This is a genomic window from Oscillospiraceae bacterium (assembly GCA_022483045.1).
In the GTDB taxonomy this organism is placed as follows: Bacteria; Bacillota; Clostridia; order Oscillospirales; family Acutalibacteraceae; genus Caproicibacterium.
Genome location: JAKVOA010000001.1, coordinates 1282501 through 1340171 on the forward strand (window position 1 = coordinate 1282501; position 57671 = coordinate 1340171).

53 protein-coding genes, 3 tRNA genes and 2 rRNA genes (2 of these 58 only partly in view) are annotated in these 57671 nt (G+C 49.5%); 31 read left to right on the forward strand and 27 right to left on the reverse strand.

The features are described from left to right. From LKE53_06170 to LKE53_06210, 9 genes are all read right to left on the reverse strand, one after another. Window positions 1-1035, reverse strand: a 23S ribosomal RNA gene (locus LKE53_06170) (it extends 1797 nt beyond the left edge of the window). Between the two features lie 132 nt (window positions 1036-1167). Beyond that, a tRNA-Ile gene (locus tag LKE53_06175) sits at window positions 1168-1244 on the reverse strand. Window positions 1245-1278: 34 nt separating this feature from the next. Further along, window positions 1279-1354: transfer RNA gene (locus LKE53_06180), tRNA-Ala, on the reverse strand. Window positions 1355-1498: 144 nt separating this feature from the next. Beyond that, a 16S ribosomal RNA gene (locus LKE53_06185) occupies window positions 1499-3011 on the reverse strand. Together the 16S and 23S rRNA genes with 2 tRNA genes alongside form the textbook arrangement of a ribosomal RNA operon. Before the next feature lie 332 nt (window positions 3012-3343). Beyond that, the gene (locus tag LKE53_06190; GenBank protein MCH3972333.1) at window positions 3344-3991 is read right to left on the reverse strand and encodes a sigma-70 family RNA polymerase sigma factor; all 648 of its coding nucleotides are present in this window, start codon (window positions 3989-3991) and stop codon (window positions 3344-3346) included. After that, entirely contained in the window at window positions 3984-4427 is a 444-nt protein-coding gene (gene spoIIAB, locus LKE53_06195) for an anti-sigma F factor (GenBank protein ID MCH3972334.1), read from the reverse strand. The genes LKE53_06190 and spoIIAB overlap by 8 nt, the downstream gene beginning before the upstream one ends. Beyond that, window positions 4411-4785, reverse strand: coding sequence for an anti-sigma factor antagonist (locus LKE53_06200; GenBank protein ID MCH3972335.1), 375 nt, complete (start codon window positions 4783-4785; stop codon window positions 4411-4413). Before LKE53_06200 ends, spoIIAB begins: the two co-directional genes overlap by 17 nt. Before the next feature lie 214 nt (window positions 4786-4999). Then, complete coding sequence (locus LKE53_06205; GenBank protein ID MCH3972336.1) at window positions 5000-7393, reverse strand: hypothetical protein; 2394 nt, start codon at window positions 7391-7393, stop codon at window positions 5000-5002. 50 nt (window positions 7394-7443) lie between these two features. Next, window positions 7444-9594 carry an MMPL family transporter gene (locus tag LKE53_06210; GenBank protein MCH3972337.1) on the reverse strand — a complete coding sequence of 717 codons (2151 nt, stop codon included), beginning with the start codon at window positions 9592-9594 and terminating at the stop codon, window positions 7444-7446. A gap of 324 nt (window positions 9595-9918) precedes the next feature. Between LKE53_06210 and LKE53_06215 the strand changes: the two genes are divergently transcribed. Both LKE53_06215 and LKE53_06220 read left to right on the forward strand, forming a co-directional pair. After that, on the forward strand, window positions 9919-10656 hold the full coding sequence (locus tag LKE53_06215; GenBank protein ID MCH3972338.1) for a response regulator transcription factor: 738 nt from the start codon (window positions 9919-9921) through the stop codon (window positions 10654-10656). Further along, window positions 10640-11989, forward strand: coding sequence for a HAMP domain-containing histidine kinase (locus LKE53_06220; protein ID MCH3972339.1), 1350 nt, complete (start codon window positions 10640-10642; stop codon window positions 11987-11989). Before LKE53_06215 ends, LKE53_06220 begins: the two co-directional genes overlap by 17 nt. Window positions 11990-12092: 103 nt before the next feature. On the opposite strand, the gene LKE53_06225 is transcribed toward LKE53_06220, so the two are convergent. From LKE53_06225 to LKE53_06240, 4 genes are all read right to left on the reverse strand, one after another. After that, window positions 12093-12926 (reverse strand): Mrp/NBP35 family ATP-binding protein, encoded by an 834-nt coding sequence (locus LKE53_06225; protein MCH3972340.1) that lies wholly within the window; start codon window positions 12924-12926, stop codon window positions 12093-12095. A 112-nt stretch (window positions 12927-13038) separates the two neighbouring features. Beyond that, window positions 13039-13998, reverse strand: coding sequence for an NAD(P)H-dependent glycerol-3-phosphate dehydrogenase (locus LKE53_06230; GenBank protein MCH3972341.1), 960 nt, complete (start codon window positions 13996-13998; stop codon window positions 13039-13041). Then, the gene (locus tag LKE53_06235; GenBank protein ID MCH3972342.1) at window positions 13995-15560 is read right to left on the reverse strand and encodes a HAMP domain-containing histidine kinase; all 1566 of its coding nucleotides are present in this window, start codon (window positions 15558-15560) and stop codon (window positions 13995-13997) included. The genes LKE53_06230 and LKE53_06235 overlap by 4 nt, the downstream gene beginning before the upstream one ends. After that, entirely contained in the window at window positions 15547-16227 is a 681-nt protein-coding gene (locus LKE53_06240; protein ID MCH3972343.1) for a response regulator transcription factor, read from the reverse strand. Before LKE53_06240 ends, LKE53_06235 begins: the two co-directional genes overlap by 14 nt. Before the next feature lie 275 nt (window positions 16228-16502). Between LKE53_06240 and LKE53_06245 the strand changes: the two genes are divergently transcribed. Next, a complete protein-coding gene (locus LKE53_06245; GenBank protein MCH3972344.1) occupies window positions 16503-16940 on the forward strand; it encodes an Rrf2 family transcriptional regulator in 438 nt (145 codons plus the stop codon). After that, window positions 16937-17338, forward strand: coding sequence for an Rrf2 family transcriptional regulator (locus tag LKE53_06250; protein MCH3972345.1), 402 nt, complete (start codon window positions 16937-16939; stop codon window positions 17336-17338). Before LKE53_06245 ends, LKE53_06250 begins: the two co-directional genes overlap by 4 nt. Before the next feature lie 15 nt (window positions 17339-17353). Here LKE53_06250 and LKE53_06255 read toward each other — a convergent pair whose 3' ends face one another. The 7 genes from LKE53_06255 to LKE53_06285 all read right to left on the reverse strand — a co-directional run bounded on the left by LKE53_06255 (window position 17354) and on the right by LKE53_06285 (window position 26697). Next, complete coding sequence (locus LKE53_06255; GenBank protein MCH3972346.1) at window positions 17354-17791, reverse strand: GNAT family N-acetyltransferase; 438 nt, start codon at window positions 17789-17791, stop codon at window positions 17354-17356. 34 nt (window positions 17792-17825) lie between these two features. Next, complete coding sequence (locus LKE53_06260) at window positions 17826-18584, reverse strand: alpha/beta hydrolase-fold protein (protein MCH3972347.1); 759 nt, start codon at window positions 18582-18584, stop codon at window positions 17826-17828. Window positions 18585-18784: 200 nt separating this feature from the next. Beyond that, window positions 18785-19975, reverse strand: a complete 1191-nt coding sequence (gene alr, locus LKE53_06265; protein ID MCH3972348.1) for an alanine racemase — start codon at window positions 19973-19975, stop codon at window positions 18785-18787. Further along, on the reverse strand, window positions 19968-23726 hold the full coding sequence (locus LKE53_06270) for a phosphoribosylformylglycinamidine synthase (protein MCH3972349.1): 3759 nt from the start codon (window positions 23724-23726) through the stop codon (window positions 19968-19970). Before LKE53_06270 ends, alr begins: the two co-directional genes overlap by 8 nt. A 195-nt stretch (window positions 23727-23921) precedes the next feature. Further along, window positions 23922-25421: a radical SAM protein gene (locus tag LKE53_06275; protein ID MCH3972350.1), complete on the reverse strand. Its 1500-nt coding sequence runs from the start codon at window positions 25419-25421 to the stop codon at window positions 23922-23924. 311 nt (window positions 25422-25732) lie between these two features. Then, on the reverse strand, window positions 25733-26002 hold the full coding sequence (locus LKE53_06280; GenBank protein ID MCH3972351.1) for a hypothetical protein: 270 nt from the start codon (window positions 26000-26002) through the stop codon (window positions 25733-25735). Window positions 26003-26154: 152 nt separating this feature from the next. Beyond that, a complete protein-coding gene (locus LKE53_06285; GenBank protein MCH3972352.1) occupies window positions 26155-26697 on the reverse strand; it encodes a flavodoxin family protein in 543 nt (180 codons plus the stop codon). A 120-nt stretch (window positions 26698-26817) separates the two neighbouring features. Here LKE53_06285 and LKE53_06290 point away from each other — a divergent pair, with 120 nt between their 5' ends. The 3 genes from LKE53_06290 (at window position 26818) to LKE53_06300 (ending at window position 28755) form a co-directional block, all read left to right on the forward strand. Next, complete coding sequence (locus tag LKE53_06290; protein ID MCH3972353.1) at window positions 26818-27174, forward strand: DUF4186 domain-containing protein; 357 nt, start codon at window positions 26818-26820, stop codon at window positions 27172-27174. Between the two features lie 86 nt (window positions 27175-27260). Continuing rightward, window positions 27261-27662, forward strand: coding sequence for a large-conductance mechanosensitive channel protein MscL (gene mscL, locus LKE53_06295; protein ID MCH3972354.1), 402 nt, complete (start codon window positions 27261-27263; stop codon window positions 27660-27662). 61 nt (window positions 27663-27723) lie between these two features. Next, entirely contained in the window at window positions 27724-28755 is a 1032-nt protein-coding gene (locus tag LKE53_06300) for an aromatic acid exporter family protein (GenBank protein MCH3972355.1), read from the forward strand. A 129-nt stretch (window positions 28756-28884) separates the two neighbouring features. Here the strand turns inward: LKE53_06300 and LKE53_06305 are convergent, their stop codons facing one another. The 3 genes from LKE53_06305 to LKE53_06315 all read right to left on the reverse strand — a co-directional run bounded on the left by LKE53_06305 (window position 28885) and on the right by LKE53_06315 (window position 30166). Continuing rightward, window positions 28885-29175 carry an HAD-IA family hydrolase gene (locus LKE53_06305; GenBank protein MCH3972356.1) on the reverse strand — a complete coding sequence of 97 codons (291 nt, stop codon included), beginning with the start codon at window positions 29173-29175 and terminating at the stop codon, window positions 28885-28887. 297 nt (window positions 29176-29472) lie between these two features. Further along, window positions 29473-29886 carry a hypothetical protein gene (locus tag LKE53_06310; protein ID MCH3972357.1) on the reverse strand — a complete coding sequence of 138 codons (414 nt, stop codon included), beginning with the start codon at window positions 29884-29886 and terminating at the stop codon, window positions 29473-29475. 88 nt (window positions 29887-29974) lie between these two features. Further along, complete coding sequence (locus LKE53_06315; GenBank protein ID MCH3972358.1) at window positions 29975-30166, reverse strand: hypothetical protein; 192 nt, start codon at window positions 30164-30166, stop codon at window positions 29975-29977. Between the two features lie 241 nt (window positions 30167-30407). Between LKE53_06315 and LKE53_06320 the strand changes: the two genes are divergently transcribed. From LKE53_06320 to LKE53_06335, 4 genes are all read left to right on the forward strand, one after another. After that, a complete protein-coding gene (locus LKE53_06320; GenBank protein ID MCH3972359.1) occupies window positions 30408-30872 on the forward strand; it encodes a response regulator transcription factor in 465 nt (154 codons plus the stop codon). A 129-nt stretch (window positions 30873-31001) separates the two neighbouring features. Beyond that, window positions 31002-31325, forward strand: a complete 324-nt coding sequence (locus LKE53_06325) for a hypothetical protein (protein ID MCH3972360.1) — start codon at window positions 31002-31004, stop codon at window positions 31323-31325. 8 nt (window positions 31326-31333) lie between these two features. After that, the gene (locus tag LKE53_06330) at window positions 31334-31558 is read left to right on the forward strand and encodes a hypothetical protein (GenBank protein ID MCH3972361.1); all 225 of its coding nucleotides are present in this window, start codon (window positions 31334-31336) and stop codon (window positions 31556-31558) included. Then, window positions 31542-31802, forward strand: coding sequence for an ATP-binding protein (locus LKE53_06335; protein MCH3972362.1), 261 nt, complete (start codon window positions 31542-31544; stop codon window positions 31800-31802). The genes LKE53_06330 and LKE53_06335 overlap by 17 nt, the downstream gene beginning before the upstream one ends. Here the strand turns inward: LKE53_06335 and LKE53_06340 are convergent. Further along, a complete protein-coding gene (locus LKE53_06340; GenBank protein ID MCH3972363.1) occupies window positions 31799-31990 on the reverse strand; it encodes a hypothetical protein in 192 nt (63 codons plus the stop codon). The two genes, LKE53_06335 and LKE53_06340, sit on opposite strands and share 4 nt — an antisense overlap. 64 nt (window positions 31991-32054) lie before the next feature. Between LKE53_06340 and LKE53_06345 the strand changes: the two genes are divergently transcribed. After that, entirely contained in the window at window positions 32055-32786 is a 732-nt protein-coding gene (locus tag LKE53_06345) for a MerR family transcriptional regulator (protein ID MCH3972364.1), read from the forward strand. Window positions 32787-32983: 197 nt separating this feature from the next. Here the strand turns inward: LKE53_06345 and LKE53_06350 are convergent, their stop codons facing one another. The 3 genes from LKE53_06350 to LKE53_06360 all read right to left on the reverse strand — a co-directional run bounded on the left by LKE53_06350 (window position 32984) and on the right by LKE53_06360 (window position 36533). Next, a complete protein-coding gene (locus tag LKE53_06350; GenBank protein ID MCH3972365.1) occupies window positions 32984-34468 on the reverse strand; it encodes a C69 family dipeptidase in 1485 nt (494 codons plus the stop codon). A 231-nt stretch (window positions 34469-34699) separates the two neighbouring features. Next, complete coding sequence (locus LKE53_06355; protein ID MCH3972366.1) at window positions 34700-36100, reverse strand: MATE family efflux transporter; 1401 nt, start codon at window positions 36098-36100, stop codon at window positions 34700-34702. A gap of 349 nt (window positions 36101-36449) precedes the next feature. Then, window positions 36450-36533: transfer RNA gene (locus tag LKE53_06360), tRNA-Tyr, on the reverse strand. A 253-nt stretch (window positions 36534-36786) separates the two neighbouring features. Between LKE53_06360 and LKE53_06365 the strand changes: the two genes are divergently transcribed. The 19 genes from LKE53_06365 to LKE53_06455 form a co-directional block, all read left to right on the forward strand. After that, window positions 36787-37164, forward strand: coding sequence for a hypothetical protein (locus LKE53_06365; protein MCH3972367.1), 378 nt, complete (start codon window positions 36787-36789; stop codon window positions 37162-37164). Continuing rightward, the gene (locus LKE53_06370) at window positions 37164-37349 is read left to right on the forward strand and encodes a hypothetical protein (GenBank protein MCH3972368.1); all 186 of its coding nucleotides are present in this window, start codon (window positions 37164-37166) and stop codon (window positions 37347-37349) included. Before LKE53_06365 ends, LKE53_06370 begins: the two co-directional genes overlap by 1 nt. An 89-nt stretch (window positions 37350-37438) precedes the next feature. Beyond that, complete coding sequence (locus LKE53_06375; GenBank protein ID MCH3972369.1) at window positions 37439-38230, forward strand: ParA family protein; 792 nt, start codon at window positions 37439-37441, stop codon at window positions 38228-38230. Continuing rightward, a complete protein-coding gene (locus tag LKE53_06380) occupies window positions 38227-39255 on the forward strand; it encodes a ParB/RepB/Spo0J family partition protein (protein MCH3972370.1) in 1029 nt (342 codons plus the stop codon). Before LKE53_06375 ends, LKE53_06380 begins: the two co-directional genes overlap by 4 nt. After that, entirely contained in the window at window positions 39227-39403 is a 177-nt protein-coding gene (locus LKE53_06385) for a hypothetical protein (protein ID MCH3972371.1), read from the forward strand. The genes LKE53_06380 and LKE53_06385 overlap by 29 nt, the downstream gene beginning before the upstream one ends. 226 nt (window positions 39404-39629) lie before the next feature. Next, window positions 39630-40712, forward strand: a complete 1083-nt coding sequence (locus LKE53_06390) for a replication initiator protein A (protein MCH3972372.1) — start codon at window positions 39630-39632, stop codon at window positions 40710-40712. 133 nt (window positions 40713-40845) lie between these two features. Continuing rightward, window positions 40846-41118 (forward strand): AbrB/MazE/SpoVT family DNA-binding domain-containing protein, encoded by a 273-nt coding sequence (locus tag LKE53_06395; protein MCH3972373.1) that lies wholly within the window; start codon window positions 40846-40848, stop codon window positions 41116-41118. Window positions 41119-41306: 188 nt separating this feature from the next. After that, entirely contained in the window at window positions 41307-43868 is a 2562-nt protein-coding gene (locus tag LKE53_06400; protein MCH3972374.1) for a hypothetical protein, read from the forward strand. A 245-nt stretch (window positions 43869-44113) separates the two neighbouring features. Continuing rightward, the gene (locus tag LKE53_06405; GenBank protein ID MCH3972375.1) at window positions 44114-44410 is read left to right on the forward strand and encodes a type II toxin-antitoxin system RelE/ParE family toxin; all 297 of its coding nucleotides are present in this window, start codon (window positions 44114-44116) and stop codon (window positions 44408-44410) included. A gap of 31 nt (window positions 44411-44441) precedes the next feature. Beyond that, window positions 44442-45491 carry a helix-turn-helix domain-containing protein gene (locus LKE53_06410; protein ID MCH3972376.1) on the forward strand — a complete coding sequence of 350 codons (1050 nt, stop codon included), beginning with the start codon at window positions 44442-44444 and terminating at the stop codon, window positions 45489-45491. Window positions 45492-45730: 239 nt separating this feature from the next. Beyond that, window positions 45731-48226: a SpaH/EbpB family LPXTG-anchored major pilin gene (locus tag LKE53_06415; protein ID MCH3972377.1), complete on the forward strand. Its 2496-nt coding sequence runs from the start codon at window positions 45731-45733 to the stop codon at window positions 48224-48226. Between the two features lie 149 nt (window positions 48227-48375). Continuing rightward, entirely contained in the window at window positions 48376-48561 is a 186-nt protein-coding gene (locus LKE53_06420; protein ID MCH3972378.1) for a hypothetical protein, read from the forward strand. Window positions 48562-48570: 9 nt separating this feature from the next. Continuing rightward, window positions 48571-48834, forward strand: coding sequence for a hypothetical protein (locus LKE53_06425; protein ID MCH3972379.1), 264 nt, complete (start codon window positions 48571-48573; stop codon window positions 48832-48834). Next, entirely contained in the window at window positions 48818-52288 is a 3471-nt protein-coding gene (locus tag LKE53_06430; protein ID MCH3972380.1) for a YodL domain-containing protein, read from the forward strand. The genes LKE53_06425 and LKE53_06430 overlap by 17 nt, the downstream gene beginning before the upstream one ends. Before the next feature lie 15 nt (window positions 52289-52303). Beyond that, the gene (locus LKE53_06435) at window positions 52304-52561 is read left to right on the forward strand and encodes a hypothetical protein (GenBank protein MCH3972381.1); all 258 of its coding nucleotides are present in this window, start codon (window positions 52304-52306) and stop codon (window positions 52559-52561) included. Window positions 52562-52593: 32 nt separating this feature from the next. Beyond that, window positions 52594-52950, forward strand: coding sequence for a pilin (locus LKE53_06440; GenBank protein MCH3972382.1), 357 nt, complete (start codon window positions 52594-52596; stop codon window positions 52948-52950). Window positions 52951-53043: 93 nt separating this feature from the next. Further along, window positions 53044-55410, forward strand: coding sequence for a type IV secretory system conjugative DNA transfer family protein (locus tag LKE53_06445; GenBank protein ID MCH3972383.1), 2367 nt, complete (start codon window positions 53044-53046; stop codon window positions 55408-55410). After that, the gene (locus LKE53_06450; GenBank protein MCH3972384.1) at window positions 55407-57575 is read left to right on the forward strand and encodes a hypothetical protein; all 2169 of its coding nucleotides are present in this window, start codon (window positions 55407-55409) and stop codon (window positions 57573-57575) included. The genes LKE53_06445 and LKE53_06450 overlap by 4 nt, the downstream gene beginning before the upstream one ends. Window positions 57576-57586: 11 nt before the next feature. Then, window positions 57587-57671, forward strand: partial view of a DUF5592 family protein gene (locus tag LKE53_06455; protein MCH3972385.1) — the 5' portion only. The gene runs 284 nt beyond the window's last position; 85 of the gene's 369 nt are visible here — the first part of the coding sequence; its start codon is at window positions 57587-57589; the stop codon falls past the right edge of the window.

The following is a 57671-nucleotide window of genomic DNA, read 5'->3' on the forward strand; positions in this document are numbered from 1 at the left end:
TTAGCTGTGGGTCTGGGCTGTTTCCCTTTTGACGACGAAACTTATCTCCCGCCGTCTGACTCCTGTACATCAATTATCCGGCATTCTGAGTTTGATAGGTCTTGGTAACCTTTCGGTCCCTGAACCATTCAGTGCTTTACCTCCGGTAATCTAATACAAGGCTAGCCCTAAAGCTATTTCGGAGAGAACCAGCTATCTCCGGGTTCGATTGGAATTTCTCCGCTACCCACACCTCATCCGCTACCATTTCAACGGGAGTCGGTTCGGTCCTCCATGGAGTTTTACCTCCACTTCAACCTGGACATGGGTAGGTCACCCGGTTTCGGGTCGAATACAACTGACTTTATGCGCCCTATTCAGACTCGCTCTCGCTTCGGCTCCAGACCTTAAGTCCTTAACCTCGCCAGTTACATTCACTCGCCGGACCATTCTACAAAAGGTACCCGATCACCCTTTGACGGGCTTTCGGTGCTTGTAAGCACAAGGTTTCAGGTTCTATTTCACTCCCCTCCCGGGGTGCTTTTCACCTTTCCTTCACAGTACTATTCTCTATCGGTCACTGGGTAGTATTTAGGCTTGGAGGGTGGTCCCCCCATCTTCCCACCAGATTTCTCGTGTCCGGCGGTACTCTGGATACAGCTGGCTGCTTCCCCTTTTCGCTTACGTGGTTCTCACACTCTTTGACCGGCCTTCCCAGACCGTTCAGCTAAGGTTTCGCATGCGTGTTGCTGTCCGAACCCCGAAAGTATTGCTACCCTCGGTTTGGCCTCTTCCGCGTTCGCTCGCCACTACTAGCAGAATCTCATTTTGATGTCTCTTCCTCGCCCTACTTAGATGTTTCAGTTCAGGCGGTTCCCCCCATGCAGCTATTGATTCACTGCACAGTGACTGGATATGTTTCCAGCCGGATTGCTCCATTCGGATGTCTTTGGATCAAAGCCCGCTTACGGCTCCCCAAAGCTTTTCGCAGTTTGCCACGTCCTTCTTCGGCTCCCAGTGCCAAGGCATTCCCCTTGCGCTCTTTGTAGCTTGACCATGTGTTTCTTTTGGTTCTCTAAAACTCGTAAAATTGCAAAATTGTAGTAATTTTTTTAAACTTTACTTGATATCGTTTTTCGCATTCTTTTCTTTATTCAGTTTTCAATGTACAGCTGGGGTTTCCCCCTCTGGTGGGCTTAAGTGGACTCGAACCACCGACCTCACGCTTATCAGGCGTGCGCTCTAACCGGCTGAGCTATAAGCCCATTTCCCGGCTTTCCGGTTCTCACCAGAAGCCCTTGGTGGAGATAAACGGGATCGAACCGTTGACCTCCTGCTTGCAAAGCAGGCGCTCTCCCAGCTGAGCTATACCCCCATACTGGTGGCTTTCTTTCCCTTCCACCACTTTGAGACTCTTAGTTTCCCAAGACCCTCAAAATTAAACAACGATCGACAAGCTTTTGATCCGACCGACCTAGGATTTCGCCTAGCTTGTTTCATCTAAGCTTACTCTCCATAGAAAGGAGGTGATCCAGCCGCACCTTCTGATACGGCTACCTTGTTACGACTTCACCCCAGTCGCCAATCCTACCTTCGGCAGCGTCCTCCTTGCGGTTAGACTACTGACTTCGGGTATTACCGGCTCCCATGGTGTGACGGGCGGTGTGTACAAGGCCCGGGAACGTATTCACCGCGGCATTATGATCCGCGATTACTAGCAATTCCAACTTCATGCAGGCGGGTTTCAGCCTGCAATCCGAACTGAGACCGCTTTTTGAGGTTCGCTCCGCCTCGCGGTTTCGCTGCTCTCTGTTTACGGCCATTGTAGTACGTGTGTAGCCCAGGTCATAAGGGGCATGATGATTTGACGTCGTCCCCACCTTCCTCCGTTTTGTCAACGGCAGTCCTGCTAGAGTGCTCTTGCGTAGCAACTAACAGTAAGGGTTGCGCTCGTTGCGGGACTTAACCCAACATCTCACGACACGAGCTGACGACAACCATGCACCACCTGTCTCTACTTTCCCCGAAGGGCACCTTATGCATCTCTGCTTCGTTAGTAGGATGTCAAGACCTGGTAAGGTTCTTCGCGTTGCTTCGAATTAAACCACATACTCCACTGCTTGTGCGGGCCCCCGTCAATTCCTTTGAGTTTCAACCTTGCGGTCGTACTCCCCAGGTGGATTACTTATTGTGTTAACTCCGGCACGGAAGGGGTCAGACCCCCCACACCTAGTAATCATCGTTTACAGCATGGACTACCAGGGTATCTAATCCTGTTTGCTACCCATGCTTTCGTGCTTCAGCGTCAGTTAAAGCCCAGTAGGTCGCCTTCGCCACTGGTGTTCCTCCCGATCTCTACGCATTTCACCGCTACACCGGGAATTCCACCTACCTCTACTTCACTCAAGCTGAACAGTTTCAATTGCAGGCTATCGGTTAAGCCGATAGTTTTCACAACTGACTTGCTCAGCCGCCTACGCACCCTTTACACCCAGTAAATCCGGACAACGCTCGCTCCCTACGTATTACCGCGGCTGCTGGCACGTAGTTAGCCGGAGCTTGCTGCTTGGGTACCGTCATTATCGTCCCCAAGTACAAAAGTTTACAATCCGAAGACCGTCTTCCTTCACGCGGCGTTGCTGCATCAGAGTTTCCTCCATTGTGCAATATCCCCCACTGCTGCCTCCCGTAGGAGTCTGGGCCGTGTCTCAGTCCCAATGTGGCCGTTCAACCTCTCAGTCCGGCTACCGATCGTCGCCATGGTGGGCCTTTATCTCACCATCTAGCTAATCGGACGCGAGTCCATCTTACAGCGGATTGCTCCTTTGATTACAAAGCCATGTGACTTCGTAATATTATGCGGTATTAGCGTCCGTTTCCAGACGTTATCCCCCTCTGTAAGGCAGGTTCCTCACGCGTTACTCACCCGTCCGCCACTAAACTTTCTACCGAAGCAAAAAGTTTCGTTCGACTTGCATGTGTTAGGCACGCCGCCAGCGTTCGTCCTGAGCCAGGATCGAACTCTCTAAAATATGCTATCTAAACGCCTTTCGGCTGTCTAAATCAATTTCAGAGCTTTCGTAGCTCTCTTTGATACGCTTGCGTATCTTGCTTGTTGTTTTTTTGCGAGTCAACTTCTCGCCATTCCTCTCGGAATTTTCGGGTCCGTTACTTGTCTTTCGTTGTTTAATTTTCAAGGTCCTGCATCTCCACTTTCCTTGCTCCCCTCTGCTTTCTGTGGGGCGCCTCTCTTGCGGCGACTCATATATATTACCACTGCATTCCCCCTTTGTCAACTCCTTTTTTCACTTTTTTTCGCTTTTTTTAAATAAGCGTATTTTGTGCCATTCTAATGCTCTCTGTGTTACCCCAAAGCGCTACGCAGTGTACTGATGAGTTTTTTCTCTCTACGTGAAACCTGGACCTGTGTCATGCCCAGCCGCTCTGCTGTCTGGCTCTGCGTTTCGCTCTGGAAATAGCGGAAATACAGAAGCTTTCTGTCCTGCGCCCCTAATTGGTCAATCGCCTGGCGCAGGCTCAGCGAATCGGTCAGTTCTTCTTCATGTGCTTCATCCGGTATATCCAGCTCTTCACCCGTACCATCTTCTGCTGTCAAAGAAAGCGGTGTCTGTGCGGCGCCCATTGCCTGCGCAGCGGTTTCAGCATCGACACCGAGCTTTTCCGCCAATTCGGTAACGGTAGGCATACGGCCGGTCTGCTGTGCAAAAGCTTTTGCTTCTGCTGCAGCTTTGCGGGAAAGATCGCGCAGGCCCCGGCTTACTTTGACAGCGCCGCCCTCGCGGAAAAGGCGGCGTACTTCCCCTAAAATGACCGGCACGGCATAAGTGGAAAACCGCAGGCCGCGGCTTTCATCAAAGCGGTCTGCCGCCTGCACCAGACCGACACAGGCCGCCTGATACAAATCATCATACTCAATGCCCCGCCCGCGAAAGCGGTTTGCACAGGCGCGCGCAAGGCCCAAATTCTGCGTAATGCGCTCTTCTCTATCCATTGCAGCGTACACGCGGCGTAAAGGTCTTTTCCAACAAAACGGTGGTGCCTGCCCCCGGGCGGCTTTGCACCCGCAGCTTGTCCGTAAAACTTTTCATAACAGCAAATCCCAGACCGGCGCGCTCGCTGCCGCCTGTTGTATAAAGCGGCTCCATCGCTTTTGCAATATCTGTAATGCCGCAGCCTTTGTCGCGCACCCGCACTTGAATGCAGCTGCCGGGCAAAATTCTGCAGTCTATGTACACGGTGCCAATGGTATCCTTATACCCGTGCACAATGGCATTTGTCACCGCCTCTGACACGGCGGTCTTTAGGTCACACAGCTCGTCCAAGGTTGGGTCAAGCTGCACGGCAAAAGCGCTGACCGCAGCCCGCGCAAAGCTTTCATTCACACTGACACCCGGAAAGTGCAGGTGCATTTCATTGATTGGCTTCATTTTTCGGTTCCTCCTTCGTCTGTATCTCACACAGCTCGTCCAGTCCCGCCATTGCTACCAACTGCTCCAGCTTCAGAGGCAAGTCCTGTAAAGCAACCTTTCCCTGCCACAGCTGCATCAGCTTGCAGCGGCCTAGGATTAGACCAATGCCAGAGCTATCCATAAACTGCACCCCGGCAAAGTTGAGCACCAACTTCTGCGGGCGCACGCGCATCAGGACCATGTCTATTTCTTCCCGTATTTCCCTGGCCGAGTGATGATCTATTTCACCAAAGAGCAGGGCTGTCAGGGTATGCTCTGCCAATTTCAGCTGCACTGGCCCCTTTTCTTTCTGTTTTTCCTGTGTTTCTTTATCCATTTATCCAAACTTCCTTCCCACGGCAAAACGAAACGCCTGTATTTTGCAGATAAATTTTGTAGCACAATAGAAAGCTACAGGGATACTGTAGCATTTGGCCCCGGCGAAAACGAACCCATTCTGTCGGCTGCCCCGCCGCAAAAGCGCAAAAAAGCGCAGCCCCTATCCGAATGGATAAAGACTGCGCTGAAAACAAAAATGCAATTTTAATTGATTATTTGTGTACGAAAACGCCTGCTACGGCGTCCCAAATACCTTTAAAGAGATTGCCGACGCGCTGCATAAAGGTTGTGTTCTTTGTGGTTGAGGTGGTGTCGGTTGCGGTTTTTGCATCGCTTTCTTTAATTTCCTGTGTGCGAATAACCATTTGAATGCTGTGCGGTGTGCTGTTCTGTGAAGAGGTAAGGGAAACCGGCTTTGCATTCGGGTCCATCAGCAGGATATTGTTCTGACCGCCGGTGTGGCTGTTCCACTCGCTGTCGATCAAACTGGTCAGCGCATTTTCGGCGCTGCGGATACTATCGGTCTGACCAAGGCTCTTCGATGCACTGCGCAGAGTGCTGGAAAGGCCCTGCAGCGTCTTTTGCGTGCCGGCGTCTAAGTTACTGCCGCTCGCTTTTGCAAGCGTCTCCATGGCTTTCAGCGAAGTAGACGTGTCTTTTAAGCCAACCGTTGCCGAGTTTACAATCGTCTTGCAGTTGGAAATCATCTGCTGGACACCCGGAATGTACTGATTGACAGATTTTGAAATCGAATCAATCGTTGTCAGGGCGCTGTCGGCACTTTGGGTAATGGTCTTTGCCACATTGCCCAGGTCATTCAGACTTTGGGTTACAGAAGAGATGTCTCCTTTATTCATATCAACAGTATTCAGGATATTGCTGAGCAACTGATTCATATTTTTCAGCTGTCCGCCGATGCCCGCGTCGCCCATAGTTGTGCAGATTTGGTCCACAGTACTGAGAATCGAAGAATTCAGCGACTGCACGTTGCCAATCAGCAGATTGACCTGGTCTATTTTTCCGTTGACCTGGCCGAGCATGGTATTGACCGCCTCTGCCAGCTGGATTTCTTTCAGAAGCTGCGTCTCATTGACATTCCAGAGTTTATCGAACAGCGCTGCCTGCTGTGCTGAGAAATGTCCATTCTTCTCCAGATATTCCTTAAACGTCAAATGAGCGACATGTGCTTTTTGAAGGTAAGCTAAATATTGTGCATGCAGGGTCTGCGCTTTTGTGACCATCTGCTCAATTTCCGCGGTTGTCTTGCCGTCGAGTTTAATATTGCCAAGGCCGGTGATATCGGAAATCTGCTTTAAGTCAGAGCGCATTTCCTGCAGCTGACTCTTTAAAGATGTAAGGTTTGAGCTGAGCGAATCCGCATCATTCTGCAGGTTTTGCAGAACAGTCTTTGCACTGCTGCTATTGGCTGCAAAATTCTGTGCCAAGTTGCTGACAGCGCTCAGGTCTTTCTGCAGTGCAGTAATGGAAGAGCGGCAGTTTGCCAACGGTTGTTTCAGAGAACTGACGCTGCCCGAAAAGCCGGAAAGCTGAGAAGACACACTGGAAAGAGCACTGCTGGCTGTATTTAGATTGCCGCTGAGCGGCTGCAGGGATTTTGAAATATTATTGAGATCTTCCAAAGAAACATCCACGCTCTGATACACGTTGGATTTACCAGAGGAAAGAGTCGCCCGCGCCTGGTTCAGCTGGTCAAGACCATTTGCAGCGGTATTCAGGCTGCTGCCCATGGTATCGACCGAATTAAGAATGGTGTTCAGGCTGTTGACGATGGTCTGGTAGGAATTCTCTGTTTTATTCTTTGCATTTTTCAAGTCAGTAACTTGGCTGAGTTGCGACAAAGTTGCCGGAACCGCCATATAGGTCATGCCAGAGAACGTAAAGGCATTGCTGCCTACCTTAATGCTGATATGCTGGGACTCGCCCGGCATAACCATGAAGAGCACCGAGCGCAGGTTGCCAAGCAGCTGCACCTGTGCACCACTTGCTTCCAGCGACACAATGTCATCTTCATTAAACGCTGTCAAACCCGCCAAGACCAGGTTGTTTTTGTAGTAGCTTGCAATACTGCTGTCTTTTTTGGCGGTTACATCAATATTGATTTCGACCAAGCCGGTCTTTCCGGCCAAGTCCTCTGCTTTGGTGGCAACGCCGTTGAGGCGGTAGGACATTTTAATATTCCAGGGCATTTCTGAGTAAGGCTGTGAAGTAGTACCCTCAAAGTAGAAATGGTCCAGATTCTTTTTGCTCAGGTCAAACGTCAGCTTGTTGCCGGAAATCTGTGCTTTGGTGTCATCCGTCAAGTTGCTGACTTTGTCATATGTACCTGTATCGCTGATTGTTTTTGCGCCGTTGAGCGAATAGCTTTTTACGACACTGCCCTGCTGCAGGTCGCCGTAATAATCCAGCATTGCGTAATATGTTTCGTCACAGACCGGCTGAACGGATGATGATGTATCCGCAGCAAAGGCGGCAGTTCCGCCCCCGATGGATGCAACAACGACTGCGGCAGAGAGCACGGCCGCAAGCCCCCGCTTAGCAGCAGTGCCGGGCTGCCTGTTCTTTTGTTTTTCAAATAAATGCAGCACGGTGTATTTCTCCTTTGCTCGTAATTTTTTTGACAGCAGCGTTTTTCTCTTCATTTGCTTTGCACTTTCTTCATTCTGTGCTTATCCAGTGCTTTTTGGGCCATGCTCTTTTTGGGCGGCTTTGGATTTCTCCACCACAGGCTGGTATGTGCAATCAGTGGTTCACAGGTGTACAACAGCGCCGGCAGAATAAAGATGGTGATCAGCGCCGAAATAATTGCGCCGCGCGCCAGCATCATGCAGATACTGCTGATAATCTCGATTTTCGAAATAACGCCAACACCCAATGTTGCACAGAACAGAACGATTGAGCTTGCCAGCACGGAATCATCTGATGCCGTCGCCGCTGTGACAATAGATTGTGCTCGTGTATTGCCTTTTTGTATCTCTTCCTGGAATCGCGTCGTCATAAGGATTGCGTAGTCGACCGTGGCGCCCAGCTGCACACAGCCGATGACGGTTGGCGCGACAAACGGGATTTGTACGTTTGTAAAGTACGGAATGCCCTCATTGATAAAGATTGCCAGTTCAATCGCCAGCACCAGAATGAGCGGCGCCGTAAAGGACTTAAAGACCAGCGCGACAATGATAAAGATTGCAATCATAGAAATATCATTGGTCACACGAAAATCAGTCGACGAAGTAGTAATCAGGTCGGCTGTCATGGCAGCCTCACCGGTTAAGTAGCTATTGCCGTCGTAGCTCTTGGCCAGTTTGGTCAGTTCCTGTATCTGATTGGCGACTTGAGTAGAGGCCGAGACGTACCGCGAGTTGACCATGATAATCTGCATGCCGCCCTTCTTAAAGATATCCTTGATTTCCTGCGGCACAAAGAAGTCCGGGATATCTGAGCTGACCAGCTGATTATAGGAAAGTACGCTTTCCACGCCGTCCACTTTTTCTGCTTTGTCAGCGAGCTGCTTCAGCTTTTGGTTGCCGATACTGTCGTGTACAATGATAAAGTGTGTTGTCGCCATATCGTAGTCATTTTTCAGCTTGTTGGTGCCCACAATAGAGGGCATATCCTGCGGCATGGCGAGGTCCAGTTTATAGTAAACCGGCGCGTTGTTCTTTGCGTAAATGCTGGGGATAAACAGCAGAATGAACAGCACCACAAAGGCTTTGTTGTGCTTTACCACAAAGCGGTTGACCTTGGTGCAGTCCGGCAGGAAAATGCGGTGCTGATACTTTTGAATTGGCTTGTCAAACAGCAGCAGCATAGACGGCAGCACAAGGATAACGGTAAGGACGCCCAGCACAACGCCCTTTGCCATGACAATGCCGATATCGCGCCCCAAAAGCAGCCGCATAAAGCACAGCGAAACAAAGCCCGCTATGGTTGTCAGTGAACTGCCGGAAAGGGAAGCAAACGCCGCCTCTATGGCCACGGCCATGGCTTCTTTGTTGTCATCGTAATTTTTCTGTTCCTCTCGGTATCGATTGTACAGGAAAATGGAGTAGTCCATTGTGACACCCAGCTGCAGAATACCTGCTATTGCCATAGTCACGTACGAAATCTGCCCCAAAAAGATATTGGTACCGAAATTGTACACAACCGCAAAGCCGATATCCAGCAGGAAAGTAACCGGCAGCAGCCAAGAGTTCATGGAAAGCGACATGGCCGCCAAAGAGAGGATAACCGCCAGCAACACATACTGCGGCAACTCTTGGTCGACCAGGTCCTTGGTATCCTTTACCAGAACAGATGCACCTGCCATCAGGCACTTCGAATTGCAGAGCTTTCGGATTTTTGCAATTGCCTGCATGGTTTCTTCGGAAGCACCCGGGCTCTTAAACTGGATAATCATCATGGTCGAGTTGCCGGAATAAAATGCTTTCCGAATCTTCTCGGGAATCATGTCTTTTGGGACCTGAATGCCTGTGATACTAGAAAGCCAAATGGCATTTGTAACACCGGGCACTTTTGCAATCGATTTTCTTAGGGAATTTGTGTATGCCGCAGGCATATCCTGCACAATCAGCATAGTTGTTGCTGCACTGTGAAACGGCTCTTCCAGTATTTTTTCACCCTGTGAAGAGTTTGTATCCGGCGGCAAATACGTCAGCAGGTCATAGTTGACCTTAGTTGCTGCTGCGCCGATAAAGCTGGGAATCATGAGCAAAACGGCAATGATCACTACCAGCTTTGGTCTGCGTGTCAGCGCACGGGCGATTTTTTTTAGCACTTCATCCACCTTCATCTAATCTTTCGTCTCTCCATGTACTGGAAACTATTGCAGATACAACCAGTGCATAAAAGAACATAATTACTATAAAAGAAATAAACCTCTTCTGTCAAGGAAACGCGCCCAAGTGTTATAATTTTTAATAAACAGGCCTTGCATTATCCGATATAATAAAATAGTTGGTTTTTGTACATTTGGCTGACAGTGCAAAAAAAGATTCTTTGCTGCAAAGACGGTCTTTGGGGGAAAGCTCCGGCTACCTTTCACAGCATATTCAGCGGCGTGGCTTTTTAGTCGTGTCCATTTTGCCGCAGCAGAAAAAGGGGGAAACGGCAGTTTATGAAAAAACAGAAAATTCTTGTGATCGATGACGATACTTCCATCTTAATGCTGCTGTCGGATGTATTGAGTGAAAACGGGTTTGAAGTAGAGACGGCCTCCAGTGGCGAAGACGGCATCGCCCTGATTCAAAAAGAAACGTTCGACATGATTCTGCTCGATATCATGATGAAAGGCATCAGTGGGCTAGACGTATGCCGGCGCATCCGCAGCAGCGTAAGCTGCCCTATCCTGTTTTTAAGCGCAAAAGATACCTCGAAAGATATCATCAATGGGCTGGAGCTTGGCGCAGACGATTACCTGACAAAGCCCTTTGTACTGGACGAGCTGGTCGCGCGCATCAACGCCCACCTGCGCCGTGAAAGCCGTGCCGCTGTGCCGCAGCGCGCACCTGGCCTGCTGCAGATTGGGGACATCACCCTCGACCAGGAAGATATGAGCGTTGAAAAGGACGGAACACCCGTGCAGCTTTCCACGCGTGAGTTTGAGCTGCTCGCTTATCTCATGCAAAACGCCGGACACACCCTTTCCCGGGAAAAGATTTTCCACGACGTGTGGAAAACCGACTATGGCGATGTGGGTGCGGTGGCTATCAACATCAAAAATCTGCGCAGCAAAATAGACCCCTCCTGGCAGTACATCAAAACCGTGTGGGGTTCCGGCTACCGCTTTGTAACACAGAGCAGTTTCGTGGAAGAGAAAGCAAAGGGAGCAACAAATCATGAGAAAAAAGACTGATATCAGAAGCTCCCATGTTGGCTGGCTGAGCAGCCGTCTTTCTCACAAGGCCCTGGTTGCACTGGTGCTGGTCGCCATTTTCAGCGGGCTGGTCATGTGCGGCTGGTTTTTATCTTACTTGGGAAAAACAGTGGACAATCTTTACACTAATCTGATTACCAGCTCCAATGTAAGCGCAACCGATGCGGCCACGTTTCTGCACGACTGCAATGGCGACTACACGTCTTTAAAGAGCTATGCTGTTTCGCACAAGATTTCCTGTGAAGTGCGCGACGAAAAAGGCACCCTTTTATTTGAGTATCAGTCTCCGCAGGAGGACAACACCGTCATGGTATCGAGCAGTGCAAAAATTGTGCTGCCAAGCACCAAAAAGACAGTGATTGTGCGCACGTTCAGCGTTCCGCTGAAGCGGCAGCAACTGAGCGCCTCTATCAGCCGCAGCGCCATGGTCGGGCTGTGCGTGCTGGACACCTGCATTTTTGTGGTGGTTGCTGTCATGCTCTACCTGCTGGTTTTAGCGCCCATTATCGGGCTGCGGCGTACTTTCCGGCAGTACTATGAGCAGGGTGTCCTGCCAAAGCGCAGTGCCCGGCAGGATGAAATTGGCAAGCTGCAGAATACTTTTGTCGATATGGTCGATGTGCTGGAAGGCAAGAGCCAGTCTGAGCGGCGGCTGATTGCTTCGGTTTCTCATGACATCAAGACACCGCTTACCTCTGTCATGGGCTACTCTGAGCGTCTGCTTTCCTCAAAAAGCGTCACGCCCGAAAAGCAGAAAACCTACCTGCGCAATATTTATGACAAAGCAATTTCTATAAAAGATATTGTAGATGAATTTGATGACTACCTGGAAGCGGGCCTGCACGACACCTCCCCCATGTACCTGATGACTACAAACGACTTTTGTCGGACGGTGTGCAATGAGTACCAAGATGAGCTTTCTGATGCAGGGGTTCAGTTTATAGTGGAGTGCCACTGCCCCGGCGAACAGTTTCGATGCAACTACGGACACATGCGGCGCTTTTTGGGAAATCTGATTGGCAACAGCATTCAGCATGCAAAAGCAGAGCCGCTCAAGCTGCGGCTGCTGTGTACCCGCGAAAATGATCAAATTGTACTCTCTTTCAGCGACAATGGGCAGGGCGTGCCGCCTGAGATTCTGGACCAAATTTTTGAGCCGTTCTTTACAACCGACCGCGGCCGAAAAGTTTCGGGCCTAGGGCTTGCTATCTGCGAAAATATCATCCGCACGCACGGCGGCACCATCAGCGCCCAAAACCTGCCAAAGGGCGGGCTGCAAATTCAGGCGCGCCTGCCCTGTGCAAGCAACTGATTTTCCGCCTCTGCAAAAAAAGAAAGCCGGCGCTTTTCCGGGACGAACAGTCCCCAAAAGCGCCGGCTTTTTTCTATTCTATATTTTATTTTGTACGCATAAATTACTTTTCCAGCAGCTGCTGTACAGCGTCCGCTGTCTGGTCTAGCCACGGGGCATCAATTTCTTCTGCCTGGCCTTTGTCAATTTTAGCTGCAATCTGCGGATCAAGCGGACCGTGTGCCAATACTTTCAGATTATGCTCTTTTGCGGTTTCTTCCAAATGGCTCTGCCCAAAAACAGCAATTTTTTCGCCGCAGTGCGGGCACTGCACATAGCTCATGTTTTCTACTACACCGATGATCGGTACATTCATCATATTTGCCATAGTGACCGCTTTTGCAACAATCATTGAGACCAGCTCCTGCGGAGAGGTGACAATCAAAATGCCATCAATCGGAATGGACTGAAACACGGTCAGCGGCACATCGCCAGTTCCCGGAGGCATATCGACAAAGAGAAAATCGATATCTTTCCACAATACATCCGTCCAAAACTGCGTCACCATATTGGCAATAATCGGCCCGCGCCAGACAACAGGGTCCGTCTCATTTTCCAGCATTAGGTTGACGCTCATCACGTCAATACCGGTCTTACTTTTACAGGGCAGAATGCACTGATCCTGCATCATTGCGCGCCCGTGAATACCAAACGCTTTTGGAATAGAGGGACCGGTAATGTCTGCATCCAACACACCGGTGTGGAAACCGCGCCGGTGCAGCAGCACGGCCATCATGGCAGTCACCAGGCTCTTGCCAACGCCGCCCTTGCCACTGACAACACCGATTACTTTCTTGATACTGCTTTTGGCGTTTGGCTGCTGGATCAGGCTCTGCGGCTCTTTGCGCTCCCCGCAGCTCTGACCGCAGGTGCTGCAGTCATGGGTACACTCGCTCATTTTTTATCACTCCTGTTTTTCTAAAGCCTGCCCCGCTGCAGGGCAGGTCTTGTTTTCTCTCGTATCCTCTATCATAAAGAATAAAGAAGCTTTTGTCAAGCAGTGGAATACACTAAAATTCCATTTTTAGTGAGCGCAGGAAAAGGCCACTCAAGACTTCATTTGCATCTTCTCCGCCATTGATAACGGAATCGACCGCCCGGCAGATAGGAAGGTCCACTTCATACTCTTTTCCCAGACGCAGCAGTGCGGTTACCGTTGGCACCCCCTCGGCAAGCTTGCCGTAAGGGACCCCGCATACAAAGTCCTCTCCGAACTGCCGGTTATGGCTGTAGCGGCTAAAGACAGTTGCCTCGTAGTCACCCAAATGGGCCAAACCATAGGCGGTCCTTTCTTCCCCGCCCATCGCGTGGATAAGCCGGGCGACCTCGCGCGTGCCGCGGCTCATCAAGGCACCTTTCAGCGCTGTTTTCTGCAGGCCATCCAGCATGCCCGCAGCAATGCCAATAACATTTTTTGCAGCGGCACCGACCTCATTACCCAACAGATCACTGCCATAATAAAAGCGAATCAGCGGACTGGAAAAGTCCCTGACCACCTGCTCTTTTACCCGCTGCGTGTCGCTGTCAATGACCATGCAGTTCGGTATGCCCTTCAAAAAGTCCTGTACATGGCCCGGCCCTACCCAAACGGCAAGATCTACCTTTGGCAGGGTCTCACGCACGACCTGCGTCAGCCGCAGACCGGTAGAAGCCTCAATGCCCTTCATGCACAGTACCCAAGTCTTCCCAGCGGCAGCTTTTTGGGAAATGGACTGCAGGAAACTGCGCAAGTTCTGCGCGCCGACAGACACAATGACATCTTGCGCTTCTTTCAGTGCCTGCTGCAGATTGCTCTCTAGTTTCAGTTCTTTTGGCAGAGTCACCATTCCGTTGGTCCGTGTTTTGCAAAGTTGTGCAAAGTGCGCGGAACTTTCCCGCCCGTAAAGCGTGACCTCGTGACCGCACTGTACAGCGGCATACCATGCAAGAAACGTCCCCCAGCGCCCGCAGCCGCATACTGTAACTTTCATTTCTTCTGATCCTCCTCCGCTTTCGTCTGCTCCTGCTGCTCCGGCAGGCGCTTTTGCGGTTTTGACAGCGGCAGCTGCTGCCGAATCGTCAGTGAAAACCAAAACGTGCTGCCTTTTCCGACCGCGCTGCGCACACCGTAAGTGCCGTCATGCATATCCAAAATTGTTTTGACAATGGAAAGGCCCAGGCCGGTGCCAATCTGCGCACGCTTGTGTTCTTTGTCCACTTTATAGTATCGTTTCCAAATATCCTTTAGTTTATCTTCCGGAATGCCCTCGCCGGTGTCGGTCACTTCAATTTTTACCTGCTGTCCGTCGATTACCTGGCGCAACATGACCCGCCGATCCTTACCAGTATAGGTAATTGCATTATTGATTAAATTATACACAACCTGCGAAATTTTCAGCTCATCCGCATACACCAGCACCTCGCGGTCCGCATCGAAAGTGAGAACATAATCGGTCATTTTATCGTAGCGGTGCAGAATATGCCGAATGGTTTCTGTCAAATCGAATTCTGTCTTTTCCACTTTCTGTGTGCCGGACTGCAGCTTGCTCAGGTCCAGTGTATCGTTTACAAGGGAAGTCAGGCGGTTAGCCTCATCAATAATAATCTGCACATTTTCCGGTGTATTTTCACCCGGCAGGTCCCGCATAATTTCTGCATAACCGGAAATCATGGTCAGCGGCGTGCGCAGGTCATGGCTGATATTTGCGACCAAGTCGCGCTGCAGGTGCTCTACTTTGCCAAGTTCGTGCGCAGCATAATTCAGCGTATGTCCCAGCTGCGCAATTTCTCGGTACCCCTGCTCATTAAAGGTCACGTCATAGTCGCCGGTGGCAAGCTCCTGCGCGGTCCCGGTAATCTTGATAATCGGCCTGCTGATATGCCGGGAAAGGTACAGTGCCAGCAGAGCACCCGTTCCCAGCAGAATCAGAGTAAGCCACACAAACTGTGTACGGATTGTATTGATGGTCGCATCCATCGGGGTTAAAATCGTATACAGAAAAATCATGTAAGTATTGCCGCCGCTGTCGTTTTTTACTGTCGCATACACCAGTTCGCGGTCGCCATTTGCCAGCTTTGAGTTGCGCCCGCTGATTACCTCATAGTGGCTGCCGCCCTCATTAATGGTTGTCTGCAAAATCTGCAGCAGGTGCTCGCTGATAAAACCAGAAAAGCGATTTGGAGAAAAATCACTGCTGAAAATTACGGTTCCGTCAGAGCGCACCCCCACGGCATAAATCTGCCCGTTGCGTGCGGTCTGCTCAATTACGTCATTGAGCTGCGGATTGTACAGATTTTTCTGAATGGTATCGGTGGCGCGCTGCAGCTCGCGGCGTTTTGTACTCTCGTAAAAATTATCGAACAAAACGGTTTGAAACAGCCACAGCACCGCCAAAACCACAATGGTAAAGACAACAAACACGCTGAAAATGCGCCACTTAATGCTCACGTTTTTCCATGACACCAGCAGCTGATGAAACGAAAAGTGCCGGCGGCGCTTGGGGGCGGCGGCCGGCGCGGCGGGCTGCTGTTCTTTTGACTTAGTTTGCTTCAAAGCGATACCCCACCCCTCTGAGTGTCACAATAAATTTCGCATATGGTCCAAGGCTTTTACGCAGCAGCTTGATGTGTGTGTCCAGGGTACGGTCATCGCCGTAAAAGTCATAGCCCCAGACATTGGTGATCAGCTGCTCGCGGGTAAGGGCAATGTTTCGGTTGGTCACCATGTAAAACAGCAGGTCGTACTCCTTAGGGGAAAGGTCAGTTTTCTTGCCGTCTATGGTCACAATTCTGCCGGTAAAGTTGATAGAAAGCCCCTCAAAAGAAACTTCTTTTTTCTGCGGGCTGCGCACAGAGCCGGCACGCTTGATAATGGCACTGACACGCATCATCAGCTCTTTTGGCGAAAAAGGTTTGACGACATAGTCATCTATGCCAAGCTCAAAGCCGTGAATTTTGTCGTACTCTTCCCCACGCGCCGAAAGCATAAGCACAGGCGCCTGGCAGACTTTGCGAATCTCTTTGACTGCCGAAAAGCCGTCTAATTCCGGCATCATAACGTCCATAATAATCAGGTCAAAGTCGCGCGGGTGGCTGCGGCAAATCTGCACGGCCTCCATGCCATCACCGGCCTCTACAACAGAGTAGCCCTCAAATTCTGCGTATTTGCGGATGAGCAGGCGGATTTTTTCTTCATCATCTACTACTAAAATGCGGTACATTCTGCAATTCCTCCCCATGGCTGCGGCCAATCTTCCTCTTTAGTATAGCGCAGCCGCACGCCGACTGCAATTTTCTTTTTTCGGGCCGAAACACCCTTTATAAGAAACAGTTTACCCCGTTCTCGTGAACAGTTCGTGAAAAGGGCGCCAGCGTTTGATGAAAAAGCAAAAAAGCTTGCGCCGCACCGAAAAATCGACTATGATATATTATAAATATTATCTTTTCACTGTGCATTTTCATGCGCACAGCTGTATTCCCCGAAAGAAGGAAACCTATGAAACTCTCTACGCGCAGCCGCTATGCCCTGGAGGGAATGCTGTACCTAGCGGCCTACGGAAATGGCCGGCCGGTACCGATTAAAGAAATCTCTAAAAAGACAGACATCTCTACAGCATACCTGGAGCAAATTTTTTTCCTGCTGAAAAAGGCCGGATTGGTTGTCACACTGCGCGGCAGCCGCGGCGGCTTTCTGCCTGCAAAGCCGCTGAATAAAATCACTGCCGGCATGATTGTGCGCTCAATTGACGGGGCCATTGCACCTGTGAGGTGCGTCGACGACCCCACGCAGTGCGCGGGAAACCGCCTTGCTGTGTGTGTGACCCGCCCGCTGTGGATTCGCATTTCCAACGCGATTTCCACCACGTTGGACAGCTTGACTCTGGAAAGCCTGAAAAATGGATTTTTGTCGGAAGAGGAGGCAGCAAAGCCGTGAAAATTTCTACAAAAGGGCGCTATGGCCTGCGCGCTATGCTGCGGCTGGTGCAAAACGGTGGCAAGCTGGTTTCGCTTTCTGCCATTGCTCAACAGGAAAACCTCTCTCTCAATTATCTGGAAAGCATTTTTTCCCAGATGAAACATGCTCAGCTGGTCCGCAGTGAAACAGGCGCACAAGGAGGTTACCGCCTTGCACGGCCGGCAAAAGAGATTACCGCTTACGATGTGCTGAATGTACTGGAAGGCGACCTTTCGGTAACTGACAAAGAACCCGAAATGCCGCCTATCCGCAGCTATCTAACCGTCCACGTCTGGGACGACATTGACCAGAAAGTAGAGCAGATTCTGCGCGAAACGACCCTGCAGGAACTGTATGACAGCCAGCGGAAGCAGTAGCCCTGCACGACATTTCTAGATTTGCAGCAGCATCTGCACATGAGGAATACCGTCTTCTAAAAATTCCGCAGAGGTTTGGCGAAAGCCCGCCTTTTCATAAAAACCTTTTGCATAGCTCTGTGCTGCAAGTACAATTTTTTGCGCACAGAGCTTTCCTTTTGCGGTCTTTATCCCCACTTCCAAAATTTTGGCGCCAAGGCCGGTGCCGCGCTGTGCAGTGAGCACGCGGCCGATTCTGGCAGTACTGTGCTTGTCTTCTTCTGCAAACACCCGCAGGTAAGCAAGAATTTTTTCGTTTTCCTGTAAGAACACATGATAGGCGCCGGCATCTATACCGTCTAAGTCCTGATAAGGGCAATTTTGCTCGACCACAAAGACCGCAACGCGTACGCGCATGATTTCGTACAATTCAGTACAGGATAATTCTGAAAACTGTTTTACATGCATTTCCATTTGTTTTTTCCTTGTCTGCGTTTTTATCGCATTTTTATTTTTGTATTTTGCTGGACGTGTCTTCGGCAAACAGCCACTGCAGTGCGCGCAGCTGACGCGGCGTCACTTCGTGAAAGTGGCCGCCATCGTTCCACTCCAGCACAAAGCGCGCCGCCTGTTCTTGCAGCAGCGCCGCAGTGCAGCGCGTGCACACACCGACCTGCCTCATGCGCTCATTGCGCACCTTTTCCTCACTCTTTCCAAGGGAAAGGTAGATTTCTTTCCCTTGAAGACCTGCACGGCGGCCGCAAAGCCACTCAGAAAAGCCGTCATACCAAAGGGAACCAGAAACACTGGCGCACTTGCCAACAAGCGGGTCCTGTGCCGCCTGCCACAAGGCTGCCATGCCGCCCAATGAATACCCGGCCAATGCGGTATCTGCCGGCTGTACCGAAACCGGAAAGGCCGCCCGAATCAGCGGCATCGCCTGCTGTGTGAGAAAAACAAAAAAATCTGCGGCACCGCCCGCAAAGGGTCCGCTTTTGCAGCTGAGCGCCGGCGCGGACCACGGCGCAAAGTCACGTGTCCACTCAACCGGCTGTACACCAGCCATACAGAATGGCCGGCATTCGCCTGCAAAAGCCTTTTCGAGCTGCGGCAGAAGCGGCGGCAGCTCCTGCCAAAAGTCTTCTCCTGTACAAAGGAAAGCAAGCGGAAAACCGCCTGCAGGGACCGGCCCTGGCGGCTGATAAAACATCACGCTGCGCCCGCCGCAGGGCAGCTTCCGCAGCGTACCTTTTCCCTGCCCGCTCATTCACTCAACACGCGGCAGTTTTTCCGCTGTGCCCCGCCGTGCCTCTTTTGCAGCCGAACCGTACGCAAAGTTTTCATTTTATCCTCCATTTTTATCGTCCGTCATGCTTCCAAAAGCAATGCTTTCTGTATACACAAAAGCCGCTCTTCTCAGGCTGACAGACAGCCAAAGACAAGCGGCTTTACTTTTTTAGGGAACCATCAGTTCCCGCAAATCAAATTCATCTCGGCAACCGCGCGACCGTTTTTGTAGTAAATACGCGGTACGCGCTTGCTGATATCACAAGTAATTTCGTAATTGATAGTGCCGATCAGGCCGGCCAGCTCATCCGCCGTGACGGTTTCATCGCCGTCGGTGCCAATCAGCGTAACGATATCTTCTTCTTGTACATCCGGAATATCCGTTACATCGACCATCATCTGGTCCATGCAGATACGCCCAAGGCTGCGGGCACGTTTGCCGCGAATCAGCACATCAACTTTGCCCGAAAGCATGCGTGGGTAGCCGTCTGCATAGCCGACAGGCACCGTTGCAACCTTTGTTTCCCGCTGTGTACGGTAGGTGCAGCCATAGCTCAGCGGCGTACCTGCCGGCAAGGTCTTTACCAAAGAAACCACACTCTTCAGGCGCATCACACGCTGCAGGTCAAGTTTTGTACGCATTTTCCCGGAAGGCATCATGCCATACAGAATGACACCCGGGCGGCACATATCCAACTGAAATTCGGGATAGTCCATCAGCCCGGCGGAATTGTCGCAGTGGCGTATGCGGAACTGAATGCCCTTTTCCTGCAGCTTTTGAATGCCATCTGTAAAGCAGGCATACTGCCGGCGGGTAAAGGCTTCGCCGTCCGCTCCCTCATCGGCAACCGCAAAATGGGTGAAAATGCCCTGCGGCAGCAAGCCCGGCAGTGCGCAGACCTGCGCGATCTGCTCTAAAGACTTCACGTCACGCTGCGGGTCCTGATACACAAAACCAATGCGGCTCATGCCGGTATCCAGTTTGATATGCGCCAGCACCCGCACACCTGCCCGCTGTGCCTGCGCATTCAGTTCTTCCGCGTATTTCTGAGAAAGAATTGCCTGGGCAATTTTCAGCTCAGAGAGTCTTTTCGCCTCAGTAGGCGGCGTGTACCCCAAAATGAGGATTGGCAGGCCCACCCCGCAGGCGCGGATCTGAATTGCTTCCTCCAGATTAGAAACCGCCAGCCACTGGGCACCCAAGCGCTCGTACAAATGCGCAAGCTGCTCTGCGCCGTGGCCATAAGCATCTGCTTTGACAACACAGCACATTTTTACGCCGGGGTGCAGAGCCCCGCGGATTGCCTGATAATTATGAGCTGCCGCATCCAGGTCAATTTCGGCCCAAGTGCGTTTTAGAGAATTATTCAAAGTACTTTACACCCGATTCAAACAGTTTCTGATCTTTCTCACCAGGAACGTTTTCATATAAATTCGTGCCGTGACGCTCGCTGTGGCCCATTTTGCCCAAAATACGGCCGTCCGGGCTGGTAATGCCCTCGATGGCACATACAGAGCCGTTGGGATTCCACTCGATATCGCCGCTGGGAATGCCGCTGGGCGTGACATACTGTGTTGCGACCTGACCGCCGGCAATTAAGGACTGCAGCACTTCATCGCTCGCGACAAAGCGGCCCTCGCCGTGCGACACCGGTACTGCAAAAATCTGCCCCGGCTGTACTGCCGCAAACCATGGTGACTTGACGCTGGTCACGCGCGTATATACCATGCGGGAAACGTGGCGGCCAAGGGTATTAAACGTAAGCGTCGGTGCCTTTTCGCTCGGTTCCGTAATTTTACCATAGGGAACCAGTCCCAACTTAATGAGGGCCTGGAAACCGTTGCAGATACCAAGCATCAGTCCGTCGCGCTGCTCAAGCAGGCGCTGCACCTCTTCGGCAACTTTGGGGCTGCGGAAAGTAGTCGCAATGAATTTACCGGAGCCATCTGGTTCATCGCCGCCGGAAAAGCCGCCCGGCAGCATAATAATTTGGCACTGCGAAATAGCTTTGGCCATTGCATCGATTGTTTCTTCAATTGCAGCAGGCGTCAGGTTGCGCACAACCAGTACGTCAGCTTCGGCGCCGGCGTTTTCAAAAGCCTTTGCGCTGTCGTACTCACAGTTTGTACCCGGAAATACCGGAATGAACACACGCGGTTTTGCCGCCTTAACAGCCGGCGCTTTACTGTTGCGCTCACTGTACAGCGGAATTTCGTGGGAAACCGGAACTGCTGCAGCTTTGCTTGGGAAAACGGGTTCCAGTGTACCGCACCATGCCGCAGCAAGGTCTTTCAGTGGCATCCGGCTGCCGGCCAAAACGATTTCCGGTGCCTCAATGGTACGGCCGACCGCGACCGCTTCTTTCGGAAAAGCTGAGCCGCCGGCAAGTTCCAAAACCAGCGTACCGCAGCGCGGCGCAAAGAGCTCCTTGGCATCTTCCATATTGCGGTCAAAGGAAACGCCGATTTGATTGCCAAACGCCATCTTTGCCACAGTGGCAGCGACACCGCCCTCTTTGACAACCGCCGCAGAGAGAACCGCGCCGTCCTGCATCATTTTGGTGATTGTCTGATAGTATTCTTTCAGTGCCTCCCAGTCAGGCAGCAGCGTTTTCTCATTTACCGGCAGTGGGAACGCGACCAGATCATGTCCGGCGCCTTTTAAGACAGCAGACAGTGTTTTGCTCGCCTTGGTCATCGTGACCGCAAAACTGACTAAGGTCGGCGGAACATCCAATTTTTCAAAAGTGCCGCTCATACTGTCTTTGCCGCCGATTGCCGGCAGGCCAAGGCCCAGCTGTGCCGCCAAAGCGCCCAGCATGGCCGCCGTGGGCTTGCCCCAGCGCTTCGGATCCTCGGTCATGCGCTCAAAGTATTCCTGGAAAGTCAGGCGGGCTTTCAGCGGGTCTGCACCCATTGCACACAGCTTGGAAAGGCTCTCGGTCACAGCCCACGCAGCCCCATGGAACGGACTCCATTTGGAAATGCCCGGAATAAAACCGTACGCCATAGCAGTTGCATCGTCGGTCTTGCCAGCGGTCGGAATCTTTGCTGCCATGCCCTCTTCCGGCGTCAGTTGGTAGCAGCCTGCAAAAGGCATCAATACGGTTGCCGCGCCGATAGAGGAATCAAAACGCTCGGAAAGGCCCTTTTGGCAACATACTTCCAACCGGGACAGATTGTCGCGGAAAGCTGTGTCAAGCGGCTTGTCCGCAAGACAGGCCGGCACCTGCTCCCGGTAATTCTGCTGCGGGTCGACCGGCGCAATCTCGACATTGGTTTCCTGCGTGACGCCGTTGGTATCCAAAAACGCGCGCGTGATGCTGACGACTTCGTCTCCGCGCCAGAACATGCGCAGGCGCGGCTCTTCTGTGACAACCGCTACAGCTGTGGCGGCAAGGTTTTCTTTATCTGCTGCGGCAATAAAGGAATCGACATTTTTGGGGTCCAGCACAACCGCCATGCGCTCCTGGCTCTCAGAAATAGACAATTCAGTACCGTCAAGGCCTTCGTATTTTTTCGGTACCTTATCCAAATTGATACGCAGACCCGGGGCCAGCTCGCCGATAGCAACGCTGACACCGCCAGCACCAAAGTCATTGCAGCGTTTAATCATATGGGCAACATCCACATTGCGGAACATCCGCTGAATCTTGCGCTCAGTGGGCGGGTTGCCTTTCTGCACTTCTGCGCCGCAGTCCTCTACACTTTCTTCGGTATGTGCTTTACTGGAACCAGTCGCACCGCCAATGCCGTCACGGCCGGTTGCACCGCCCAAAAGTACGATGATATCGCCGGGAAGCGGCTCTTCACGCACAACGTTTGCTTTGGGAGAGGCGCCGATAACCGCACCGATTTCCAGCCGCTTTGCGACATAGCCGGGGTCATAGAGCTCCTGCACCTGGCCAGTGGCAAGGCCTACCTGGTTACCGTAGGAGGAATAGCCGTGCGCCGCACCGGTCGTGATTTTTCTGGTGGGCAGTTTGCCTTTCAGTGTCTTTTCCACAGGGACACGCGGGTCGCCGCTGCCAGTAACACGCATGGCCTGATAGACATAAGCGCGCCCGGAAAGCGGGTCGCGAATTGCGCCGCCCAAGCAGGTTGCCGCGCCGCCGAAAGGCTCGATTTCAGTCGGGTGGTTGTGCGTTTCGTTTTTAAACTGCACCAGCCACGGCTCTGTTTTTCCGTCAATTGTGACCGGCACCTCAATGGAGCAGGCGTTGATTTCTTCGCTCTGGTCCAGATTGGGAATCAGGCCGCGCTTTTTCAGCACTTTCATACCAATGACTGCCATATCCATCAAAGAAACAGCGCGCTTGCTGTCTTTGCCGTAAACCTCGTTCCGTACATCATAATACGCCTGCAAAGACTGCTCAATGACGCCGCTGACAGCGCTCTGTGCTACCTGAATGTCTTTTAAGCGTGTGCTGAAAGTGGTATGGCGGCAGTGGTCGCTCCAGTAAGTATCAATGACGCGCAGCTCCGTAACCGAAGGGTCGCGCTGTTCCTGCTCTTTAAAGTAATCTCGCACAAAGAGAAGATCTTCCAAGGTCATGGCGAAACCCATTTTATCAAAATAGGCGCGCATTTCCCCGTCATTCCATTTGGTAAAGCCCTCTACCCGCTTTACGTTGGCCGGGCGCTGTACGCGCATCTCCAGCGTCTCGGGTTTTTCCATAGAGGCAAGACGGCTCTCTACCGGGTTAATCAGGTAGTTTTCCATTTGTTCCATCTCATCCGCAGTGAGATTTCCCTGTACCGCAACAATTTTTGCTGTAACGACCTGTGGGCGCTCGCCCTGGGTCAAAAGCTGCACACACTGGGCAGCGCTGTCGGCCCGCTGGTCGTACTGGCCGGGCAGATACTCCATAGCAAATGCCTGCCACCCCGCAAGCGGGCAGGTCTCCTCATAAACAATATCCTGGTTTGGCTCTGACAAAATGGTATCGCGCGCTTTTGCAAATTCCGCTTCTGACAGGCCGGACACATCGTAGCGGTTGATCAGCCGCAGCGCAGTAATGCTGGAAAGCCCAAGGTTCTGCACCAGGTCTTCCCGAATATGCTGCGCCTCCACGTCGAAGCTGGGCTTCTTTTCCACAAAAACTCTGCTTACGTTAGACATCGTTTCCCCCGTTCTGCCGGTTTCCCGGCCGATTGCAAAAAATCCGCTTTATTTTACGTGCTTTTCAATTTTATCATAAAATATCCCGCAAGGAAAGAGCAGATTGCTTTTCTTTTGCACGAAAAAGCACAGCTGCAAAAGGCCATTATCCGCAAAAAGGCCCCTGCTTTTGCAGCAGGGACCTTTCAATATAATTTATTTCTTTGCTTCAGCAGTTTTTTTTGCTGCAATCTTTGCGTTGTCTTCCTCGATATCTTCCTGAATAACATCGCGCATCAGGCGGGTCTTGCTGTGGTCAATGCGGTTTTCAGGCAGAATCGTGTTTTCACAGCCGAGGCCGTGCTTGTTGCCCTCGCTGCTGACCCACAGACGGTCGGCAACCGGCTTCCAAGCCTTTGCCTGTGCCTCACACTTTGCACAGAGCTCATGCACGTCTTCTTTTTCTTCCAAATCGGTAGAGTGCGCGCCGGACTTTTTGACAACATCCTCCAAACGGTAGGGGTTATCCAGCAGCGGGCACGGACGCAGCATGTTTTCGTTGTACGGCTGATTCTTGTGATATTCCATGAACAGCGGGCTGCAGTAAGCCTCAAGCAGAGTCTTGTCATGAATATTAGAATCGCTGTAATGAATAAACACGCAGGGGTCAATATCGCCGTTTGCGTTGATATGCAGGTAGTAGCGGCCGCCGGCAATGCAGCCATAGACATACTCGCCGTCAAGGAAGAAGTCAAGTGTAAAGAGCTGCTTGGTATTGCGGAATTTACGTACCTGATGATACATCAGTTCACGCTTATCGGCAGGAACCATCAGGCTGGTCGGTGCTTTAACGCCAACTGGCATATAGGTAAAGAACCAAGCAAACAGAGCGCCCTGGTCAATCAGCCAGTCAAAGAACTTCTCGTCGCTGACAGCATCGACATTCTGGCTGGTGTAGCAGCAGGAAACGCCAAACGGCAGCTTGTGCTTGCGCAGAATATCCATGCCGCGCATAACTTTCTTAAAGGTACCTTTGCCGCGGCGGGCATCGGTGGTCTCTTCGCTGCCCTCTACGCTGATAGCCGGCACAAAGTTGCCAACACGCAGCAGATCCTCAGCAAACTTATCATCAATAAGGGTTGCATTGGTAAAGCAGAGGAAGACACAGTCGCTGTGCTTTTCGCAGATCTTAATCAGGTCATCTTTGCGCACCAGCGGCTCGCCGCCTGTGTAAATGTACATATAAGTGCCCATTGCGGTGCCCTGGTTGATAATGTCGTCAATTTCCTCAAAAGAGAGGTTCAGCTTATTGCCGTACTCAGCAGCCCAGCAGCCGGTGCAGTGCAGGTTGCAAGCACTTGTCGGGTCAAGCAGAATGGTAAACGGCACATTGCAGCCATACTTTTTGCGGATAGCGTCCTGCTTTTTGCCGCCGATAAGCGTTGCATTGACAATGAAGTTTGAAAACACAGTCTGCAGCACATGGGTATCTACAACGTCCCACAGCTTTTTGATCAGCTGGTACCAGTTGTTGTCGGGGTTGTCAACAAAGCGGTGGAACATTTTGCGCTGGCCCAAGTACATGTCGCCTTTATCAAACTTGTCGATCATATTCAGCAGTTTTGGGATATTTTTATCGGGGTCCTTTCCCAAATAGCTTAAAGCTTTTTTAATGCCAAACTTTTGAAGCTGTTCTTTCAAACCTGCATCTGCCATGATTCATATCCTCCTAAAAAACAATAATACAATAAATAAACGGGCTGAATGCTGCACTCCCCTGAAAAGCACTGTGCAGCATGGCGCGGCGGTGCCGCACACCTTATCTTGGCTTCATTATAGGAATGAAACACGCATTTGTCCTTAGACAACCTGAAAATAAAGTCTTAAAGTATGACAAATCTCTGAAATTGTCACACTCTGCTTTTATAGTTACTTTATCGTTTGCCGGCGCAATCCATATATTCTCTTCTGCTGTAAAACATTTACTGAAAAAACCCGTCTGCCGTGCGGTGGGAAAAAGAGAATTATCACGAAAGGCAGTCCTTTTCCGGCTCCATATATGAGCGTACGCCGCACTTGGGGCAGGTCAGCATTCTGCCAGCCGAGGCGGTGTTAGACGCGCCCGAGCACAGGAAATTGCCGAGTCTGGGCTTAAAGACATGCTGGCATTTGGGGCAGGTAAAGTGTATTTTTTTGCGGTAAACCGCAAAGCGCACAAGCTCTGTCAGCAGCGTCAGCACCAAAACAATGCCAACCAGCAAAACCATGCGTTCCGGCGAAACAGATGCAGAATTCATATTGCCGCTTCCTTTCTGCTGCAGAGGATCACCGCTGCAGCAGCTTAAATTTCCACTTAAAATATATAAATACAAAAAAGCGCTCCGCCAAAAGTCTCTGCGGCAGAAGCGCCCTCTTTTTTAGTACTTTTTTAGTAACAGCAGGCTGCTTTTTAGAGCGCCTTGCCATCCGCAAAAGCACGCTGCATCAGCGGACTGCCGGCGGTCAGTTTTTGCTCGCCTGCACATACCAGCGTATCCGCCAACACCATTCCCCTGCCCTGAAAAACGCTGAGGTACCAGTTGTACTGCGGCATATAGGCTTCTTTGTTGGTGTTGCCCTGAGCAAAGATACCAAAAAGCTTAATTCCCGCATGCAGGCGGCAGGTGCCGTCCGCGGTGGAAAGGCAGTAGTGCCGATTCATAAATGTAATCATAGGGCCGGTCACCTGCGAATAATAATTGGGACTGCTGAGAATCAGCGCGCCACATTCCTGCAGGTCTTTCCAGTACGCAGTCATATCGTCCTGAATCCGGCAGTTGGTTCCGTTTCTGCGGCAGAAGCCGCAGCCCTGGCAGCCGCTAAGATTCATTTTATTCACTTCATAAACAACCGTCTCGTGGCCAGCCGCTGCTGCACCGCGCAAAAGTTCTTTTGCAAGTGTCGAAGAATTTCCGTTTTCATTTGCACTGCCCAATACTGCAACTACTTTCATTGTGTCAGCTTCCTTTTGTGTTTTCTGTCAAGTTTAGCACATTTGCGCGACAAAAACAAATCCGCCGGCGTGCCGTTGTGGTACACTGAGAGATACAGAATTCAAAAGGAGGGAACGCTCTTGCAGACGATTGACCAGGCTCTGCAGAAGCTGCAGGCTTCAAAATTCCGGTCCAGATTTCATCTGGGACCGAAAGACAAAGAATACGTGCACCAAAAAGGCATGGATACGATTCGCCGCCATGCGCAGGATTTTATCCGTCAGCATTTGGCGCCGGCCGTCATTCCAAACGATGGAAAGCAGACGCCGATGCACGGCCACCCGATCTTTCTGGCGCAGCACGCCTGCGCCTGCTGCTGCCGGGGCTGCCTGCAAAAATGGTACCGCGTGCCAAAGGGCCGCGAACTGACGCCCGCACAGCAGGAGAAAATTGTGAACCTGCTGATGGCGTGGATTGACCGGCAGATGAAAACTTAGTGCGCTTTTTGTCAGAAAAAGGTTGCTTTTTGCTGCGGTTTCCTTAATAATGAAAGAAAGCTTTCAAAAAAGGAGAGTACCGCTTTATGAAAAAGTTCTTTCAGGAATTTAAGGAATTTGCAATGCGCGGCAGTGTCATTGACATGGCAGTCGGCGTGGTCATCGGCACTGCTTTCAGTGCCATTGTCAATTCTCTTGTAAAAGATATTATTATGCCGCTTTTAGGTCTTTTGACCGGCAAAGTAAACTTTTCAAGTCTTTCCCTTTCGCTGGGCGGCAGCGCAGTGCTGACCTATGGCGCTTTTCTGCAGGCAGTGTTTAACTTCCTGCTGATTTCGCTTTCTATTTTCTTCATTGTCAAAGTCATCAACCGCCTGAGCAGGCTGCGCCACCCGGCCGAAGAAGAGAAAAAGGAAGTTGCTCCCACAAAAGAGGAGCTGCTGCTGGCAGAAATCCGTGATCTGCTGAAAGAACAGGACCAAAAATAAGCAGCGCGCGGCCGTGTTCTACCTTTTCTGTACCCCGCCCAAAATAGAAAGAGATGAAAATATGAAAACAAAGAAAGAGCGCCTTTGCCTGAATCAAGATACGCTGCGGCTCGCGTTCCGGCTGTTTATCGGGGTAACTGTTTCTATTCTGATTGCCACCCTGCTCGGGGTGAAATTTGCAGCCTCTACCGGCATCATCGCCCTGCTGGGAATTGAAACAACCAACCGCGACACTTTGATGACAGCAGCGCGCCGCCTTATTTCCTTTGGCTACACTGTTTTAATTGCACTGCTGGCAGACCGGCTTTTCGGTATCGGCGCAGGTCCTTTTGCCTTTACTGCCTTTGTCGTGATTATGCTGAGCATGCTTTTGGGCTGGCGCAGCACGATTTCTATCAATATTGTTATTGCGGTGCATTTATTCATTCAGCAGCAACCATTTACCGGTGCACTTCTGCTGAACGAAACCAAGCGCATCCTCATCGGCATGATCGTTGCTTTTGCAGTGAACCGCTGGCTGCCAAACCGTGAACAGGACTTTTTGCAGGAGCGCAGCCAACTGGAAGAAGAATTGAAGCATCTGTTTGAGCTGTTTGCAGACCGGCTGGAGGGGCTTTCCTGTACCGAAAGTGGGGACGCTCTGCTGGACAGCCTTTCTGACCATATTAAACTGGGCAGCCGGCACGCCATTGTGTACGCAAACAACAACTTAGCTTCTCATGCCGGGTACTACATGGACTATATGAATCTGCGGGAAACCGAATATGCCCTGCTGCGGGAAATCTGGCAAGATTTGCAAAAATTCCGCATGCCTTCTGCAGTCAGTCGGCAGTTGGCCGCCTGTATGCGCGGGCTCGCTTCATCCGTACATATCGAACACCCGCTGGACACCTGCCTGGAAAACCTGCAGCAGGTCAAGCAGGCACTGGAGCAGTCTCCCCTGCCAAAATCCACAGAGGAATTTCTGGACCTGACCATTTTGCTTTCTGTTTACACACAGCTGCAGGAAATAACCGATGAAAAGCAGAAATTTGTTGCCGGCCTAACCGAAAAGCAGCAGCAGCGCTATTGGCGGGACTCTCATCCGGAATGAGTTTTGCATATACATAAAAAGTAAAAAAGGCCGACGCCTATAGGTGATGCCGCACTACATTGCGCGGGACCTTTATAAGCGCCGGTCTATTCTTTTTGGATACCCAAGAACCATGTATGCGTTACTTCCTTAGGGGCATAAGCTGCGTGCAATAGCAGCCACTTCTGCAATATCATCTACGCAATAATCCGCAAGGACTGAATGCCTTGCATCACTGACGGCAACAGCCGTCATATTTGCCTTTTTTGCAGCCTCAATTCCCGCAGCGGCGTCCTCCACCACAATGCAGTTTTCCAGCTTTTCATGGAGCTTTTTTGCCGCTGTGAGAAAGACTTCCGGGTCTGGTTTTGAGTGCTGAATTTCCGTGCCGTCTACAACTGCATCAAACACTGTGCGCAGGCTGCCCGTAAACAAGTCAATCCAGTTTGTGAGAAGCCCTGTATTCGCAGAGTCTACCGAACCGATATGTACTGTCACGGTATCTGCAATAATGGAAATGATTGGCCCGATGGTCGTAATTGATAAAACAATGCCAAGTATGAGCAGCACAAGGTTCTGCGGCTTGGATAAGTAGGTAAGCACCTTGTTTAAGCCCACTCTGAATTTACTTGGCTTCTGGTGTTGCTACTTGCTCCATACTTCCTCCAAAACTGCGCAAAGGAAAGCGCGCTTTATGCAGCGGCAATCAGTTCATGCCTTTTTATTTGCTGGTCTTTATCAGCCCTTGCCGCCAATGCTGGTGTCAATCCAGTCACTCATTTGACCGGAAACTTTTGCACAGTAAGTGGGGTCTTCTACAACAAGACGTCCGCCAGTATCAGAAGCCCACCAGCTGAAAGGCTTATCATTCTTTACCGCAAAGGTATTTACGCCCTTGACATAACCGTCTTTGGAGTGGTCCTGCATAATGCTCGGATTTGTGCAATAGCTGCCCATATCTTTGCCCCATGCAACGTAGCCCTCTTTGTCTGTCGTCATATAAGCGATAAATGCGCAGGCTGTCCACGGAAGCGGAGAAGTTTTGAGCACCTGAAGGTAATGCTTGTAGGAATAGCCGCCAATGCCCTTGTAATTGCTCTGGTATGGGGCAATCGTGACATTCTTTTTAGAGGGAGCTTGCGGATTTCTCAACAGAGCGGGACTTAGAGTTTACCAGCAGTGCGCACTGGTTTGCAGCGGACTTTGTGACAAGCTCTGTGCAGATAGGTCCGTCATCGGTCTATTTGTTGTACTGCTGGCACCACAGCTTAATCCATGCAAGGGAACACTTTGCATTTGCAGAGATCAGGCCCAAAGTAGAGGCCTCGCCGGCAACAGAATCAACTGTTTTCTGGAAATAAGCTTTCTTATCACTGGAAAGAGCATCAAAAGCAGACTTCATCATGTCACAGTATTTGCTCTCTGTCAGCATATACAAAAAGTTCTTGCCAACCGGCTTGGGTTGACACCCATAAACAGCGGATGAACGTCTTTGTAGACAAAGTCTCAGCAGTTATTGTAAGTAGCTGTACCCAAATTGTTGAAAGCAAAAACTTTTGCCTGTGCCTACAGGGCAAAGGGGTGTCCGTGCGGCCTGACCTGATTCTGCTGGATATCATGATGCCGGATATGGACGGTCTGGAAACCTGCAGAAAGCTGCGGAAAACCGGATTATGAAGCGGGTGCCGATTATCATTCTTTCGGCAAAAAGTGAAGAAACCGGCAAAGTAATCGGCCTTGGCGTAGGTGCCGATGATTACATGACAAAACCTTTTGGTATCCGTGAACTGAGGGCACGGATTAATGCCCACCTCAGGCGGGTAGAACAGGATATGCCGGAAGACGAAACTATCCGGGTTGGCGGGCTAAAAATTGAGCCGTCTGCCCACTTGGTCAGTGTGGACGGCAAATCCGTGAATTTAACATTGACTGAGTATCAAATCTTAAAATATATGGCAGAAAACGTCGGGCATGTCATTACACGGGAAACCTTGGTCTCAGCACTGAGCGAAAGCATGTCCATTGAAATCGGTTCTATCAATATTCATATGCTGAATCTGCGAAGAAAAATCGGCGAACAGTATTTTATGACAGTTCGAGGCCTTGGCTACAAGCTGGTAATTCCCGAAAAGTCATAAGACCCCTATGGGCTTTGTTGGGGTTCCGCTCTGTTTAAACTGCAGAGCGTGGCCTTTTCTCACAAATAAAAAGCGGCAGGCAGACCTGCCGCAGGCACAAAAGCCAAAACTTTTTGGCGGAGGATAATCATGAAACACTTTGCTTTATTTATCTGCACATCTGTCTGTACATTTATTCTGCTGATTGCTCTGTCTGTTTGGGGAACCTCGTTCTATTTGAACAGTGTACAGAATCAGTCCGGCCACCTCATGCAGTTTATGAATGCCTATCTGCTGCAGCAGGCAAAGCGTGCGGGAAACAGTACTGTATCTGATAAATCCGCCTCTCAGCTGGCTTCTATGGGCAAATGTCGTGTCTGCTTCTTTTCACCGATGGCACACTGCTGGCCGATTCAGATTCATCTGGGCAAAAAGCACCTGCGCTGTCTTTTCCAATCAGCAATGTCACACTAAAGGGACAGGTGATTTTCCAGTCTATCTCTACACAGAACGGCCAATACAGCATGAATGTCTTTTACCCGATACAGCAAAGCTCTGAAGAATATGTTGTCCTATGCACTGTTCTGCCGCTGAAAGAGTACCCAAAGCTGCTGTTTGTGCGAAAGCTGTTCTTTGCCGCCGGCGGGGCCGTTTCCCTTTCGGCCAAAACAGATGGGCCGCAGTCTGTTTATGCAGGTGCAGGATAACGGCATTGCCGAATCAGAAATTCCGCATATATTTGAGCGCTTTTACCGTGTGGAAAAATCCAGGAATACAAAGCGCGGCGGCTCCGGCCTGGGACTTGCCATTACAAAAGGCCTGATAAATGAACTCGGCGGCAAAATTACAGTAAAGAGCCGGCTGCATTCCGGCAGCACCTTCACAATACAGTTCCCGCTGTTACAGCAAAGCGAAACACAGCAGCCGCTTTTATTGCAAAGGCCCTGCTAAATTGCTTCAATTCTACCCAAAGCAATGCGTTCTCCTGTCTGTGCATCAAACAGGGGATATTTGTCATCTTTAAACCCGACCGCAATCGATTCGCCGATTTTGTAGTTGATTCTACCAAACAGCACGCAGTTTAGATTGACCGATCCGACCGTCACCCGAATAACCGTTTCCATACCCGAAAATTTCAAATATCCTATTGACTCTTACGCGACGTTACCGTTTATGCTATCTTTACACGAAAGAGGTGACCGCATGAAAACCGTAAATGAAGTACATAAACTGACCGGCGTGAGTATACGCATGCTGCAGTATTATGACACGATTGGGCTTCTGCGCCCAACACAGTACACAGACGCGGGCTACCGGCTGTATGACGATGCAGCGCTGGCGCGTCTTGGCCAAATTCTGCTGTTCCGTGAACTGGAATTTCCGCTAAAGGAAATTAAGCAGATTTTAGACAGCCCGAATTTTGACCGAAAGCTGGCTGTCGAGCAGCAGCTTACTTTGCTGCAGCTTAAAAAAGAACACCTGGAAAACCTGATCACCTTTACGCGTGGATTAAAAGCGATGGGAGATAAAGCAATGGATTTTTCAGCTTTCACTACAGAAAAAATGGATGCTTACAAAAAACAGGCGAAAGAGAAATGGGGCAGTACGGCAGCCTACAAACAATTTGAGAGCAAAAGCAAAGGGAGGTCCTCAGAAACGGAAAATGCTATGGGTGCGGGCCTAATGCTTTTCTTCCAGGAATTTGGGAAGCTAAAGGGCTCCCTCCCCTCTTCTCCTGCAGCACAGGCACAGGTGCAAAAGCTACAAAGCTATATTACCGAAAACTATTACGACTGCACTACAGAAATGCTTTCTGGCCTAGGACAAATGTACGCCTGCAGCGGCGCATTTACCGACAGTATTGACCAAGCCGGCGGTGCAGGCACCGCTGCTTTTACAGCAGAAGCAATTTGCTTTTATTGCAAAAGCAACTAAAATTTAATTTTCACTATTTTTGATACAAATGTTTTTCTTTTGACCTTGCCCACAACTTCCTGCATCTCTTATAAAACAAAAGACAGGCCTTCTGCTGCAGTTTCATTTTGCGGCAGAAGGCCTGCTCTTTATTGGTTTCTATATTATATTATTTGTACCTGCTACACAAATGCGTATACATTGCGCGCAGAGCTTCATTAAGCGTCTGACCGGGAATAAGCGTTCTTCATCTGGCTGCTCAGCTCAAAAAGGACCTTGCCCAAAGTATCCGCAGTTTCTTCTTTCAGCATATCTGCAATTTTCTGATTGCCCTCTTCCCGCAGAGCCGCGCGCTTTGCGCTGTCTGTTTCCTGCCGAAGCTTGTCATCGTATTGGTCAATCAGCGCATTTCCTTTGGACTGCACAGCAAGTTGATAGCGCTCAATATGGAACACAGATTTTCCGTAAGACGCATCTGCCATGGCAGCAATCATACGGCTGCACCAGTAGAAATTGTCAGTTGAAACCTCTTGCGTGGTATTGGCAAGGTATGCCGGTGTCGTATGTATATTCGCATAGAAAGGCACCATTGTGTTGAAGGCATTGGAAGCAAAGGCAAGCCACTCAACTGCACAGAACTCTGCCGGAACGTCCGGACGCAGCTGAATCAAAGCGACAAAGTCGTTGCGGTTAATGCCGATTGGGCGAAAGATGCCTTTCTGCTCGGGGCTGCCGTGGCCCTCATAGGGGTCGTACGGCGTTCCCTGATAATGCGAAGACAGCGCGTACTTCACGTCCTCCGGTGCAATCTTCTTTTCCGGTACCATGCACCAGGGCAAGTCATCGGAAAACGGTGTGAACTCTGCATTCGGGCCATCCCACACTTTGGTGCGGGGATTAAAATACCGCAGCATAAACCAGGCACGCGGCGTATTGTATACATGGTCCGCATCATCGTGGCTGCCGAAAGCATCGCGTGGATTCAGTCTGCCGTCCTGTGATAAATCCAAATGGTTTTTTTCAATGAACTGCCCCAAATCCGCAGAACACATGTAGTTTTTCTTTTCCGTAAGCGCATCTTCCAAGTCAAATTGGTCGATTCCCAGCTGGTTTGGCATGACAACATAAACATCGTCCGGCACTTTTCTGGCAATCCAGTGATGACCGCCGATGGTTTCCAGCCACCAGATTTCATTGATATCCTGAAAAGCAATGCCGTTCATCTCATAGGTGCCGTACTTTTCGAGCAGACCGCCCAGTCTTTCGACGCCCTCACGGGCACTGTGAATATATGGAAGCACAATATAAACGATGTCTTCTTCGCCGATGCCGCCCACTGTTTCATGCTGCCCGCTCTGCGCCGGCTGATACTCTACCAGCGGATCCGCTCCCAGTACTCTGGAATTTGAAGTAATAGTTTCTGTAGCAGTCATGCCAACGTTTTCTTCATTTACACCGCTGGCCGCCCAAATGCCCTCGCCCTCGACGGCATTTGGCACTGCTGTAAAGCGCATGGGGTTCTGCGGCAGTTTTATCTCTACATGAGAAAGTACAGATTTATAAACTGCAGGCTGTTCTTCAGGAGAAATGGTTACAAACTTTTTTGAGGTAAAATGGCCCGAGCCAGAGTCATCATTTCGTGCAATCATAGTGGAACCATCATAGGAAGCTTTTTTCCCGACTAAAATCGTTGTACAAGCCATAAGTACGCCTCGTTACACAGAAGTAGTAGTGTTTAAAGCCCCTCTCCAAGGGCTGTGCTGTTTTGCTGTTCTTTTATGTACTATTTCGTTTATATTCTATCATATTGCGGTTCCTTTTTCCATACAGTCGCGGGAACGCAGGCCGCTCTCCCCTGCTGCCAAACCGCTGCACCTGCCCAAAATTTCAGCAGCGAACTTAAAAGACACTTTCATTCTATCTGTCTGTATACTTCAGCAATTTCGTGTTTCGCTTTGTTTCAGACACAGGACTTTATCATTTTTTGCCATGCGGCGTTTCAGCCATCCACCCTTATAATAATACACAACAAACATCAGGGACGCCAAAACCCATGACAACGGATAACTGAACTCCACAGAAGCCACCGTGTGATATATTGGCTCCGCCAGCACAAGCCAGAGGATGCGCAGTCCGCACACGCCAAAGCAAGTGATTGCCGTCGGCACAGCCACATCGCCACACCCGCGCAAAGTGCCGGAAAAAATCTCAATGCAAATATAAGTGATGTACACCGGCACCAAGAAGTGCATCATCTGCACGCCCTGCGCAACCACGGCACTGTCCTGTGTAAACAGGCGAAACAGAAAGCTGCTGGCAGGATATAAGCAAGCGCTGATGACAAGGGTAATTGCCGCCGAAATGCCAAGGCAAGTGATTGTTCCTTTTTTAACCCGGTCATACTGCCCAGCACCAAAGTTCTGCCCCGCAAAAGTCGTAACGGAAAGTCCCAATGAATTGATTGTCATCCAAAAAAGAAAATCAATTTTTCCATAGACGCTCCATGCCGCCACAACGGTCGTGCCAAAACCATTGATGCTGCTCTGAATAACAATATTGCTAATGCTGTAAAGAGAACTTTGCAGTGCGGTAGGCAGACCAATACGGAATATGCTCCGCAGGATGCTGCCCTCCAAGTGTATTTTCCGCAGGGATAGTCCCCACGGAATATCAGAAGCCGCCATCAGACAGCGCACGGTCAGCAAAGCGCTCACCACTTCGCTGATGACCGTTGCTGCTGCCGCACCGGCCACTCCCCAGCGAAAAACTGCAACAAAAAGCAAATCCAGAGCAATATTCACCAATGATGCAACTATCAAAAAATGCAGTGGGCGGCGGGAATCTCCCACTGCTCGCAAAATACTGGTACCCATATTGTAAATCATCTGGGGAATCATGCCAAGAAAATAAATTTGCAGATACAGGGCAGCTGTATCCAGAATGTCCGCCGGCGTGCCCATCAGCTGAAGAGACGGACGGGAAATCAGCAGCCCCAGCACTGTCAGGATACCGCCACCAAGTAGCGCCATAGCAAAGGAAGTGTGCACCTGACGGTTGACAAGTTCTCTGTCATCTGCACCGTAGCTTTGAGAAATGACCACACTGCCGCCGCTGCACAGTCCGGTGAAAAAGCCAACCAGCAGCTGCACAAAAGGTCCGGTTGCCCCGACAGCAGCCAGCGCATTTGTACCAACAAAGTTTCCCACAACCAGGGCATCTACTGTATTGTAAAGCTGTTGAAAAAAGGTGCCTAACCAAATTGGTAAGAAAAACAAAAGCAGTTCCCGGGGAATACTGCCCGTCAGAAAATTGTTTTCCGCATGAAGTCTCCTCATGAAAAGTCCTTTCTGTTTCTGCCGCTTTTACGGAAAGAAACTGCATCTGCATAAAAAAGCGAGCCGCAGGGCTTTGTCTGCCCCCGCAGTCCGCTTGCTGCTCTATCATATATTTTTACAGTCGGGCCAAAAACAAAACGTGCCTGCCACAGTCAGCTGCCCAAACCTTCAGCTGCAGTTTCCGTCTATTCTGCAAAGACGAACGAAACTTGATTATTATAGCAGGCAGACCGCAGAAAAGCAAGCTGACCCGATATTCCCTTTACAGCATTGAGCTGGCAGGCTGTCATTACTGCATAAAAGGGAAAACGGAAGAGCTGCACCGAAGTGCAGCTCTTCCGTTTTGTTTTGGTGGAGGAGAATGGATTTGAACCATTGAAGCCGAAGCAGCAGATTTACAGTCTGTCCCCTTTGACCACTCGGGAACTCCTCCATATAGCAGCTGTACGCTGCATTTTGCCGATCAGACTGGAGCTGGCAATAGGACTCGAACCTACGACCTGCTGATTACAAATTATGTATTCCAATACTTCTTCTTTTTTTGTTTTAAAAATTTACGCAGTACGACAAATTGTCGCACTCTGAAAGGAGTGATTTCTGTGACAAAAAAGGCTAAACTTTTTTCCATCCGCCTTGTGATTGCTTGCAATCCCCACCAAAACCACTTTTTAAGGAGTTGAATCCATATGGAAAAATTACCCGGTTTCACGTTAAAGCTTGCCCAGCAGATAGCAAAAAAATATTTCGGGACTGCCACTGGATTGCAGTTGGATCATAATACGAAAGCTGCACCGCCGCACTATCGGCGCTACAAAATGCAGATTAGGCAGTTGCAAGTTAGCATTTGCTATACACCAACCAGCAGCGATTACAGCCCGCTGGCACGCAAGTACATACAGTTGCGCACATATCTGTCAAACGGTGGGGTCAGCACGTTTGGCAACAACATCGAACACAACAACATCGAACAATACATAAATCCTATTACATTGGAAGAAGCATATGATGCCGAATATGACGAGTGGAAGTTTGACTCGTCTTTATATGATACAGGTGATCTTTGATGATTAAAATACGTTTAACCGGCTTGCTGCAAGAACTGCCGAGGGAACTGGAACGCTTAAAAGAAAACCACATCATTTTGTGCGCATCAAAGCCGGAACATAATCGCAACAGTAAATACTTCCGGTTATATCTTGATGTAGAAGGCATTAAGCCAGAAAAAGGCGCTCCGCGCGAAAAGCAATAAGTGTGACAAATTGTCACACTCAATGAAAAAAAGACAACTAAAAGTCTGTGGCTGCTACAGCAGCCCCCATTGAAAAGGAGTTTTATATTATGCACATTATTTCTGTCGCAATCGAAAAAGGCGGCGTCGGCAAAACCACAACCGCGCTGAACATCGGTGCTGGCCTGCAAACGCTTGGCAAGCACGTCCTCCTGGTTGACCTTGACCAGCAGGGACATTTGTCCCGGTGGCTGGGTTATCAGCCGGACGGAAAACCTACTGTGTCAGAACTGATTTACCAGGAAGTGTCCGGCATCTGCTCGAATGATGATTCTCAGTTTATCCGGCACAGCAACCGGGAACAACTGGACTACATTCCTGCCAACAAAATGTTGGGCGGCATCTATGCGGTACTTGGCAATGATGGGCAGAGCAATACCGTGCTTGACCGCATTTTTTGCCGTCCTTTTTTTGCACAGTTTGATTACATACTGTTTGACTGTCCGACGGCTGTTGATAATCTGCTTGTCAGCAATGCCCTGAAATGCAGCGATAAATTGTTGTTGCCGGTGCAGGCCGAAAAGTTTGCGTATGACTGCATCCCACAAATGTTGCAAAGGTACATGGCAATCAAGCAGACGCAGGACGTTAAGCCATACCTGGCCGGAATGCTCGTCACTATGTACAGCCGCCAGACAAAAATGAGTAACGAGGTTTTCACGGCTTTAAAAGAAAGCTACGGAAACCTCGTTTTTGCTGAACCTGTCCCGATGTTGCAGGAAGCAAGGAACTCCACTGATGATGACAGCACCTTGTGTGGCAGTCTGGTTCGCCGCAAGAGCAGCCGCGTCGGGCAGGCGTATCTTGCCGCGGCCAAAAAAATTGCGGGTGATGCAGAATGAAGACACAAAAAATGCCGACATTGGAACAGGCGTTGGCCGGATCACTTTACGGATCGGGTACTCAAACCCCGGATACGCAGATTGTGGAGCTGGAACCTGCCGAACTGGTGGAGATCATCAACCAGCCGTTTCGGGCATATGACTCGGACAAATTGTCGCAGTTGGCCGAAAGCATCAAAGAAAGCGGACAGCAGCAGCCCTGCATTGTCCGAAAAAAAGATGGAAAATACATCATTCTGGCTGGCCGTAACCGTAAACGCGCGTGTGAACTTGCTGGCGTTAAAGTAAAGTGCATTGTCCGTGAATGCAACGATGCCGAGGCGGATCTCATTTTAACGGACACAAACCTGTATCAGCGGCACGAATTGCTGCCGTCGGAATTGGCATATGCCTATAAAATGCAAAAGGCTGCCTATGAGGCCAAAGGTGAGCGCAAAAGCACTGCTGCGATTGCTGATACTTACGGCGAAACAATTAAAACCATCCAGCGCTACATCAAGTTGGCAGATTTGAATCATAGTCTGCTGACCTTTGTGGATGCTGGCCGTATTCCGATAACGGCAGGCATTTTGCTGACAGATACAAAATATTCTGACAATCAGCAGCGCCTGGCGGAATATTTGAAAAAGTTTTCAAAGCAGAAGGTATCTTTACAGCAAGCAGAGGATCTGCTAAAGCTTGAAGAACAGCATGATTTCTATTCTGATATTCTGTACGATTTCTTTGCCGGAAAAATCGACCTTAGCCCTGCAAAGGAGAAACCAAAGCCTCCAAAGTGGTGGTCTCCCGCCGATGATGAGAAAAAAACAAAAGAAGCCTTATCTGCAAAGCTAAATAGTAACAGTAAAAAAGCTGAAGAACCAATCGCGCTTGCTGACACCCCAAAAGTTACAAGCTACCAGCGCTTAACGCATGAGCGCTGTAACGGGATAAAGGCTGATTACTGGAGTGCTGCCAGTAAAGAAGAACTGGTACAGCGCCTTGCTGAGTTTGAGAATGCCTATTCAAATGGGCCTGCAAAATAAAGAAAATGTGTTGTGCGAAGAAGCTGGTTTTTGCGGTGGAAAAGCATCCGCAAAACCTACTACTGAAGTTGCTGAAGCTGCCGAAAGCGCAACAGGCTCATATGTAGATGAAACAGGTGAAATTATTGATGATGACCTGCCATTTTGAAAATCAAGGAGGAAATTAACAGAAACAGAAGAATAAGCGAGAAAAACAAAGATAATAAAAATGGAGTCGGAACACAACATCTTGTGGTCTGGCTCTTTTTCTATCTGCGGGGAAAAATTTGCATAATCTACGATAACCGCCGAAAATGGCAGTTGACTTTTATAAAGTCAATAGGCGGTATCTCATTATACAAAATACTTATTAAGCCTAATTAGGAGAGAAAAAAATGAGGAACATGCGCTATCGTCTCTCGGAGACAGTACAGGAACATTTTCTGCGTCTGCCATACGCCTTATACGCGGATAAAAAATATCAGGAATTGTCTAACGACGCCCGTGTCATTTACTCGCTGTTACTTGACCGCCTCACACTGTCAATTAAGAACGAGTGGACAAATGATAGCGGCGAAGTTTACCTAATCTATCCACGGGAAGCAGTCGCGGAACGGCTGCGTATGTCTCGAAAGAAAGTTATTGCGGCAATGAAAGAATTGCGCGACGTTGATCTTATCCAGGAAGAACGCCAGGGGCGCGGAATTCCAAACCGTATTTTTGTGCTGCATACACAGTTGTCCAAATCCGATGCAGCGACGTTTGAAACAGACATGCAGGAAACACCAGAATACGACACAGGAATTGGAGAAAGTGCGGATTTTTCAAAGAGTTCCGAAATAGCACTTCAAGAAGTTTCAAAAAAGGACTTCAAGGAGTCCCAAAACGGCACTTCTAGAAGTTCCGAAACAGCACTTCAAGAAGTCCCAAAAACGGACTTCAAGAAGTCCCAAAAACGGACTTCAAGAAGTCCCAAAACGGCACTTCAAGAAGTCCCAAAACGGCACCCTATCTATACTGATATTAACCAGACTGATATTAACCAGACTGAGGGAAGGAAAAGGATTGCGCCGTCGCTAGAAAATCCTCCTCCTTCTCTGATTCAAAAAGCATTATCATCTTTTTCAGCTGAGTGTCCTTCTCTTACTCAGCCGCTTCCGCTGCCACAATGGCCTGAAAAGCAGCTTTCCACTACGAAGCAGCAGCTAACACAGCTTGCTGGCATGGGTTACGACTTGCATCCCCTTTTTTTCAAAGCGGAAGCAAGTGACTTTCTCACCGGTCGTGCGGCCGGATATGATGGACAGACATTTATCGCAACTTTCAGCTGGGTAACACGCCCGGATAACGCATTTAAAATCATGTCCGGCATTTACGATAACCGCACTTTTCCTGCTGAAAAAGGCAGACCTTCTTTTGACCTTGATGCCTACGAGCGTGACAGCCTAGCAAAGTTTACAGGTGCCGAAGTGGAATGATGAACCCGCCGAAACCGGCGTGCTTACGAACGATACAAACGCTGGCGGAATATTCCGCCTTGGTGTCCGCTTTCGGACAAGGAACGCAAAAATTTTGAAAAATTTGTTTTACCAAAGTTGGAGGTAAGTAAAAATGACATCACAAGAAATTCTGGAAACTCTGGACAGTAAGCAAGACCCAGCGGCGCACGAAGCGGCCACACTGATTCGTGCGTTACTTAAAATGATTCCTTCTTCGCCAATAATGCCGCTCGGCGAAATTCGTAAGATCGATAATCTTGGGCGCATCGTTATTCCGAAAGGTTACAGGGTAATCAGTGGATGGACAGAAGGAACACTTATGGAATATTTTCACATGGGAGAATTCATTTGCGCCAAAAAGTATTCTGTTGAGAAAAGAAAATGACAGAGGTAATTATAGAAATCTCGTTTATAGCGTTTTCTTTCCTGCTGGCACCGGGAATCGGGAATTATTTGTTAGAAAAGGCTATGGAGTTCAAATAATTGTACAGAGATTTGTATAAAATAAAAGTAAAGTATTTACAATCAATCACAAACAAAGTAAAATAAGGAAAAGATTTAAGGGAGGACACTATGAAAACTCTGAAAAAAATACTCTTTGCAGCAGTGCTTTCGGCAGCGGTTGCTGCGGGTATGACGGCAACAGCGATTGCAAGCGAATCGCCCGCCCCCCAGAGCGCCGACGCCACTACATCAGTTTTGTGCGACACCGATTGCAAATATGCAAAGGTGCAGGGTGAGGAATATACTTATCGTTTCGAGGTAAATGGCCCGCAGGGCCAGCGGGTAGCGATTTATCCGACCAATACATCCGTTATGCAGCCGGTGCGTTATCGGTGGACAGTGGAAAATGGTCATGATGTCTGCTACTACACAGTCCGATTCACGGATAAAATCGGCGGCCAAGCAGCTATTTACACACGCCTGCCCGGAGAGGACAATGTAAACCACGGCATGGCGACCGTCAGACCGGCCAGCGTCAAGAGCGATACCGACTACTCGTTTAATCTTCTGCGTGGCGCAACGTACACCTATCGCTTTGAAGTAGATGGCCCAAAGAGCTTGAGCCTTGCCGTCTATCCTACTGACACATCTACTCTACAGCCCGTCAAATGGCGCAAAACCGTAGAAAACAATCATGCAGTACTTTATTACACAGTACAGGCAACAGAAAACATCAATGGACAAGCAGCCATCTACACACGCCTGCCCGGACAGCACAATGTAAATCACGGCATGGCGACCGTCAGACCGGCCAGCTTGACCGGTTGCGACACAAAGGAAGTAACGCTGCTGGAAGGACGCAATTATACCTTGCTGTACAAAACAAACAGCCGCGATCGCGTCGTTTCCGGCACTGATATTCCGTGGGGATCCTTTAAATTTGCAGATGACGGTATCGCAAAAATCACGGATGAAAGCACAACTCGAAACGGTGACTTAACCCTGACGATTGAAGCACAGAAAGAGGGCAGCACAACGCTGACCGCAACGGATCAAAACGGAACTGCTTATACAAGCAAAGTCAACATTGAACCTATGAAGGTGGCCGCCTGCGACACAAACGGTTTGTCTGTCTGTGAGGACGGAAGCCAGAGCTACACCTATCGCTTTATTATGAACGGTGGCAATTTGCCGGTAACACCTGATTTTTCCATGGCAAATGATAACGCGGTCATTACCAATGTTTCAGAAGGCTCTTACGGTGGAAATGATGCTTATTTTGTCACAGTAAAAGGCCAGACCGCCGGAGCAGATACGCTGACTGCATCCACAAATGGTACGCTGAACATGACACGCCCCATCACCGTTGTGCCGGTGACAATCAACGCTGACAACCTACCGGGCAGTATCGTGGCAGGAACCTCCCGCGAAACTGGCGTAACAATCAATACAAAATTAGATACCCCTCTTACTGTCACAGTGTCTGACTCCAGTATTCTTACGGCAGATGCTGCTGCATCTGATTTCCACAATGGCTATAACAGCATTCGACTTCGCGCGCTGGAAACCGGTACGGCAACCGTCACACTGACCGCTAAAAACAGCACCGTGACAAAGGAAATCACCGTAAAGCCTGTAACGTTCACAGCCAATGCGACTGATATATCTGTCGCCAAAGGAAAGTCTTACACTTACACGTTCAAAATGAACGCCCAGGGCGTTGCGCATCCATCTTGCTCCATCAGCGACACCAGCATTGCAACAATTACCGACATTCGGAAGGTATCCACGTCCGGAAACGACGTTTGGCATGTATCTGTGAAGGGTACGAATATTGGCAGCACAACACTGACCGCAAAGACAAGCGGCACAACGTACACCAGTAAGATTTCTGTGTTTGATGCAAACGAAAAAGCGCTCATTGATGCAGTCGAAGCGAAAGGGTACAAATACAACCCGCAGCTGGACGACAAGACCGGCAGCAAACACCACACCGTACCGACATCACCAATCATTACGAATGACGATGTTACTCCCAACTTAACAAAGAGCGTAAATACACTTGTAGCCCGAATGCACTACTTCGGTACAAAAGAGTTTGGCATCCACTGGAGCGGAGAAGCCTCTTATTTGGCTGAGTATACAACAAGCTGGTTCACCTATCAGGCAACGCCGAAGGCAAATATCGAAACAGACTGGTCTAGCGCAAGTCATGCTCTTTGGTATGATAACAATCCGGATTTCGGTTGGAGCTCAGATGATACAACACGGGAGACAATCGGCTGTAACCCATATGCGGAACAGCGTGCCGAGGAAATCACCGGCATTGATGTTGGGGAACTTATCAATACTAGTGCCGTTAACAGAGGCGTAAGAGACAATAATAACCGTTTGTGTGAACTCTGGTCTGACGCAAAAGCTGAATATGAAAGCCGCGGCTTAAAGATTGGAACGGTGCCAAAGAAAAACTCGATTATCGTTTGTACTAGTACAAACAGTTCTGGTGTACAGTTCGTTTATCACTTTGCCTATGTGGAAGACACCGATCCTACAAACTCAATCGAAGACAAATTTTCAATCAAATACAAAGATTCAGAAGGTGGATGGGATGGTGATAATGCTTTCCGCAATGGTGTAATCAATAATTCCTCATACGGTTCTGGCGAATTCTACATCTATCTAGGTGAATAGGTGCGACAAATTGTCGCAGTAAACTGAGCGCCCTCAATATTGAGGGCGCTTTTCTTTGGTTCGACTCCGGGCTACCGGGTCTTTTATGTGAAATTAGTCTGAATAGACTAATTTCTGCATACCGTTTGTGGGTATAATGATTATATGCCGAAAAAAATTTACCTCATAGGTCAAAATAATATTGACTGTTCCATATACAAAGCGTATAATATTATTAACCTAAGAGGTAAATGAGGCGGTGCGTATTGGAAGTCCGATATAAAAGCAATCAACTAGAACGTGTATGTACTAACGCAGATATTGCTCAGTATAAATATGGTCCTCAAATGGCTGAAAAAATATCTCAAAGAATTGTAGAACTTGCGGCTGCCGATTCCGTACAGACACTTTTAAAGTTTGGTGTGGGCAGATGTCATCCATTGAAAGGTGATAGAAAGCTTCAATATGCAATGGATTTAGTTCAACCGTTTCGATTGGTCTTTGAAGTTAAGAATGGCAGTGTTTACCTTGCAAAGGTTATGGAGATTGTAGATTACCATTGATAGTCAAGCAGTCGTTAAGGAGGAATGACAAATGTTACGTAGCAAGAGCACGATTGCTGTACCGCCAGGTGCTACAATTCGGGAGCAGCTCGAAAATCGTGGCATCAGTCAGAAGGAATTTGCTATAAGAATGGGCATGACTGAAAAACATATAAGCAATCTCATTAATGGGAAAGTTGAACTTACACCCAATGTTGCTTTACGCTTAGAAACTGTTCTCGGACTTCCAGCAAGCTTTTGGAATAACCTTGAAGCAATTTACCAAGAAAAAATTGCTCGAGTTAATGCTGAACTTTCAGTTGAACAAGATGAAGAAATTGCCAAACAATTTCCTTATTCGACTATGGCAAAATGGAAGTGGGTTTCTGTAACTAGAAAAGTCGAAGAAAGGGTAATCAATCTCAGAAAATTCTTTGAAGTCGCAGAACTAGGATTACTTGAAAACTTAAAAATGCCTGGTATCGCATATAGAAAATGCAATTCTAGCCAAAAAAGCGATTATGCTTTGGCAGCTTGGGCACAAGAAGCACGTTTGGAAGCTCGAAAAATTCAGGTAGAGCCAATCAATATTGCAAGACTTGAAAAAGAAATTCCTACAATAAGGTCTATGACTGTGAAGGATCCAACTGAGTTTTGCAATGAACTAAGACATACATTATCAGGATGTGGCGTAGCTATTATTTTTTTGCCACATATCAGTGGATCTTTTCTTCATGGCGCTTCTTTTTTGGATGACGGTCACATTGTTTTAGGACTGACGGTAAGAGAAAAATATGCGGATAGCTTTTGGTTTAGTTTATTCCATGAACTTTGCCATATCATAAAAGGCCATATATATTCCCCAGAGCCAACTACACCGGAACAAGAGGCAGAAGCAAACGCATTCGCCAGAGATACGTTAATATCTCCTAAAGCATATCAGTCATTTATTGCACAAGGCCGTTTTGATGAAGGTACAATTGCAGCTTTTGCTAATGCTGTAGGAATTGATGCCGGAATTGTACTTGGAAGATTACAAAAGGATAATATTGTCCCGTATAGTTATTTTAATCATCTTAAAAAGAAATATAAAATTGTATAAGCAGGATATTCAGCAGCCTTAACCGGCTGCTATTTTTATACCAAAAAAGGAGCTGATAGCGTGGAAGCTGTAGCGCCGCATACAGAAGTGCGACAAATTGTCGCAGTAAAGATCAGCACCAGAGCGTAAAGCCCTGGCGCTTTTTTGTATGAAGGGAGTCTATGAAATGATTCACAACCGTTCCCCTACCTGATTTTCCGAAAAACGTTCGCCGTCAATATACAAGGAGGTACAAAAAATTGAGAAAACAGTTGAGCAAAAAACTTGGTTCGATTGTTTTGGCTGCCGCATTAGCCTTTTCAACGACCCCACTTTCGGCAAGTGCGTCCAGTGGTGGCAGTACGGGGCAGACAGTAAAAGATGAGATGCAGAGCATCAGCCCTCTCTTTTATGCAAACGTGCAGTCAAACAATAACGGAAACAGCGCCGCATCCTCTGCATCGACAGCGCCAAAGCTTTTCACAGCAAAGAAAATTTTGAGAACAGACGCAAAAAAAGCAGTCATTACACCCGGCACAAAATACAAATACCAGAGCTGGAGCACTTGCACTTTTAACGTCAGTTATGGCGGCAGTCAGATAGGATTTTGTCTCAACCCGGACATGAACACAACGTCCGGTGAATACCCCGTAAAAACCATTCCGAAATCCAGCGCAGATGATCAGACAATGTACGCCGCATATCTGCTCAGCCCATATGGCGCATTGAAAAACTATGCGCCAAATGGCAATACGACGACCGGGCAGCAGGCATGGGACAAATATGCCTTTGCAACCAGCCCGAACACACAGGCAGTACACAACGTTTGCACAACACATGTACTGCTGTCTTACCTCTATTCGCCAGCCGGCACAAAGGGCATTTCCGGCGAATCTATTACAAACGTCAAAAAATTGAAGGCATGGGTCGAAGACGCAAAATCTGATGCCACCGTGCAGGCGTACATCAAAGCGTCTACAACCACATTGTATGTTGCCAGCGGCAAGAATCAGGGAGAGCAGGACATCCTTTGGGGCACAAGCCAGCAGATTTCCAGCAGCTTCAGTCTTGCAAAAGATAATTGGGATGGCACGCAGTTTTTGGATGGGGCTACATTTGCAATTACAGACGCTGCCGGAAAATCCATGGGAAATGGAAAGGCAGTGAGCACAGGCCATTTTCAGTGGAACAACCTTGACATCACAAAAGACTATTTTGTTGAGGAAACTGCCGCTCCGTCCGGCTATAACAAAATGACAGGAAAGCAGCAGATCCGCTATACCAGTAATGGCCGATTTGAATTTGTCACTCCGGTAAAAAAGGGCGGCGATTCCAACGGCTACACGACGAATCCTACTTCCAATGTTTATTGCACTTGGTACAATAAACCGACAACGCCAAAATATTACCCCGGCACAATTGTCATTCACAAAACGAATGAAAACGGTCAGCAGGATCTCGCCGGTGCAGAGTTCACACTGTACAAGGCGGACAAAACAACAGTCAACAAAGTCTTGACAACTGATGCTGAAGGAATAATGAAAGACGATAAGCTTACAGCTGGCACTTATTATCTCAAAGAAACCAAGGCGCCAGCGGGGTATACAGCGTATGCCGACTGGATCGAGGTCAATGTACCGGAAAACGGCACCGCGACCGCAACCTATCCGGTCACTGGGAAAGTTGAAAACGCAAATGGACAGATTGTTGTACATGACAAGCTGACGCCGATTGATGTACATAAATATGTGCAGCACATCGGCAACCAGGATCACACCGCCAATATCGCGGAAAAAGAAACCTGGATTGTCTCTCCGCAGGTGCCGGAAGATATTGCAACAAGCAAGCGCTATACCATTACCGATCCCATTGACTCCCGCCTCACCTACAACGCTGGCCAGACAATTACCGTAAAGCCCGCTCAGGCGTCTGGAGAGCCGCTGACAGACACGTCCAAAACGCTGGCAAAGGATGATTACACTGTCACAGAGCCGTCTACGGCAAACCAGCAGACTCTGACGGTTGACTTTACCACCGCAGGCCGCAAAAGACTTGCGGAATACGGCGCAAAGCGTGTGTTCATTTCCTTCACGACACAAATCAACAATACCGTTATCAAGGACAGCCTGGGTACGGATATTCCGAACCAGGCGCAGCTGCATTTCACAAACCAATACGACGAAATGCAAGAGCCAAAAACCGAAATCCCGGAAGTCCATACCGGCGCGGTAAAGCTGACAAAGTTTGGCACAAACAGTGCAAAGCTCGCTGGCGCGGAATTTGAAATCTTTGCGTCTGAAGCTGATGCAAAGAATGGCAAAAATCCGATTGCTGTGACAGATGTGTCCGGCAAGCGGGTAACGAAGGTTACTACCGACAAAGATGGCGCGGCTTATTTTTACGGTCTTGCCTATGGCCCAAAAGCGACACTGTCTGAACAGGTCGGTACACAGCAGGGCGTGGATGCAAAGGCCAGCGACAAGACCAATTCCACGACTTATATCATAAAAGAGGTCAAGGCCCCGGCTGGCTATCAGGTCAATGCAAATGCTCTCGCTGCTAAAGTATCTGGCACCGATAAGGCCGCAACGGTAACTGTAAACATGACAGATACCGCAACGCCTGTGACGCCGAATACACCGGTTACCTCAGTGCCAAAAACAGGTGACAGCACAAATATTGTGCTGCTGTTGATGGTCATCGCCGCGTCTGGCTTTGGGCTTTTCGCAACGCTCAAAAAAAAGCTAGCAAAATAATCTAGTCTGATTTTCGACCACGGGCATAAGGGGAGCTTTATGCCCGTTCCGAAGATCAGATTTTTGACTTTTTTTGGGGGGGTGATTCCGATGGACTAGTTGCTGCGACAAATTGTCGCACATCATTATTTTTTTTAGGAGCTGAGAACATGATTTATACAACAGAAGAACAGGAGAGCCTACGCAAAATATCCGATTATTCGCCGCAGGAGCAGGAACAGATTTTAAAAAATTCCGCTGCCACTGCCGAGGACGAATCGAGTCGTCTGTATTTTAAGTGGCTGTTTGCAAAAGTCTTCACGCAGCATCATTGCAATAAGAGGGAAAGGCAATAGGAGGAAAAAATGAGTATTTATCCAGGAGAAACGGTATGGAAGCATCCGGCCGAGATTATCGGCAAAATTGACGGTGCTGTCGTCTTGGCCGACGATGACGACAAACTCTTTCTCTACCCGTTTGATACAGATTGTGAAGATTTTAATCAAGTTGGTTTGGCCATGGATGTTGAAAAAGACAAGCTCATCCCGGCAGAGAAAGCTGAAAGTCCGCTGAAGGAACGGCTGATTACTTTTTTAAGGGGGAAAATAACACATGGCTTGGGAAAGTAAGTTTTCGCCAGGGGAACGAACCAATTACAAGAAACAGCAGATCAAAGAACTGAAAGATACACTCAACAAAGCTCTACAATCCTACCAGCAACATCCTGAACAGATTGCGGAGCTTCTTTCATTCCGATCAAAATTTTATAATTATTCGCTGCGCAATGCAGAACTCATTCAAAAGCAAAACAATGGTGCAACCTTTGTTGCCTCTTTTAACGACTGGAAGGAAAAAGGGTTCACGGTCAATAAGGGACAGCATGGGATAAAAATATTTGTTCCGACACTTTTATCTGTATTCAAGGCTTTGGATGAAAATGGGAATGAGTATTTGAAGCGCGTAACGCAGGCAACTCCGGCGGAAAAAACGAAAATCGCCGCCGGAGAAATTAAGACTCGCCAGCAAATATATTATAAGATTGGCTCGGTGTTTGATATTTCGCAGACCAGTTGTCCGGTGGAGGAATACCCAAAATTCTACAGTATGGGATACGCCTCAGAGCAGCACGCTGCTCTGTACAATGCTGTGAAAAAGTTTGCGGCAGGTAGCGGTCTTTCCGTTTTAGAAGGAGATGTCAAGTCCATTTCCCTGCGCGGCTTCTACATGCCAAATGAAAATGCAATTACCATCAGCGACAAACTCAATGACTCCGAAAAGCTTTCTACATTGACGCACGAACTTGGCCACGCCATTATGGCTCTGAATTTTAGCGACAAAGAGTTTGCTGCTAATATGCACATCAGGGAATTTGAAGCGGATGCCATCAGTATCGCGCTGCAAAGTGCCGTTGGCCTCTCCCTGACAACCAGCCGCATCAACCATTTCAAAGAGCACTATGGGGCTTGCGCGAAACTCGGTGATGAATTTCACCTTGAGCAATGTCTCGGGGAGATTGATACCGCCTTTCGGGGTATGTATCAGAAGCTATCCCCCTATCTGGAGGAAGTGCGACAAATTGTCGCACCTGTGCAGAACAGCGAAACCAAAGCGCAGCCACAAACGGAAGCAACGGAGAAATTGCACAAGCCTGCGCCTGGCGATATTCTGGGCAGGCTGTTTAGCAGAACCGCTTCTTCCCCCTCGCAGGAGGAAGATAACACTCAGGACTCCATCATCAAAGAAAAAGTAGCGGAAAAGCAGGTGCAGCAGGAAGAATCCAGAGAGGCGCAGGCCGCTGCCGCTGTTGGTGCTGCCGCGGCAGTTGCCGCTTCCATGGTTCCTAAAGGCAGGATCCGCGACGCGCTGATTGCCGCTGGTGTTGACAAAGCCCTGGCAGATGCTGCTGCTTTGTCAGCCCAAAAGACGCTGCTGCAGGCGCAGCCCGCAACCTGTATTTTGTATCAGATTGCAAATGAAAAGTCCGCCGAGTTTGGGAAGTCACTGCTTAGCCTTGAGAAAAGCGACCTTGGTGTGCGGCAAAGGAACTACAAAGTCGTCTATACCGCAGAACTCGCGGCAGGGGAAACACTAGACGCGCTGTATGCCAGGCTCAACCTGGATACGCCGGAGGACTTCAAGGTCCGGCCCATTGGCATTGGCGACGTCATCACGGTGGAGCGCGGCGGTGAAAAACAAGCCTTCTTTTTGGATACGGACGGGTTCCAGGAGGTGCCGGAGTTCCTCACAAAAATACCGAATCATTCCCTATCTGAGCGCATTGACGAAGTTCTTGCGGGCAAAACAGAACGCGCTAGTGACATTTATGTCTGTGATACACCAAAAGTGCTGATGGACTATGCCGGTATGAAGCAGCTGCCTATGTTTTTAAGCCAAAGTCATTTGAAGAAAATTGTCAGTTCCAATGGACATGCGATTAACCCAAAGCAGGTAAAGTCGCTTGAATTTTTACTTAGAAATCCGGTCATTGTGATGGATTCCATGACTGTTCCGGGAAGCAAAGTTGTGGTGACAGAAGAAAAAGACGCCAGCAACCGCCCAATTGTTGTTGCCATTAAACCGGATGGCCATGGGCGTTATGAGCTATCACAAATGAGCAGTAACTTTATTACCAGTATGTACGGAAGAAATGATTTCCTTTCATTTGATGAAAGCGGTAAGATTTCTCCTGATTGCTTCCTTGGCAGAGCAGTATCGCAGCATAAAATCATCTGCGTAGACAAAGAAAAGAGCCATGAACTTAAAAAGAGCCATGAACTTATAGGGGAAGCCGGGCTACAATTGCCCGGGGCCTTTATAAGTCATGACTCATTTATACCTAGTATATCCAAAAATGAGCCAAATGTCAATACTTCGGAGCCTTCAGACAGAGAAAATTTTTCCGGTTCTGAAGGCAATGAAGTACGACAAAACGTCGCATCTGCTTCCCCGCAGGAAACCGAAAAAGAGGTCATCGGGGCCCCCACAGGGCCGAATAACCAGGAGGCGGCCTATTATCGGGAGCAGCGAAAAAAGGAACAGCAGAGGCGCGAAGAACTGGATTACCTGAAAAGCCGCGTCAACATTTTGGACCTGGCAAGCGACCTCGGCTATACCGTAATCAAAAACGGCACGCATCATGTCTTAAAGGAACATCCATCCTGCACGTTTTACCAGGAGAACGGCAGCAATTCTTTCTACCGCTTTTCCCGTGGGTACGGCGGCAGTACCATTGATTTTGTGCTGCACATGAATGAGGACGATAATCTGAATCTTTCTCTGCACACCACCCGTGACGCGATTGAATACCTCAAAAACCGCTACATGTGGAACCGTACAGAAGCGGCTCAGAGATCTTCGGCGACGCCCGTCAAAAGGCAAAGTGAAGCAGAAGAAAGGAAGCCTTTTATTCTGCCACAGCGTGCAGAGGGCCAGGCAAAGCATATGTTTGCTTATTTAACGAAGACCAGAGCCATTGACCGTGAGATCCTACAAGACTGCGTAAAGCGCGGCCTTTGCTATGAAGATACGTCGCACAATTCCGTCTTTGTCGGCAAAGACAAGGACGGCAAGGATGTCTTTGCAACCCGCCACACCAGCATGAGCGACAGCAGCTGGAAGCGGGATGTCGCGGGAAGCGACGAATCCTGCGGCTGGTATGTCAACAACAATGCCCACCGTCTCTACGTCACTGAAGCGCCGATCGATGCGCTGTCTATGATGACGCTGCTGAAACAGAATGGACAGGACCTCGATTCTGCCAACTATCTTGCCACCACGGGGACGGGAAAACTCAGCGTGCTCTATAAGCGTCTGGAAGAAGACCCGGAAATCCATACGGTGGTACTCGCATTTGACAATGACAACGCCGGAAGTTTTGCCACAGGGTACGCAAGCGAAGAGATCAAGCGCTCTTATCCGGATAAGGAAATAAAAATCTATCCCATTCCCGCCGGAAAGGATGTGAATGCGTATTTACAGCAAAAGACAAAGACGGTTGCACCAGATCTTAAGAAGCGCGACCGTATACCGAACCCCGGCAAGCCGCCAGCGGAGAGAACTGCCGCGCTCTCTCCAGAATTTTAACAGGAGGAATGAAAGATGAGCAAAAAGACGAAAGGTGAACCTGATGCCGCCGCAGTGAGGCTGATTGACCAGTACCTGCAAAATCAGCAATCTTCTTACGCCGATTGGCAAAAAAAATGGGAGGAAAAAGAGAAAAAGCTGGAGGAGATGAAAAAGGAAGAATTTAATTCCCTGTTTCGTGCGGCGGTGCTGCCGTATGCTGACGAGTTTCTGCTCCTGTTGCAGGACGACGTAAAAGCGGGCGAATCCCATTTGGCCAGTCAAGCAAATTGACTGGCCTCAATTATTTTAAAGGAGTTTTGACAATGAAAGAAAACAAATCTGCACTTACCTACCGGCAGCGCCGGCACCGGGTCACTGCCCTTGCCATTCCGTTTATCATTGCAATCGTATCCAGCATGATGTGCCTGTTTTGTTTTGCTGCTGTGGATACTTCGGGGATCAACGCCACACTGAATAACATTACTCTGGTTGTCCAGGCGATTGGAGGCGGCATGGCGATTGTCTGCATCGTCTGGATCGGCATCAAATACATGACCGGCGGGCGCGAGGGGATGTTAGATGCAAAGAAGCAGACCGTGTGTCTCGTTGTTGGTCTCATCTGTGTCTGCTCAGCTCCGGCAATTAAGTCTCTGATCGTCAGCATGAGCGGTTTCCACTGAGAACATATAAGCATTTTGACTTTGGGCTTAACGAGAAGGGCCTGCCACGCGGCAAGCCCTTTTATTAAACCCAAAGTCATAAGGAGTGATATTTTGAAACGAAAAAACTTGAATCCCAAAGAGAAGTTCCGGTTTCGTATGCAGCGCTTTCTCTCCCGCCGCCCGGTTGTCATCGCCGCCAGCGTCCTTCATGGCCTCCTCTGGTTTATACTGATGAATTTTGGAATACAGTTCCTTTACGGCGCGACGGAATGTGTCCGAACCAGGCGATTCCTCTTTTCTGCTCCGAATCCGTTCTGTCTGACGGCGCGGCTGTGGTGGATATATCTGATCGGTGGCGCTGTCATCGCGGCTTTTTCCGTAAAATTTGGTTTTCACATGATTTATTCCTATGAACCGCTTGCAGATTCTGACGCCAAAGGTGGACAACGCTGGACAACTATACGTGAACTAAAAGAGCAATACCGCTCTATTCCGGAATGCTGTACGCCGCAGCAAGCGCAAATTTCATCCGTTGAGTATGAGGGTGATATTGACGGAAAAGGAGGGGTTCCCATCAGTCGTGTGGGGAAAAGAATCTTTATTGATGACGGCGCGGTCAACAACTTGATTATTGGCATGACACGCAGCGGCAAAGGCGAAACCTTCGTTTTTCCCACGATTGATATTTTTAGCCGTCCGCGCCTGCTCGCAGACAAAGCAAGTTTAATTCTTTCCGACCCAAAGGGAGAGCTGGCCGCAACTGCAAGCGATACCCTGCGCCGCCGTGGGTACGACGTCTATGTCTTTAACCTCAAGCCACCGATGGACGGCCTGTCCTATAACCCGCTGGAGCTGATAAAGCAAACTTATATCTCGTATCTTGAGAAAAAGGAGGCTGCTACAGGACTGCCGGATGGGCCAGAAAAGGCCGCGCTGATTATCAAGGCAGACGCGGAAAGCGGCGCTGCGGAGACCTACGCAAAGTCCTTAGCTTACATTATTAATTTTGATCCGAACGCAAAGGAAAAAATTTGGCAAGAATGGAGTACGTCCATTACGACCGCCGCAATCCTGGCTATTGTGTGTGACTGCTGCGAATCCGCACGACGCTGCCAGCAAACCGGCGACGAAGCAGGCGCGCAGCGGTGGTATAACCGTATCACGATGTACTCGGTTGCGCGATTCATCGTCGATTACTGCAAACCGGATCCGGACAATCCCAACGCAGTACCTGCTTTGGATAAAATTATTATGTCAAAAGAATGGGCTGCAAAATACCAGTACAGCCCGGTCAACGCTGCTGATAACCGCACAAAAGGCAACATCACAGCAGAGACAATGGCAAAATTGAATCAGCTTCTGCTAACCCCGATTGCGAAACTTACCGCAAAGAATGACCTAAGCTTTGAAAATATAGGCTTTGGGGAAAAGCCAGTTGCCCTCTTTTTGGTTACGCCAGACAGCGACCACAGCAACGATTTTATTCTCTCCATGTTTATCACACAGCTCTATCAGGCGCTTTGCAGGAGAGCCGATGAAATGCCGGGAAACCGGTGCGCCCGGGAAGTCCGGTTTGAACTGGACGAGTTCGGCAACATCCCCCCTATCCCTCACATGGAAACGATGATTACCGTCTGCCTTGGCCGGAACATCCGCTTTGACCTCATTATCCAGTCCTACGCGCAGCTGGAAACGCTCTACGGAAAGGCCGCCGCCGAAACGATTATCGGGAACTGCGGCAACCAGTATTTTTTAAAGTCCGGCGATACCGATACCGCGAAGAAATTTTCCGCCATGGTGGGCAACCACACAATCGCCGTCAATTCCCGCTACGGGTCCCCGCTGGACATGCACAAGAGTATGCAGGAATCCACCGATGCGAAGCCACTTATCAATGAAAATGACCTGCAAAAGCTGGTCCTTGGGGAAAACGTCATTGTCCGCTTTATGCATCAGGTGGATTTAAAAGGCAGGCCTATCAACCAATACCCGATTTTCAACTACGCAAAAACCCGCATGAAACCCAGGTATCAGTACCTTTCTCACACTTTTCCGGCAGGAAAGTCCTTCTCGGACCTGAATCTGATTACTTCGTGCACGCATATCGACGTCAACCTGGCCACGCTTGCCTATACCCCGGGAATTCTGTTCGAGGATACCACCGGAAATAGAGCGGCTACACAAACAGAGCCGACCGCTGACGAAGAACGGCAATATGAAGACCACACGAACGATCCCCTCCTTGCTTGCCTGGATGGAAAAGCAAGAACCTATCTGGTGGATATTATAAAGACAACTGCCGCGTTTACTGATGCCCAAACCGAGGAACTCCCCGCGATGACTATAACACAGTTTGAGACGGCGTTACAGGAATCGCTAAAAAATGGCCGCATCAGAAACAGCGTTTACGAGGAACTGTGGAGCACCGCAAACAAAGCGGTGATTTTGAACAATGAGAAAGGAGCAGACGAACCATGAGCAAAAACAGTTTCCAGAAACTGGACAGCCCGCTTCAAAGGCACCGCTCGACTTGCCTTCCGAAGACGCTGTCGGTCGCTTGTACCACCGCTTTGGTTGCCTATACATTGATTCTTCCGGCTTTTGCAAAGAGCACCGAAGTTGCGCTCAATCAGGGTGAGACAAACGAGACGGTCATCATCAGGTGGATAGACGCGGCGCATTTGCCGCGAAGCAATGTAGGCTCCTACATCTTCCGTATCATCGGCTGGACCTTAATTAAGGCCCTGCGGATGCTGGTAAACGGTGTACAGAGTGTTGTTACTAAAATCACCGGCAATATGGGGAACCTCTTTGGCAGCGCAAACGATCCATCCACCTGGGGAAAAGGCGTCTTCTCCGGCACCTATCAGACCATTATCCTTGTTTTTCTCGGCCTGCTTGCAGTGGTAATTGGCTACATCGGCATCACCTATATGCTGAAGCCGCAGAAGATTGGTACGCTTGCGCGGAACATCGCGATTGGCATTGTCCTGGCCGTGAGTCTGCCGTTTTTTGTAGGCGGCGGTTTCCACCTGACGAATCAGTTTATTTCTGCGATTCCCGGCAGCAGAACCCCAATTGGAGATCAGCTGCTCATGACAAATGTCTATGATGTTCTAAATCTAGACAACGCGGATACGCTCAACCAGATCGCGGCTGATCCCGCTACATTTTCTTCTTTAGGGAAGCTGGGCCAACTGAAAGCTGCGGGAGAACTGGCACCCATTAACAGGACAAAAAGCGCTACAGAAAAAGAGAACTTTTTTAATCAGGTTGACATTACAGAGACGGTCGGCCTGGCCGGATGGTGGGGGAATGACGCCACTACAGAAGACGGCTTTTGGAACAACCGTGTGGTGAGGGACAAAAACGGTAACGAGTCCCTCCAGGCGTTGAGTGATGGCCGCATCGGAAACGACGGCAAGTCCGGAAATATCCTCGGCAACCAGTATTACCGCTACGATGTTGACTGGGCGATACTGTTTGTCTCGCTCATTGCCATGTCCTTTGCCCTTGTGCTCTGCGGTATTAAGCTAGTGCGCCTGATCTTTGAACTCTCTGTAAAGCAGCTTCTGGGCCAGATTCTGGCCTTCCTGGATATTCACACAATGCAGCGCCTGAAAAAGTGTCTGTACAGCATTTTAGGAACGCTTGCATCCATCTTCGGCATTTCCCTGATGCTGCAACTTTACGTTGCGGCACAGAGCCAGATAGCCACCTGGTCAGGGACGGGCAGCGCCTTTGGGAATGTATTTGCGAATATTATTATTCAGATTGCCCTCGCCTGGATGGTGATCGACGGCCCGGACATTTTTGAGCGTATCTTTGGAATTGACATCGGCGTAAAAAGCGCTTTGGGGACCATGTATGGGCTGCAATCTGCCGGGCGCGCGGTGGGCGCGGTCGGAAAATCAATTTTCGGCGCCCGGACTCCAGACGGCAGCGGACGTGTTGGCGGCCTGTTCGGCCAGCATGGTGTTTCGGATAAGGTCTCCGGCGCAGTGAGCACAGCCGCCGGAGCAGCCGGTGCCGCTGGCGGATTTGCGGCGGGAGCGGTTGCCGGGAGCCGCGCGGGTATTCCACACAATGGCAATGGAGGCGGAGACGCTCCTGCCGCTCAGAGTGCCGCCACCGCCACAGATTCCAATCAGAGTGCCAACAGCGCTGAAAAAAAGGCACGTAAAGATTTTCAGTCAGCGACCGCACACAGAGAATCCCCGCAAACCGGCTTTGCGGTTGCCGGGAGCCGCGCGGGTATTCCACACAATGGCAATGGAGGCGTCGCGGCAGGCAATGGAGGCGGAGACGCTCCTGCAACCGGCTTTGCCGACGCCCAAAAGAACGTGCATCAGGCGAAGAATGGCGGCGCTGTTCCAGACAATGCAGAGGACGGCCCGGCCACCGTGGAAAGCGCGGATGAGAAACCGGATCGGTTTGCGACAGACGACTTTGCCGCGGCGGAATATGAGAGGCAACAAATGCGGGGCTATGGAGAGACAACCGGTGAATACCTGCACAGCCGGGCCGCCAACGCACAAAAAGCGTTTCTCAACAGCCGCTTTGCGAAACCTGCCAGGATGACAAAGCGCGCCTATAACCTCGCTAAAAATTCCGCCATCAATCACCGAGTTGATAAATCCTAGGAGGTATTTCCATGCACAGAAAAGCCTACATACCCAAAAATCTTTCGGAGGAAATCAAGCTCTTTACGTTTGCCCGCTCCTCCTTTTACTTTAAAG

Excerpts from the sequence above, each read along its gene's own strand:
- LKE53_06390 (MCH3972372.1), top strand. The coding sequence starts at position 39,630 with ATGAGGAACATGCGCTATCGTCTCTCGGAGACAGTACAGGAACATTTT.
- LKE53_06335 (MCH3972362.1), top strand. The coding sequence starts at position 31,542 with ATGCAGGTGCAGGATAACGGCATTGCCGAATCAGAAATTCCGCATATA.
- LKE53_06190 (MCH3972333.1), bottom strand. The coding sequence starts at position 3,991 with ATGGATAGAGAAGAGCGCATTACGCAGAATTTGGGCCTTGCGCGCGCC.
- LKE53_06210 (MCH3972337.1), bottom strand. The coding sequence starts at position 9,594 with ATGAAGGTGGATGAAGTGCTAAAAAAAATCGCCCGTGCGCTGACACGC.
- LKE53_06260 (MCH3972347.1), bottom strand. The coding sequence starts at position 18,584 with ATGAGCGGGCAGGGAAAAGGTACGCTGCGGAAGCTGCCCTGCGGCGGG.
- LKE53_06450 (MCH3972384.1), top strand. The coding sequence starts at position 55,407 with ATGAGCAAAAACAGTTTCCAGAAACTGGACAGCCCGCTTCAAAGGCAC.
- LKE53_06355 (MCH3972366.1), bottom strand. The coding sequence starts at position 36,100 with ATGAGGAGACTTCATGCGGAAAACAATTTTCTGACGGGCAGTATTCCC.
- mscL (MCH3972354.1), top strand. The coding sequence starts at position 27,261 with ATGAAAAAGTTCTTTCAGGAATTTAAGGAATTTGCAATGCGCGGCAGT.
- LKE53_06200 (MCH3972335.1), bottom strand. The coding sequence starts at position 4,785 with ATGGATAAAGAAACACAGGAAAAACAGAAAGAAAAGGGGCCAGTGCAG.
- LKE53_06220 (MCH3972339.1), top strand. The coding sequence starts at position 10,640 with ATGAGAAAAAAGACTGATATCAGAAGCTCCCATGTTGGCTGGCTGAGC.
- LKE53_06425 (MCH3972379.1), top strand. The coding sequence starts at position 48,571 with ATGAGTATTTATCCAGGAGAAACGGTATGGAAGCATCCGGCCGAGATT.
- LKE53_06300 (MCH3972355.1), top strand. The coding sequence starts at position 27,724 with ATGAAAACAAAGAAAGAGCGCCTTTGCCTGAATCAAGATACGCTGCGG.
- LKE53_06350 (MCH3972365.1), bottom strand. The coding sequence starts at position 34,468 with ATGGCTTGTACAACGATTTTAGTCGGGAAAAAAGCTTCCTATGATGGT.
- LKE53_06430 (MCH3972380.1), top strand. The coding sequence starts at position 48,818 with ATGGCTTGGGAAAGTAAGTTTTCGCCAGGGGAACGAACCAATTACAAG.
- LKE53_06325 (MCH3972360.1), top strand. The coding sequence starts at position 31,002 with ATGAAACACTTTGCTTTATTTATCTGCACATCTGTCTGTACATTTATT.
- LKE53_06420 (MCH3972378.1), top strand. The coding sequence starts at position 48,376 with ATGATTTATACAACAGAAGAACAGGAGAGCCTACGCAAAATATCCGAT.
- LKE53_06280 (MCH3972351.1), bottom strand. The coding sequence starts at position 26,002 with ATGAATTCTGCATCTGTTTCGCCGGAACGCATGGTTTTGCTGGTTGGC.
- LKE53_06370 (MCH3972368.1), top strand. The coding sequence starts at position 37,164 with ATGATTAAAATACGTTTAACCGGCTTGCTGCAAGAACTGCCGAGGGAA.
- LKE53_06410 (MCH3972376.1), top strand. The coding sequence starts at position 44,442 with ATGTTACGTAGCAAGAGCACGATTGCTGTACCGCCAGGTGCTACAATT.
- LKE53_06395 (MCH3972373.1), top strand. The coding sequence starts at position 40,846 with ATGACATCACAAGAAATTCTGGAAACTCTGGACAGTAAGCAAGACCCA.
- LKE53_06435 (MCH3972381.1), top strand. The coding sequence starts at position 52,304 with ATGAGCAAAAAGACGAAAGGTGAACCTGATGCCGCCGCAGTGAGGCTG.
- LKE53_06385 (MCH3972371.1), top strand. The coding sequence starts at position 39,227 with ATGCCTATTCAAATGGGCCTGCAAAATAAAGAAAATGTGTTGTGCGAA.
- LKE53_06440 (MCH3972382.1), top strand. The coding sequence starts at position 52,594 with ATGAAAGAAAACAAATCTGCACTTACCTACCGGCAGCGCCGGCACCGG.
- LKE53_06285 (MCH3972352.1), bottom strand. The coding sequence starts at position 26,697 with ATGAAAGTAGTTGCAGTATTGGGCAGTGCAAATGAAAACGGAAATTCT.
- LKE53_06400 (MCH3972374.1), top strand. The coding sequence starts at position 41,307 with ATGAAAACTCTGAAAAAAATACTCTTTGCAGCAGTGCTTTCGGCAGCG.
- LKE53_06380 (MCH3972370.1), top strand. The coding sequence starts at position 38,227 with ATGAAGACACAAAAAATGCCGACATTGGAACAGGCGTTGGCCGGATCA.
- LKE53_06365 (MCH3972367.1), top strand. The coding sequence starts at position 36,787 with ATGGAAAAATTACCCGGTTTCACGTTAAAGCTTGCCCAGCAGATAGCA.
- LKE53_06215 (MCH3972338.1), top strand. The coding sequence starts at position 9,919 with ATGAAAAAACAGAAAATTCTTGTGATCGATGACGATACTTCCATCTTA.
- LKE53_06315 (MCH3972358.1), bottom strand. The coding sequence starts at position 30,166 with ATGCTGACAGAGAGCAAATACTGTGACATGATGAAGTCTGCTTTTGAT.
- LKE53_06245 (MCH3972344.1), top strand. The coding sequence starts at position 16,503 with ATGAAACTCTCTACGCGCAGCCGCTATGCCCTGGAGGGAATGCTGTAC.
- LKE53_06275 (MCH3972350.1), bottom strand. The coding sequence starts at position 25,421 with ATGGCAGATGCAGGTTTGAAAGAACAGCTTCAAAAGTTTGGCATTAAA.
- LKE53_06345 (MCH3972364.1), top strand. The coding sequence starts at position 32,055 with ATGAAAACCGTAAATGAAGTACATAAACTGACCGGCGTGAGTATACGC.
- LKE53_06270 (MCH3972349.1), bottom strand. The coding sequence starts at position 23,726 with ATGTCTAACGTAAGCAGAGTTTTTGTGGAAAAGAAGCCCAGCTTCGAC.
- LKE53_06225 (MCH3972340.1), bottom strand. The coding sequence starts at position 12,926 with ATGAGCGAGTGTACCCATGACTGCAGCACCTGCGGTCAGAGCTGCGGG.
- LKE53_06255 (MCH3972346.1), bottom strand. The coding sequence starts at position 17,791 with ATGGAAATGCATGTAAAACAGTTTTCAGAATTATCCTGTACTGAATTG.
- spoIIAB (MCH3972334.1), bottom strand. The coding sequence starts at position 4,427 with ATGAAGCCAATCAATGAAATGCACCTGCACTTTCCGGGTGTCAGTGTG.
- LKE53_06375 (MCH3972369.1), top strand. The coding sequence starts at position 37,439 with ATGCACATTATTTCTGTCGCAATCGAAAAAGGCGGCGTCGGCAAAACC.
- LKE53_06230 (MCH3972341.1), bottom strand. The coding sequence starts at position 13,998 with ATGAAAGTTACAGTATGCGGCTGCGGGCGCTGGGGGACGTTTCTTGCA.
- LKE53_06240 (MCH3972343.1), bottom strand. The coding sequence starts at position 16,227 with ATGTACCGCATTTTAGTAGTAGATGATGAAGAAAAAATCCGCCTGCTC.
- LKE53_06320 (MCH3972359.1), top strand. The coding sequence starts at position 30,408 with ATGAAGCGGGTGCCGATTATCATTCTTTCGGCAAAAAGTGAAGAAACC.